Source organism: Streptococcus sp. 4094 (genome assembly GCF_013277125.1).
GTDB lineage: Bacteria > Bacillota > Bacilli > Lactobacillales > Streptococcaceae > Streptococcus.
Genome location: NZ_VMMI01000023.1, coordinates 1 through 51,155 on the forward strand (window position 1 = coordinate 1; position 51,155 = coordinate 51,155).

Annotated in this window: 47 protein-coding genes and 4 pseudogenes; 2 read left to right on the forward strand and 49 right to left on the reverse strand. The window is 39.9% G+C overall.

Annotated elements, in window-relative coordinates:
- Positions 1–666: 666 nt before the first annotated feature.
- The 10 genes and pseudogenes from HT721_RS06180 to HT721_RS06225 form a co-directional block, all read right to left on the reverse strand.
- The gene (locus HT721_RS06180) at positions 667–1,551 is read right to left on the reverse strand and encodes a PucR family transcriptional regulator (protein ID WP_050260955.1); all 885 of its coding nucleotides are present in this window, start codon (positions 1,549–1,551) and stop codon (positions 667–669) included.
- 3 nt (positions 1,552–1,554) lie between these two features.
- Positions 1,555–1,941: a Mini-ribonuclease 3 gene (locus tag HT721_RS06185; RefSeq protein WP_045604720.1), complete on the reverse strand. Its 387-nt coding sequence runs from the start codon at positions 1,939–1,941 to the stop codon at positions 1,555–1,557.
- Positions 1,934–3,277: a cysteine--tRNA ligase gene (cysS, locus tag HT721_RS06190; protein WP_173212691.1), complete on the reverse strand. Its 1,344-nt coding sequence runs from the start codon at positions 3,275–3,277 to the stop codon at positions 1,934–1,936. The genes HT721_RS06185 and cysS overlap by 8 nt, the downstream gene beginning before the upstream one ends.
- Positions 3,278–3,359: 82 nt before the next feature.
- The gene (locus HT721_RS06195) at positions 3,360–4,244 is read right to left on the reverse strand and encodes a GNAT family N-acetyltransferase (protein ID WP_173212693.1); all 885 of its coding nucleotides are present in this window, start codon (positions 4,242–4,244) and stop codon (positions 3,360–3,362) included.
- An 11-nt stretch (positions 4,245–4,255) separates the two neighbouring features.
- Entirely contained in the window at positions 4,256–4,873 is a 618-nt protein-coding gene (gene cysE, locus HT721_RS06200; protein WP_120164262.1) for a serine O-acetyltransferase, read from the reverse strand.
- Between the two features lie 15 nt (positions 4,874–4,888).
- Positions 4,889–7,102: a polyribonucleotide nucleotidyltransferase gene (gene pnp / locus HT721_RS06205; RefSeq protein WP_000166424.1), complete on the reverse strand. Its 2,214-nt coding sequence runs from the start codon at positions 7,100–7,102 to the stop codon at positions 4,889–4,891.
- A 349-nt stretch (positions 7,103–7,451) separates the two neighbouring features.
- Positions 7,452–8,318, reverse strand: a complete 867-nt coding sequence (metF, locus tag HT721_RS06210) for a methylenetetrahydrofolate reductase [NAD(P)H] (RefSeq protein WP_000089966.1) — start codon at positions 8,316–8,318, stop codon at positions 7,452–7,454.
- A 103-nt stretch (positions 8,319–8,421) separates the two neighbouring features.
- Entirely contained in the window at positions 8,422–10,671 is a 2,250-nt protein-coding gene (gene metE, locus HT721_RS06215; protein WP_173212695.1) for a 5-methyltetrahydropteroyltriglutamate--homocysteine S-methyltransferase, read from the reverse strand.
- A gap of 367 nt (positions 10,672–11,038) precedes the next feature.
- Positions 11,039–11,332 (reverse strand): helix-turn-helix transcriptional regulator, encoded by a 294-nt coding sequence (locus tag HT721_RS06220; RefSeq protein WP_112445038.1) that lies wholly within the window; start codon positions 11,330–11,332, stop codon positions 11,039–11,041.
- Positions 11,333–11,380: 48 nt separating this feature from the next.
- Positions 11,381–11,866: pseudogene (locus tag HT721_RS06225) on the reverse strand (helix-turn-helix domain-containing protein); the annotation flags it as partial.
- 155 nt (positions 11,867–12,021) lie between these two features.
- Between HT721_RS06225 and HT721_RS06230 the strand changes: the two are divergent.
- Entirely contained in the window at positions 12,022–13,023 is a 1,002-nt protein-coding gene (locus HT721_RS06230) for an endonuclease/exonuclease/phosphatase family protein (RefSeq protein ID WP_173212697.1), read from the forward strand.
- Between the two features lie 165 nt (positions 13,024–13,188).
- Here the strand turns inward: HT721_RS06230 and HT721_RS06235 are convergent.
- From HT721_RS06235 to HT721_RS06420, 38 genes and pseudogenes are all read right to left on the reverse strand, one after another.
- Positions 13,189–14,514: pseudogene (locus tag HT721_RS06235) on the reverse strand (IS66 family transposase).
- The gene (locus HT721_RS06240) at positions 14,489–14,695 is read right to left on the reverse strand and encodes a transposase (protein ID WP_050167145.1); all 207 of its coding nucleotides are present in this window, start codon (positions 14,693–14,695) and stop codon (positions 14,489–14,491) included. The pseudogene HT721_RS06235 and the gene HT721_RS06240 overlap by 26 nt, the downstream one beginning before the upstream one ends.
- A gap of 53 nt (positions 14,696–14,748) precedes the next feature.
- On the reverse strand, positions 14,749–15,099 hold the full coding sequence (gene tnpB, locus HT721_RS06245; protein WP_023941878.1) for an IS66 family insertion sequence element accessory protein TnpB: 351 nt from the start codon (positions 15,097–15,099) through the stop codon (positions 14,749–14,751).
- Positions 15,080–15,265: a hypothetical protein gene (locus tag HT721_RS06250; protein ID WP_001136123.1), complete on the reverse strand. Its 186-nt coding sequence runs from the start codon at positions 15,263–15,265 to the stop codon at positions 15,080–15,082. The genes tnpB and HT721_RS06250 overlap by 20 nt, the downstream gene beginning before the upstream one ends.
- 212 nt (positions 15,266–15,477) lie before the next feature.
- Entirely contained in the window at positions 15,478–17,883 is a 2,406-nt protein-coding gene (gene pheT / locus HT721_RS06255) for a phenylalanine--tRNA ligase subunit beta (RefSeq protein WP_173212699.1), read from the reverse strand.
- A 76-nt stretch (positions 17,884–17,959) separates the two neighbouring features.
- A complete protein-coding gene (locus HT721_RS06260; protein ID WP_173212701.1) occupies positions 17,960–18,469 on the reverse strand; it encodes an N-acetyltransferase in 510 nt (169 codons plus the stop codon).
- Positions 18,469–19,515 (reverse strand): phenylalanine--tRNA ligase subunit alpha, encoded by a 1,047-nt coding sequence (gene pheS, locus HT721_RS06265; RefSeq protein WP_000103743.1) that lies wholly within the window; start codon positions 19,513–19,515, stop codon positions 18,469–18,471. Before pheS ends, HT721_RS06260 begins: the two co-directional genes overlap by 1 nt.
- Positions 19,516–19,882: 367 nt before the next feature.
- A pseudogene (locus tag HT721_RS06270) lies at positions 19,883–22,636 on the reverse strand (DEAD/DEAH box helicase family protein).
- A gap of 240 nt (positions 22,637–22,876) precedes the next feature.
- Entirely contained in the window at positions 22,877–23,671 is a 795-nt protein-coding gene (locus tag HT721_RS06275) for a Fic/DOC family protein (protein WP_173212705.1), read from the reverse strand.
- Positions 23,672–23,719: 48 nt separating this feature from the next.
- Positions 23,720–23,858: pseudogene (locus tag HT721_RS06280) on the reverse strand (DNA cytosine methyltransferase); the annotation flags it as partial.
- A 213-nt stretch (positions 23,859–24,071) separates the two neighbouring features.
- On the reverse strand, positions 24,072–24,938 hold the full coding sequence (locus HT721_RS06285; protein WP_173212707.1) for a hypothetical protein: 867 nt from the start codon (positions 24,936–24,938) through the stop codon (positions 24,072–24,074).
- A gap of 3 nt (positions 24,939–24,941) precedes the next feature.
- Positions 24,942–27,059, reverse strand: coding sequence for an ATP-binding protein (locus tag HT721_RS06290; RefSeq protein ID WP_173212709.1), 2,118 nt, complete (start codon positions 27,057–27,059; stop codon positions 24,942–24,944).
- A gap of 12 nt (positions 27,060–27,071) precedes the next feature.
- Positions 27,072–28,235 carry a DNA cytosine methyltransferase gene (locus HT721_RS06295; RefSeq protein WP_173212711.1) on the reverse strand — a complete coding sequence of 388 codons (1,164 nt, stop codon included), beginning with the start codon at positions 28,233–28,235 and terminating at the stop codon, positions 27,072–27,074.
- 74 nt (positions 28,236–28,309) lie between these two features.
- Complete coding sequence (locus HT721_RS06300) at positions 28,310–30,961, reverse strand: valine--tRNA ligase (RefSeq protein WP_173212714.1); 2,652 nt, start codon at positions 30,959–30,961, stop codon at positions 28,310–28,312.
- 13 nt (positions 30,962–30,974) lie between these two features.
- Positions 30,975–32,798, reverse strand: a complete 1,824-nt coding sequence (locus tag HT721_RS06305; protein WP_050202754.1) for a DUF262 domain-containing protein — start codon at positions 32,796–32,798, stop codon at positions 30,975–30,977.
- A 282-nt stretch (positions 32,799–33,080) separates the two neighbouring features.
- Positions 33,081–33,476 (reverse strand): helix-hairpin-helix domain-containing protein, encoded by a 396-nt coding sequence (locus HT721_RS06310; protein ID WP_000038635.1) that lies wholly within the window; start codon positions 33,474–33,476, stop codon positions 33,081–33,083.
- A 95-nt stretch (positions 33,477–33,571) separates the two neighbouring features.
- A complete protein-coding gene (locus HT721_RS06315; RefSeq protein WP_000119703.1) occupies positions 33,572–33,826 on the reverse strand; it encodes a DUF1912 family protein in 255 nt (84 codons plus the stop codon).
- A gap of 9 nt (positions 33,827–33,835) precedes the next feature.
- Entirely contained in the window at positions 33,836–35,170 is a 1,335-nt protein-coding gene (locus tag HT721_RS06320; protein ID WP_173212716.1) for a DUF438 domain-containing protein, read from the reverse strand.
- Positions 35,170–35,403 (reverse strand): DUF1858 domain-containing protein, encoded by a 234-nt coding sequence (locus HT721_RS06325; protein ID WP_000368739.1) that lies wholly within the window; start codon positions 35,401–35,403, stop codon positions 35,170–35,172. The genes HT721_RS06320 and HT721_RS06325 overlap by 1 nt, the downstream gene beginning before the upstream one ends.
- A 116-nt stretch (positions 35,404–35,519) precedes the next feature.
- Positions 35,520–35,672 carry a hypothetical protein gene (locus HT721_RS06330; protein WP_173212725.1) on the reverse strand — a complete coding sequence of 51 codons (153 nt, stop codon included), beginning with the start codon at positions 35,670–35,672 and terminating at the stop codon, positions 35,520–35,522.
- On the reverse strand, positions 35,669–35,851 hold the full coding sequence (locus tag HT721_RS06335) for a hypothetical protein (protein ID WP_049524272.1): 183 nt from the start codon (positions 35,849–35,851) through the stop codon (positions 35,669–35,671). The genes HT721_RS06330 and HT721_RS06335 overlap by 4 nt, the downstream gene beginning before the upstream one ends.
- 1 nt (position 35,852) lies before the next feature.
- Positions 35,853–36,632: a hypothetical protein gene (locus HT721_RS06340; protein WP_173212727.1), complete on the reverse strand. Its 780-nt coding sequence runs from the start codon at positions 36,630–36,632 to the stop codon at positions 35,853–35,855.
- 260 nt (positions 36,633–36,892) lie between these two features.
- Positions 36,893–38,002: an SPFH domain-containing protein gene (locus tag HT721_RS06345; RefSeq protein ID WP_173229321.1), complete on the reverse strand. Its 1,110-nt coding sequence runs from the start codon at positions 38,000–38,002 to the stop codon at positions 36,893–36,895.
- A 12-nt stretch (positions 38,003–38,014) separates the two neighbouring features.
- Positions 38,015–38,572 carry a hypothetical protein gene (locus HT721_RS06350; RefSeq protein WP_000386258.1) on the reverse strand — a complete coding sequence of 186 codons (558 nt, stop codon included), beginning with the start codon at positions 38,570–38,572 and terminating at the stop codon, positions 38,015–38,017.
- Between the two features lie 20 nt (positions 38,573–38,592).
- Positions 38,593–39,096 carry a hypothetical protein gene (locus tag HT721_RS06355; RefSeq protein WP_173229323.1) on the reverse strand — a complete coding sequence of 168 codons (504 nt, stop codon included), beginning with the start codon at positions 39,094–39,096 and terminating at the stop codon, positions 38,593–38,595.
- A gap of 171 nt (positions 39,097–39,267) precedes the next feature.
- Entirely contained in the window at positions 39,268–39,618 is a 351-nt protein-coding gene (gene rbfA, locus HT721_RS06360) for a 30S ribosome-binding factor RbfA (protein WP_001273601.1), read from the reverse strand.
- 166 nt (positions 39,619–39,784) lie between these two features.
- Positions 39,785–42,670 (reverse strand): translation initiation factor IF-2, encoded by a 2,886-nt coding sequence (gene infB / locus HT721_RS06365; protein WP_173229325.1) that lies wholly within the window; start codon positions 42,668–42,670, stop codon positions 39,785–39,787.
- 16 nt (positions 42,671–42,686) lie between these two features.
- Positions 42,687–42,986 carry a YlxQ-related RNA-binding protein gene (locus tag HT721_RS06370; protein WP_001041390.1) on the reverse strand — a complete coding sequence of 100 codons (300 nt, stop codon included), beginning with the start codon at positions 42,984–42,986 and terminating at the stop codon, positions 42,687–42,689.
- The gene (locus tag HT721_RS06375) at positions 42,979–43,272 is read right to left on the reverse strand and encodes a YlxR family protein (protein ID WP_000857562.1); all 294 of its coding nucleotides are present in this window, start codon (positions 43,270–43,272) and stop codon (positions 42,979–42,981) included. Before HT721_RS06375 ends, HT721_RS06370 begins: the two co-directional genes overlap by 8 nt.
- Positions 43,273–43,293: 21 nt before the next feature.
- Complete coding sequence (nusA, locus tag HT721_RS06380; protein WP_000032274.1) at positions 43,294–44,430, reverse strand: transcription termination factor NusA; 1,137 nt, start codon at positions 44,428–44,430, stop codon at positions 43,294–43,296.
- Between the two features lie 43 nt (positions 44,431–44,473).
- Entirely contained in the window at positions 44,474–44,953 is a 480-nt protein-coding gene (gene rimP / locus HT721_RS06385; RefSeq protein WP_173212737.1) for a ribosome maturation factor RimP, read from the reverse strand.
- 126 nt (positions 44,954–45,079) lie between these two features.
- On the reverse strand, positions 45,080–45,715 hold the full coding sequence (trmB, locus tag HT721_RS06390; RefSeq protein WP_001266094.1) for a tRNA (guanosine(46)-N7)-methyltransferase TrmB: 636 nt from the start codon (positions 45,713–45,715) through the stop codon (positions 45,080–45,082).
- Entirely contained in the window at positions 45,712–46,506 is a 795-nt protein-coding gene (locus HT721_RS06395) for a phosphotransferase family protein (RefSeq protein ID WP_000363006.1), read from the reverse strand. The genes trmB and HT721_RS06395 overlap by 4 nt, the downstream gene beginning before the upstream one ends.
- 162 nt (positions 46,507–46,668) lie before the next feature.
- Positions 46,669–47,280: a type II CAAX endopeptidase family protein gene (locus tag HT721_RS06400; protein ID WP_173229327.1), complete on the reverse strand. Its 612-nt coding sequence runs from the start codon at positions 47,278–47,280 to the stop codon at positions 46,669–46,671.
- 29 nt (positions 47,281–47,309) lie between these two features.
- Complete coding sequence (blpZ, locus tag HT721_RS06405; protein WP_173212741.1) at positions 47,310–47,558, reverse strand: immunity protein BlpZ; 249 nt, start codon at positions 47,556–47,558, stop codon at positions 47,310–47,312.
- A 42-nt stretch (positions 47,559–47,600) separates the two neighbouring features.
- Positions 47,601–48,290, reverse strand: coding sequence for a CPBP family intramembrane glutamic endopeptidase (locus HT721_RS06410; RefSeq protein ID WP_173212744.1), 690 nt, complete (start codon positions 48,288–48,290; stop codon positions 47,601–47,603).
- A 71-nt stretch (positions 48,291–48,361) separates the two neighbouring features.
- On the reverse strand, positions 48,362–48,766 hold the full coding sequence (locus HT721_RS06415; RefSeq protein ID WP_173212746.1) for an immunity protein: 405 nt from the start codon (positions 48,764–48,766) through the stop codon (positions 48,362–48,364).
- Positions 48,763–48,927 carry a hypothetical protein gene (locus tag HT721_RS06420; RefSeq protein WP_173212748.1) on the reverse strand — a complete coding sequence of 55 codons (165 nt, stop codon included), beginning with the start codon at positions 48,925–48,927 and terminating at the stop codon, positions 48,763–48,765. Before HT721_RS06420 ends, HT721_RS06415 begins: the two co-directional genes overlap by 4 nt.
- Positions 48,928–49,785: 858 nt before the next feature.
- Between HT721_RS06420 and HT721_RS06425 the strand changes: the two genes are divergently transcribed.
- On the forward strand, positions 49,786–49,974 hold the full coding sequence (locus HT721_RS06425; protein WP_173212750.1) for a hypothetical protein: 189 nt from the start codon (positions 49,786–49,788) through the stop codon (positions 49,972–49,974).
- Between the two features lie 191 nt (positions 49,975–50,165).
- Here the strand turns inward: HT721_RS06425 and HT721_RS06430 are convergent, their stop codons facing one another.
- Positions 50,166–51,122, reverse strand: coding sequence for an N-acetylmuramoyl-L-alanine amidase family protein (locus HT721_RS06430; RefSeq protein ID WP_173229329.1), 957 nt, complete (start codon positions 51,120–51,122; stop codon positions 50,166–50,168).
- Between the last annotated feature and the right edge of the window lie 33 nt (positions 51,123–51,155).

Here is a 51,155-nt window from a genome sequence, read left to right on the forward strand (position 1 = left end):
CGACGTTGACGTGGTTTGAAGAGATTTTCGAAGAGTATTAAATCTAGGTTTGCTAGATTCACTGCTACTATCTATTTATTCGGAAAAGAAAGGAGAAAGTTAAAAATTTTTAGACTTCACAGGTTGAAATTTACATAAAAAAGCAGCTGATTCTTTTTTTGATTCTACCATATTTCTAGCGATTACTACTATAAATAGGATACATTCCAGTTTCTAGTAGAAAAGGACTCTGAAAAGCAAATAAAACCCAGTATTAGGAAGAGTTAAATCTTATCTGAAAATGACTAGCTCTCAAGCTATAGTTTTGTGTCTAGATATAAGTATCACTAAGAAAAACTCCATAAGTAAACATACCGAAATTGGATGTTCCTACTATTCGAAAACCTCTTCAAACTACGTCAACTTTGCCTTACCTACAGCTTCAAAAGGACGTTTTGAGTCATCTGCTGGTAGATTTATTCATTGATTTTCAATCTTCTAATACTAAACAAAAATCAAACAACTATAGTAAAATAACATAAAATTTGCATAAATAGATTAGGAAAATCAAAGCAACTTCTAAGAATGTTTTAGCAATCGCAGTGTACTTTCCCAGTCTCAATCCACTATAACTCTGCACATAAAAATGGAGAAGATGGAAATCCTCTTCTCCAAATATTAACTTCTTTACAAACCAACTATAGTTGACAAAGAACCTAAAATCAATTGATAACACAGAGTCAGGTCGGTCAACTCCTTCAACTGTAGCCCTGTCAATTCTTCCCACTTATCAATCTTGTATTGGAGAGAATTGCGGTGCAGATAGAGTTTCTGGGCTGTTTTAGTGAGAACAGCACTATTTTCCCAAAGAGAGAGGATGATTTCCTGAATCTGATCTTGATCCAAAATCATCTGGTGTAGACATTCCTTGATTGGCTTCAAGTCTACAATTCTTTCCCCCATACTCCAAAGATAGAGTTGTGAAAAGGTATGAACACCTTGGTGACCCTGACGCCACCAAGTCTTAAACAAATCCCGCTCCGCTTTAATCAAGTCTGATAGGGCTTGATAGCCTGTCTGAGACCAAACCTGACCCAACATGATTGACAGACGAAGGCCAAAGTCATACTCAACCGCTTCAATCGTATCACTTAAAATAGCTCGTACAGAGGTGTATTTGTCTTGTTGAAGCACGAAAACATAATCCTGAGCTCCGACCTGAAGCACCGTCTGACAGTTGGGAAAAAGAGTCCGCATCATATCTAGCCAAGAAGCCAGATTTTCCTGCTGAAAATAGGAAAGATGACAATAAACCAGCTGAATTTTTTTAAAAGATTGCGGTGCCTGACCCTTGCCCTCAATCAGATAGGAATACCAAGGATTGAGCGAACGAGCCTGCTCCTGTTGGGTCAAGAGGGCAACCAACTGCTTTTCACGCTCACTGAGACCAGATTTCTCCAGCAAAATCCACTGCTGAGAAGCTAAAGGGAGCGTGAGATAACCCTCTTTCTCTACTGGCTGGTCTGAAATCTGAGCTTCAGGAAACCAGTCTTGTAGTTCTTTTGCCATCATGTCCTAACCCTCCACTTTTTGGATGCACCACAAAATCAAGCTCTCAAGACGTTCCAGATTTTCAGTCATATGGAGATAGCCCATGACTGCTTCAAAACCTGTGGACATACGGTAAGTCACCACATCAGCATTTTTAGCCTTGGTGTGACTATTGGTATTGCGACCACGTTTGTAGATTTCTTCTTCTTTTTCCGTCAGGACTTGCTCCTCTAACATAAGGGAAATCAGGCGAGCCTGAGCTTTGGCTGAGACATACTTGGTCGCTTCTTGATGGAGTTTATTGGGTTTGGTCATACCTTTTAGAATGAGGTGACGACGTATATACATAGAATACACCGCATCCCCCTCAAAAGCTAACGCAATCCCGTTAATGAGATTGACATCAATCACGTGTCCACCTCACTCCATCTTTGGTGTCAAGGAGCTTAATCCCTTGAGCAGCCAATTGATCACGGATCTGGTCCGCTATTGCAAAGTCACGATTGGCACGCGCTTCTTGGCGTTTTTGAATCAAGGCTTCAATCTCTGCATCCAAAACTTCCTCAACAAAGACAATTCCAAAAACTTCCAACATATCCGCAAGAGCTTGCTTGACACTTGCATCATAGTTGCCGGAATTGATCCACTTGGCCATTTCAAAGACGACTGTGATGCCATTGGCAGAGTTGAAATCCTCATCCATTGCTGCTACAAACTTATCTTTAAAGGCCTGTAACTCTTGAGCATCTACAGTTCCAGTAAACGGTTTCTCGTAAGTATTTTTAAGATACTTGAGATTGGTCTCAGCATCACGCACTGCTTTTTCCGTAAAGTTGATAGGCTTGCGGTAATGCTGAGTCGCAAAGAAGAAACGAAGCACTTGCCCATTAAGAGTTTTAAGGGCATCGTGTACGGTGATAAAGTTCCCCAAAGACTTGGACATCTTGACATTGTCAATATTGACAAAGCCATTGTGCATCCAGTAGTTGGCAAAGGTCTTGCCTGTTTTTGCTTCTGACTGAGCAATTTCATTGGTATGATGCGGAAACTCCAGATCGGCTCCGCCACCGTGGATATCAATGGTATCGCCCAAAATCTCTGTTGACATGACCGAACACTCAATATGCCAGCCTGGGCGACCAGGTCCCCAAGGACTGTCCCAAGAAATCTCGCCTGATTTGGCAGCTTTCCAGAGGGCAAAGTCTACAGGATTTTCCTTACGAGCCGTTTCTTCATCGGTACGACCTGAAGCCCCCAGCTCCAAATCTTCTAAGGTTTTATTGGCCAACTTGGCATAATTGTGGGATTTTTCCACACGGAAATAAACATCCCCTTGACTCTCGTAGGCAAAACCTTTTTCAATCAAGTCTTCCACAAAGCGGATAATGTCAGCCATAAACTCCACCACACGCGGATGGCGAGTTGCAGGCTTCACGCCTAAGGCCGTCACATCCTCACGAAAGGCAGCGATATACTTGTCCGCAACCTCCTGAGGTGTGATACCCTCTTCCTTGGCACGGTTGATAATCTTATCATCCACGTCCGTAAAATTGGAAATATAGGCAACCTCGTACCCACGGTACTCAAAATAACGACGAATAGTATCAAAAGCCACCGTTGAACGGGCATTCCCCACGTGGATATAGTTGTACACGGTTGGCCCGCAAACATATATCTTTACTTTGCCGTCCTCAATCGGGACAAATTCTCGCAAATCACGAGACATGGTGTCGTAGATTTTAATCATAAAATAATAGTCAGGAAAGCCAAAATCCGAGAACAGTTAGTTTCATCACTAAGAGTTCAAGTAAATTTCAGTCCGAATCTCTCTACACTTCGGAATCCCTTGCTCCTTTCTCATTCAGATAAACCACCTGGGTCTGTTTGACAAAGCCAATTTTTTCATACAAACGTTTGGCACCTACATTGCTATCTTCCACTGCAATCTGAAATTCCTTATCATTTTGCTCAATTAGTTGGTTGACAAGGGATTTTGCTAAGTAGCTTCCATAGCCTTTTCCACGTTCAGGTTCCGATATTGCTAAACCGTAGAAGTAATTCGTATCGCTCGATAAATCAACCGTGCAAGTTCCAATAACCTGACCGTCTTTTAATAAAATATATAGGCGGCTTTCTGGATCTTTCAGAGCTTCAGCGACATATCTATCTACAACTTCTCTAGACTCATGTTCCTCTGAGAATGCCTGAAATTTTAATTGACCAATTTGATCCTGATGCGAACTATCTGCTAACAAAACTTCAAGATGGGAAAGCTTTGCTAACGGATAAGGTCTTCTATCCTTACCTAACCAAGTTTCTGTCTCTTCATCCTCGACCAATCCCCAGTTGCTAACAAAATTAGGATGGCGGTCTAGAAAAACACGCTCTGTCTGAAAAGTGACTGAACAAATAGAGAAAGAAGCTGTTTCTCTCTCAAAACTAGTAAACAATGCACGCGCAATTCCCTGACGGCGATAATTGGGATGAACCAGTATCGTCACTTCTACATCTTGATCATCTGCATAGACAGTTAATAAACCAACAAGTTCGCCTTTTTCATAATAAAGGAAAAAGGCGGGCATGTTTGGGTCAAAATTAAGCATGTTAGAAAGATAGGGATCACGATAGGTACCGTCATAGTTTTGGCAACAGTTAATTAGTTTTTTCGCCTCAGATAGCTCCTCTTGGCTTAACTTGTTTCTTGCTTGAATCATATAGGTATCCTCTACAACCCAGACGATCTGTGACTGGCTTCTTTAGCCTGCTCAAGTTTATTGACGTAGTATTCTCGTTTTTCTTCGACTTCGTGAATGACCGGTTCATCCTTTTTACCATGAAGGCGGACAATCTTAGCCGGAATACCGACTACTGTCACATCACTAGGTACGTCTGCCACGACAACTGCTGCTGCACCAACCTTGGCATTTTCACCGATTTCTACAGGTCCAATAACTTGGGCATGGGCTGATATGAGAGCTCCCTTTCGTACAGTCGGATGGCGTTTGCCACAGTCTTTCCCTGTTCCACCAAGAGTCACTCCGTGGTAAAGCATAACACCTTTTTCAACAATAGCAGTCTCTCCGATAACCAGGCCTGAACCATGGTCAATAAAGACTCCAGAGTCGATTTGGGCACCTGGATGAATCTCAATCTGAGTCCAAAAGCGCCAAAACTGACTGTGCATACGAGCCAAGAGTTTGAAGCCATGCTTCCAGAGAAAATGCGAGAGACGGTGGGCCGCCAAGGCCTTGACACCTGGATAAGTCAGCAAAACCTCTAAAGTGGTGCGGGCCGCTGGATCATTTTCTTTTACGATATCAATGGTTTCGCGCCACCATCCCATACATTTCTCCTTTTCTTATTCTGAATCTTTTGGTGTTTCTGTAAATTCTTTCTTAGGTTTGTGATCCTTGTGATGACGTGGGCGGTGAGGACGCTCTGATTTTTCACCTTTTTCATCACGTTCAGGTTTTGGAGGACGAGGAAGAAGGGCTTTCATAGAAGCATCCACACGTCCTTTTTCATCAATCTTGATAACCTTAACATCAACTTCGTCTCCGATGGCTACCAAGTCTTCGACATTATTGGTACGCGTCCAAGCCATTTCAGAAATGTGAACGAGGGCATCTGTCTTGTCAAAGAGGTTGACAAAGGCACCAAATTTCTCGATACGAACGACTTTAGCACGGTAAACTTCATCCACTTTGGCTTCACGAACCAAACCAGCAATAATCTCTTTAGCACGGTTAATAGCATCTTGGTCGCTAGAGTAGATAGACACATTTCCTTCTTCGTCGATATCAATCTTAACGCCTGTTTCAGCGATAATCTTGTCGATGGTTTCTCCACCCTTACCGATGACAATCTTAATCTTGTCCACATCAATCTTGATGGTATCAATTTTCGGAGCAGTTGGAGCCAATTCTGGACGAACTTCTGGAATGGTTGCTTCAATCACATCAAGAATTTCAAAACGGGCTTTCTTGGCTTGGGCAAGAGCCTCAGTCAAGATTTCTGCTGTAATCCCTTGGATCTTGATATCCATTTGAAGGGCTGTAATCCCGTCACGAGTACCTGCAACCTTGAAGTCCATGTCTCCAAAGTGGTCTTCCAAACCTTGGATATCTGTCAAGACTGTATAGTTGTTTCCATCTGAGATGAGACCCATGGCAATCCCTGCTACTGGCGCCTTGATTGGCACACCACCAGCCATAAGGGCAAGCGTTCCCGCACAGATAGAGGCTTGAGAAGAAGAACCATTTGATTCCAAGACTTCTGCCACCAATCGGATAGCATATGGGAATTCTTCCAAACTTGGCAAGACTTGAGCAAGAGCACGCTCACCAAGAGCACCGTGACCGATTTCACGACGACCTGGCGCACCGTAACGACCAGTTTCCCCTACAGAGTATTGTGGGAAGTTATAATGGTGCATAAAGCGTTTCTTATACTCTGGATCCAAACCATCAATGATTTGAGTTTCTCCCATCGGAGCCAAGGTCAAGACTGAAAGAGCCTGAGTTTGTCCACGAGTAAAGAGACCGGAACCGTGCACACGAGGAAGGAAGTCAACAACCGCATCCAAAGGACGGATTTCATCAACCTTACGACCATCAGGACGTACCTTATCTTCTGTGATCAAACGGCGCACTTCAGCGTGTTCCATTTGTTCCAAGATTTCAGCCACATCACGCATGATACGGTCAAATTCTTCGTGGTCCGCATATTTTTCTTCGTAAACAGCAGTTACTTGGTCCTTAACTGCTTGAGTTGCAGCTTCACGAGCCAATTTTTCTTCTACTTGGACCGCTTTTTGGAGGTCGCTGTTGTAGGCTGCGATGATTTCAGCTTGCAAGTCAGCATCCACATGAAGCAATTCTACTTCTGCTTTTTCTTTACCAACAGCTGCAACGATTTCTTCTTGGAAGGCAATCAATTCTTTGACTGCTTCATGCCCTTTAAGGAGAGCTTCCAGCATGATTTCTTCTGACAATTCTTTAGCACCAGACTCAACCATGTTGATGGCATGTTTGGTACCAGCTACTGTCAATTCAAGGAGAGATTGCTCTGCTTGTTCTTGCGTAGGGTTGATAATGATTTGACCATCTACATAGCCCACTTGTACCCCAGCGATTGGGCCGTCAAATGGAATATCTGAAATGGAAAGTGCCAAGGATGAACCAAACATAGCAGCCATTGGTGCAGAAGCATTTTCATCATAAGAAAGCACAGTGTTGATGACTTGTACTTCATTACGGAAACCTTCCGCAAACATAGGACGGATTGGACGGTCAATCAAACGCGCTGTCAAAGTCGCATCCGTTGAAGGACGTCCTTCACGTTTCATAAAGCCACCAGGAAATTTCCCAGCCGCATACATTTTTTCTTCATAGTTGACTTGGAGAGGGAAGAAGTCCCCAGTTGCCATCTTCTTAGACATCACGGCAGCAGTCAAGACAGTTGACTCACCGTAACGCACGACAACAGAGCCATTTGCCTGCTTAGCAACCTGACCAGTCTCTACAATTAACTCACGACCCGCAAAAGTCGTTTGAAACACTTGTTTTGTCATTTTAATCCCCTTTGGATTGATGAAATTATACGCCTTGCCTACAAAAATCAAGATACTAAGGGCGTGAAGAATCCCGTATGAAAATAGGAGATTGACGCAGTGTACCATGTACACCAGGAAATCTATCTTTTTCACTAGGGATTTAGCCCGTGTTCAATTACTCAAGATACAAATCATTAGAAAGGTTTGATGCTAAGCCTTCAGTTTAAATTCATTGTATTATTTAATACCCTCATCTTTGTATCAAGTACGTACAGAGTCTATTTTATCATATTTTTCTTAAAAAGTGCGGTCTTTACCATGAAAAAGGAACCATTCCCCTCACTTGAGAAGAATGGTTTGCTTTTTATTATCCTAGAGACTGATGATTAAACAAGGCATGGGTCGCTTGGTGGATGTATTTTGCTGTATCCGCATTGTTCATGGTGTAGAGATGCACACCAGCCACATCCTGAGTTACCAAGTCCACGATTTGGTCCACTGCATAGGCAAGTCCTGCTGCTCTGAGCGACTCAGGGTCATGCTCATACTTGTCTAAGATGGCTTTAAATTTACGTGGAAGGTGGATATTCTCACAAGTCTTCAAGAGGCGGAGAGCCTGATTTCGATTCAGAATTGGCATAATCCCTGCATGAATGGGAACATCAATCCCAGCCAAGATGCACTTGTCTTGGAAATCATAGAAACGCTCATTGTCAAAGAAAAGCTGGGTTACAAGGCTCGAACAACCTGCATCTACTTTCTTCTTAAGATTTTGAATATCTGAAATCTGATTTGGCGAATCCGGGTGACCTTCTGGATAACAAGCACCAACAATATCAAAGTGAGGAGCTTGTTCCTTGATGAACTCAATCAAGTCAGTTGCGTAGCGGAAATCCTTTTGAGGTTCCACATCAGGAATAATATCCCCACGAAGAGCCAAGATTTTCTGCACCCCAACCTTGTCCAAGTCGGCAATCGTTTCAGCAACCTTGTCCTTAGTCAAATAGATGGCTGGCAAGTGAGCAATAGTCGGAATCGCCAAGTCATTTTGGATAAAGTCAGCCAAACGAACCGTCGTTTCCTTGATATTAAATTTATTATTGCTAGCAGTTACACTGATAAAGTGAGGAGCCAACTCCTGCATATCTTGAAGAGCAGAAATAATGTTATCATTACCCACGGCTGGGTTTGGAGGGAACACTTCAAATGAGAGTGACGGTGTTTGGCGTGACATAGTCATTATCCTTTTCTAGTTGATTTTTTTCGTTAGCTGAATTCCTAGAATCCAAGTGAAACAGGCAGATTGATCAAACAGCGCTTCTTGAGAAATCCTTATCTTACAATTTCTCACGCGCAGCTTTAGCTGCTTCAACAAGGCGGATCAAGCTTTCTTTTGTTTCTGGAATACCACGTGTTTTCAAACCACAGTCAGGGTTGATCCAAACTTTCTTGCTTGGCACTTTAGCAAGGATGGCTTCGATTGTGTGGTCGATTTCGCCTTCATTTGGCACACGAGGTGAGTGGATATCGTAAACCCCAGGTCCCACTTCTGTTTGGAAGTTTTTCGCTTTGAGTTCGTCCAAGATTTCAAGGTTTGAACGACTAGCTTCAAAGGAAATAACGTCTGCATCCATGTTATCGATAGCTGGGATGATATCTGTAAATTCTGAGTAACACATGTGAGTGTGGATTTGTGTGTCTGGCGCTACTGTTGAGTGTACCAAGCGGAAGGCAGGAATTGCCCAGTCAAGGTAGTCTTCGTACCAGTCGCTACGACGGAGTGGCAATTTCTCACGAAGAGCAGCCTCATCGATTTGGATGATCTTCACACCAGCAGCTTCAAGGTCAAGTACTTCATCCTTGATGGCAAGGGCGATTTGAAGAGTAGAATCCTTGATAGAGATGTCTTCACGTGGGAATGACCAGTTGAGGATGGTAACAGGTCCAGTCAACATACCTTTAACAGGTTTGTTTGTACGGCTTTGTGCATAGCTAGACCATTTAACAGTGATAGGGTTGAGACGAGTGACATCACCCCAGATGATTGGTGGTTTCACTCCACGCATACCGTATGATTGTACCCAACCATTTTTAGAGAAGAGGTAACCTGACAAGTTTTGACCGAAGTACTCAACCATGTCATTACGCTCAAATTCACCGTGAACAAGGACATCAAAGTCAATATCTTCTTGCCATTTGATCCATTCATCGATCGTTTCAGCAAGGAAAGCATCGTACTCTTCTTGAGACAATTCATCTTTACGGTAAGCCAAACGTTTAGCACGAACTTCTTTAGTTTGAGGGAATGAACCGATAGTAGTTGTTGGAAGAGCTGGAAGTTTGAAAGCTTCTTCTTGGATGGCTTCACGTTCTGCAAAGGCTGGCAAACGAGTGTAGTCTGCATCCGTCAATCCAGCGATACGAGCACGAAGCTCCGCATTTTCACCAACACGCTCAGTCGCAAAGAGTTCTTTGTTAGCTGCAAGTGCTTCTTCACCTTGACCATTGCGGATAGCATCCAAATCACGAATCTCATCCAATTTTTCAACTGCAAAGGCAAAGTGGTTCAAGATTGCTGGCTCAAATTCTTCATTAGCAGTTGTAAATGGTACATGAAGAAGTGAGCATGAGCTTGTCAATACGATGTTTTCAGCTGGGATTTGCTCAAGAACAGCCAAGCTCTTTTCGTAGTTGTTACGCCAGATATTTTTACCATTGACAATACCTGCATAGAGAGTCTTGTCAGCTGGGAAGCCACCTTTAACGAGTTCAAGAGTTTTCTTACCTTCAACGAAGTCCAAACCGATAGCATCTACTGGCAAGTTTACAAGGTCAGCGTAAACGTCACGAACGTCACCGAAGTAAGTTTGAAGCAAGACTTCAAGACCTTTTTTGTCAGCCAAGAGTTTGTTGTAGAGGTTCAAGAAGAGAGCTTTTTCTTCAGCTGTCAAATCTTTGACAAGAGCAGCTTCATCCAATTGGATACGAGTCGCACCAAGTTCTGCCAATTTAGCAAAAACTTCTTGGTAAGCAGCCACTAAGCTATCTACGAAGTCTTCTGCTTTCACACCTTCTTCAAAGTCTGACAATTGAAGGAAAGTGAATGGACCTACAAGGACAGGACGAGTGTTCAATCCAAGTTCTTTGGCTTCTTGGAACTCATCAAAAATCTTGTGACCTGCAAGTTTAACTTGAGTATCTTTTTCAAATTTAGGAACGATGTAGTGGTAGTTAGTGTTGAACCATTTCTTCATTGGAAGGGCGCGAACGTCCCCTTTTTCTCCTTGGTAACCACGACCCAAAGCGAAGTAGCGCTCAAGGTCAGACAAGTCCAAGTTTTGAACTGAAGCAGGTACCACGTTGAAAAGGAAAGCTGCATCTAGGAAGTTGTCATAGTGAGAAAAGTCATTTGATGGAATTTCAGTGATTCCTTTTTCTTTGACGATGTTCCAGTGTTTAGCACGCAATTCTTTTGCTGCTGCCAAGAGTTCTTCTTCTGAGATTTCTTTTCTAAAGTATTTTTCAGTTGTAAATTTTAATTCGCGGAATTCGCCCAAACGAGGGAAACCGATGATTGTAGTTGACATGATGTGTCCTCCAAAATTTGTTGTTGAAACTATCTTAACAGAAAAGAAATCATCTGTATAATTGTAAAAAATTAGGCTTTGATATAGTTTGAAACTATATCTCTGTTTTAAACAAAAGAAAAAGACTTGAAACAAATGCCTCAAATCCTTTGTGTAGCTTGTTTTTTAACTATATTTCCGTTAGACTGGCCAAACGCGTTATTAGTAATTCTTATAAGTGACTATGACTTGTTATTAGAAAAGACTATAATACTCTTCGAAAATCAAATTCAAACCGCGTCAACGTCGCCTTGCCGTACTCAAGTACAGCCTGCGGCTAGTTTCCTAGTTTGCTCTTTGATTTTCATTGAGTATGAGTCTACTCTAATCAACTCTTTTCCTGTTCGAGGGGGACGACTGCTAGTGTCTTTCCTAAACTGGCTAAAACTTTCAAGACTGTATCCAACTGAGGACTTGTCTTGCCTGTTTCCATCCTAGCTATGACAGGCTGGCTTACTCCACTGAATTCTTCCAGCTTTTTCTGGCTGATTCCTTGGTCATGCCTAGCCTCAATCAGCTCACTCATGATAGCCACTCGCATATCACTTTCAAGAATTTCCTCCTTTGTAAAGAGTTGAGATCGGACATCCTTCCAGTTACTCCCAATAGCACTATTCTCCATCACTTAGCCCTCTTTCTTTTACGTCTATGTATAATGAGCGAATTATGATTCGATAGATTGACCAGCGGGTTTAAAGTTGGAACTAGCTTGTTTCTTAAGCGCTTTTCCTTTTCTAGGATAGAGCAGATCCTGTTTTGATAATCCTAATTTTCCATGATGAATCCAATAGTAAATGGTTGAAATTCCCACGTTAACGCCCTTAGCCATCACCATCATTTCAGGCGAAAATTTTTGGTTATGATAGTGGAGAATCTTTTCCTTTAGTTCCTTGGTCAAGCTTGATTTCTTGACCGAGCGCTTGCGATTATTTTCATAAAATTGTTGAGCGTAGTCGGCAGAGTAAAGCTCTTTACCCCCCTTTCCCAAGACATTTTCGGACTGTCCCACGCTTGATTTCAGTATGGATGTTTGAGGAGCTTTTCCAAATAGAGAGGCAATTTCTCTATTTGATTTTCCTTCTTTTTTCCATCGTTCGATTAAGCAACGACTATCGATTGTCAAATGTTTGCCTTTTGTAGTATAATTGTCTTGCATTTCTGTGCCTTTTAATCATTTCAATCTTAAATTGGACTTTTTTTACTTGGGTTGTACTTAATCTATGAGGAAGACAAGAAAAAGAATATCAATCAAGTAAAGTCACAAAATCACATTAGCTCCGAGCAACCATTGCAAATTGAGGTACTCATACAATGATTAAAACATTTCTTTCTGCCCTTTCTGTCATTCTCTTCGCTATCCCTATCATAGCTTATTCTTTTTTCCCATCTTCTAATCTTAATATTTGGCTATCTACCAGACCTATCTTGGCACAGATTTATGCCTTCCCCTTAGCTACTGCAACTATGGCTTCTATTTTAAGTTTCGTATTTTTTTCCCTATCTTTTTACAAGAAAAATAAACAAATACGGTTTTACTCTGGCATTTTGCTCTTATTATCGCTCATATTACTATTATTCGGAACAGATAAAACCCTTTCTTCCACATCAAATAAGACTAAAACCTTAAAATTAGTAACTTGGAACGTCGCTAATCAAATAGAAGCACAACATATTGAGCGAATTTTTAGCCATTTTGATGCTGATATGGCTATATTCCCTGAACTAGCTACCAATATCAGAGGTGAGCAAGAAAACCAGAGAATCAAACTATTGTTTCATCAAGTTGGACTTTCTATAGCCAACTATGATATTTTTACTTCTCCACCTACTGACAGTGGAATAGCTCCTGTGACTGTGATTGTCAAGAAAAGTTATGGTTTCTATACAGAAGCTAAAACTTTCCATACAACACGGTTCGGGACAATTGTATTACATTCGAGAAAACAAAATATACCAGATATCATTGCTTTGCATACTGCTCCTCCTCTGCCAGGTTTAATGGAAATCTGGAAGCAAGACTTAAACATCATTCATAATCAATTGGCTTCAAAATATCCAAAGGCTATTATTGCAGGTGATTTTAATGCAACTATGCGTCATGGAGCACTTGCAAAAATAAGCTCTCATAGGGACGCATTAAATGTACTACCACCTTTTGAAAGAGGAACTTGGAATAGCCAAAGTCCAAAACTTTTTAATGCAACGATAGATCATATCTTATTGCCTAAAAACCACTACTATGTTAGAGATTTAGACATTGTAAGTTTTCAAAACTCTGATCATAGATGTATTTTTACAGAAATCACATTTTAATTATTTTATACTCTTCGACAATCTCTTCAAACCACGTCAGCGTCGACTTACCTTAGACATATGGTTACTGACTTCGTCAGTCTTATCGTAACCGCCCAATAACGAAGTATATTGAAAAATCTCCAGACTAGAGAACTCACGGATAGTTCCTAATCTGGAGATTTCTTATTTGCACTTTTCTTGTACAACTTTAGTCCATGGTAAATAAGCCTCTAAAACCTCTTTGTTTACGAGAGTTTCCTCGTTTGGAAGACATTCTAGAAGATAGGATAGATATTTCTCGCTATTTAATTGATGACGTTTAGCTGTTTCCAACAAACTCATAATAATAGCTGTTGCTTTAGCTCCTTCAAAACTTTGAGAAAACAACCAATTTTTACGTCCCATAACCAATGATTTAATGGCGCGTTCAGCTAGATTATTGGAAAGGACCAGATGCCCGTCTTTCAAAATGGTCTTAAAGGTTTCTTCATACTTGAGACTGTATTCAATTGCCCTTCCTAGTTTTGAACCAGGTAAAACTGACTGACGCCGACACCAAGCAAAGAAGTCTTCCATTAGGGGTTGGAGCTCTTCTTGACGTTTCTGTAGTCGTTCATCAGCTGGCAAAACCTCCCAGTCTCTCTCCAAGGCAAATAACTGGTCACAATAAGCTAAACCTTTAGCTCCTAAGGATGACTTATCTGCTTGCTTGGGGGTGGATTCAAAAAACTTCCTTCTCACATGCGCCCAACATCCAACAAGTTCAGCTTCTTCCAGTTGACGATAAGCAGACCACATGTCACAATGCACATATCCAGAATAATCTCCTAGGAATTCTTGTACTACTGAACCACTTCGACGCTGATCATGGTGGTACAGCGTGATTGCTTGCTTCTCAGCTTTCCCAGACAAAAAAGTCCAATAGTAGGTCAGATGGCTATCACTCTCTAGCACTCTATAAGAAGTTTCATCCGCATGAAGTAAGGGCTGAGTCAATAGTTTCTCTCGCAAGAGGTTATAGAGGGGCTCCAAATAGTATTGACTCGCCTTGATATGCCAATTAGAGATTTCCTTACGTGTGATTGGTAAACCCATCCTAGCCCAATCTTCTTCTTGGCGATAATTGGGGACCTTCAGATTGAACTTCTGATGGATGGTGTGAGCGATTATAGAAGCTGAGCCAAGGCTATGCGCCAAAGGGGCTTTAGGAATAGGAGCTTTCACAATTTTATCACTCGGATTTTTCTCACTGCATGCTTGGCATTTGTAAGAGTGTTGGATATGATCTATGCGTTTTAATTGCGCAGGAATAAAGACTAATTCTTGGCCTTAAAGACTCGCTCCAATCTCTTTTAGCTCTCCCTGACAGTCAGGGCAAATGCAATCCTCTAAGCGATGATGGAGTTCTTCTGAATCGAATTGGGCAAGAAGAGCTTGACGTTTCCCTTTAGCTTTCTTACGTTTATAGGTGATTTCTTCTCTTTCAACTGGGAACATCTCCATCTTCATCAGATGAAACTTCCTCCTCAAAAAGGCTGACTTGTCCAGATGGACAAACACTTTTCTCAGAGGATTTTCCATAGAGCTTTTGCGTTAGATAAGCCACTTGTTCACGCAGAAGGGCAAGTTCATTGGTGAGACTATCAATTGTAGCACTCTGTTGTTGAATGATTTTTAATAAGTCTTTCATCATCTTCCCTCTCTGTTTTCTAACTTTATTATACTAAAAAGAAAGTCCTCATTTCAATAGAAATCACGACTTTCTGATGAATTTATTTTTGGAGTGATAGAAAAGCCCTTCATCAGCCAGTCTACTTGTTCAGGTGTGAGAGCTTTGACATCCTTTTCTGTACTTGGCCAAGTCAACTTACCGTTCTCAAAGCGTTTATATAGTAGCCAAAATCCTTGACCATCCCAGTAAAGAGCTTTAAAGCGGTCTTTACGTCCACCACAAAAGAGAAAGACTTGACCTGAGAAAGGATCCAATTCAAAGTGGGTTTTAATGAGATAAGCCAGTGAATCAATGCCTTGTCTCATATCCGTTTTCCCACATACGAGATAGACCTGCCCTAGACTAGATAGATGAATTGTCATAGAGCAACACCTTATCCAAAAGCTGCTCTATCATTTCGAGATTGAGAGATTGAAAAAAACTTACTTCAAGCTTGCCAATACGAATTTTAAGCAGAATATCATTTCTCTTTTTAGAATCAAAACGACGAGATTGTGGAATCTCTACAGGAACAATAGGTTGTGGCATTAAAATATCCTCCAATAGTTTTACTTTACTAATAGTATACAGGAGGTCTTCCATGAATGATAGATACCTTGTTATGACGCGCTTACACTGTTTTGAGCTGACTTCGTCNNCGGCTAGCTTCCTAGTTTGCTTTTTGATTTTCATTGAGTATTATATAAAATCACCCCTCTAGTGTTCATAAACTAGAGGGGGAATTTGTATCATACTATCGTTTAACGCACTTCTGCGTTCACTTTTTCTTCAAGTGATGCTTGGATTTTTTCCATGTAGCGTGCGACTTCTTCGTCCGTTAAGCTGTCTTCTGGATTTTGGAAAGTCAAGCTATAAGCCATTGACTTCATACCAAGTCCCAATTTTTCGCCTGAGAAGACGTCAAAGAGTTTGATATCTGTCAAACGTTTCACACCGGCAGCTTGGATAGCATCTACAACTTCTTGGTGAGTCACTTCTGCCTTGAGAAGGAGGGCAACGTCACGGCTAACTGCTGGGAATTTAGTGATTTCCACAAATGGAGCAGCAGGTTGAAGAGCAGCCTCGATGGCTGAAAGGTTGAGCTCAGCTACATACGTTTCTGGAATATCGTAAGCCTTAGCAGTGACTGGATGCACTTGGCCAAGGAAACCAAGAACTTGGTCACCGAGTGAAATGACTGCTGTACGACCTGGATGAAGGCTAGCGATTTCAGATGTTGCTGTATAGGTCACTTCTAGTCCCAAACGAGCAAATAGCGCTTCTAGGATTCCCTTAGCATAGAAGAAATCAACTGGAACTGCTGCTGTTTGGAAATCTTTTTCAGCAACCAAGCCTGTCAAGGCAAAGGCAAAGCTGTTGATTTCATTTGGAAGTTCTTCTTTTGGATTACCTGTTTGTTCAAAGACTTTTCCAATCTCGTAAAGGGCCAAGTTTTTGTTCTTACGAGCTACGTTATAAGCCACCGTATCAAGGATACCAGAAATCATATTTTGACGGAGGACAGAACGGTCCACTGTCATTGGCCACATGAGTTCAGTAAGGTTACTTGGTTGAGCCGTAAACTCAACTGCTTTTTCAGGAGTTGTTAGAGCATAGGTGATGATTTCTGTCAAACCTGCTCCTTCAGCAATCGTACGAACTTGGCGACGGAGTTTTTGTGTGGCAGTCAATTCACCAGCTGTACCATCGTCTTTTGGAAGGCTGGTTGGCAAGCGGTCATATCCATAGATACGAGCGATTTCTTCAAAGAGGTCCGCTTCGATGGTGATATCCCAACGGCGACGTGGGACGCTGACTGTAAAGCTGTCTGCATTTCCAGAAAGACCAAAGCCAAGACGACGGAAGACGTCTTCTACATCAGCATAAGAAAGCTCAGTTCCAAGGACACGGTTAACGTCTGCAAGAGTTGAAGAAACTTCCACATCAGAGATATCAAGTTCACCCGCTGAAACGATGCCCTTACGAACCGTCGCACCTGAAAGTTCTGCCATCATGCTAGCTGCCGCATCAAGGGCTTCGTTAACAGTTGCCACATTGATACCTTTTTCAAAGCGAGAAGATGACTCAGAACGAAGATTGAGACGTCCGCTAGTCTTGCGGATTGATTTTCCGTTGAAGACTGCAGCTTCAAGGACGACACGACTAGATTTCTCAGAGATTTCTGTTGCTTGACCGCCCATGACACCTGCAAGGGCTACTGGCTTGTCTGCGACAGTGATAACTAAGTCATTCATGTCCAAGTCACGTTCTTCACCATCTAAAGTCACCAATTTTTCACCAGCACGCGCTTCACGCACACGGATGTCTGTCCCTTCAAAGGTATCCAAGTCAAAGGCGTGCATAGGTTGACCAAAGTAGAGAAGGATATAGTTGGTCACGTCCACTACGTTATTGATTGGACGGATACCTTCGTTCATGAGAAGGTTTTGCAACCATTGTGGACTTGGTGCGATAGTCACATTGTCCAAGATACGAGCGGCATAGTAAGGCGCCTTGTCTGTCTCAATGCCCACAGAAAGAGCATCTGCTGCAGCTTGGTCAGTTTCTGAAAGAGTAAATTCTTTAAAGTTGACTGCCTTGTCATAGATGGCCGCAACCTCGTGAGCCACCCCACGCATAGAAAGAGCGTCCGCACGGTTAGGTGTAATTGAAAGTTCGATGATTTCATCATCCAAGTCTAGATATGAGAAGACTTCCTCACCTGGAACGGCATTTTCTGACAAGATTTGGATGCCATCTGCGAATTCCTTAGGCACAACTGAGTCAGAAATTCCCAATTCGCCAAGCGAACAGATCATTCCAAGTGACTCTAAACCACGGATTTTTCCTTTTTTGATTTTGTAGTTGTCAGCGATGCGAGCTCCCGGAAGAGCCACCATAACCTTGATACCAGCACGCACATTTGGGGCACCACAGACGATTTGACGGGCTTCTTCTTCGCCAACGTTAACCTGACAAACATGGAGGTGAGTTTCTGGCACATCTTCACAAGACAAGACCTCACCGACGACAATTTTCGAGAGACCAGCAGCCGGTGATTCGACACCTTCTACCTCGATCCCTGTAGTTGACATTTTTTCAGCCAACTCTTGTGATGGCACATCAATGTCCACCAATTCTTTTAACCATTTATAAGATACAAGCATAATTTAGTTCTCCAGAATGACAGTTGCCACTCTAGTTCTTTTCCTTTCCTATCATTTCAATAGAAGAATCATCTTCTTACCTTAATTTCTTTTTCAGTAACCAATCTGTATCTACTTTTTGACCAACCATAAAATGATGTTGGCTAAATTTTTCAAAACCATATCGATTATAAAACGCTTGAGCTTTTGTATTATGCTCCCAAACACCTAACCAAGCCCAGGAAAAACTATTTTTGGTAGCAAGTTCAAGAGCAAATTCAAACAGTTGCTTACCGAATCCAAATCCTTGGAATTTTTGTAGCACATAGAGGCGTTGAATTTCAAAAGCATCCTCTAATTCTCTCTCACTCTGAGCACTTCCCCAGTTGACTTTGAGAAAACCAGCTATCTCCTCTTCATGCATAATGAAATAGGTTTCAGATTCTGGATTTTCCAACTCAGTTGACAAAACTCTCAAACTATAAGCATCTTCAAAGTATTCCTGTAACTGCTCTTCCGTATTATCATGAGCAAATGTTTCACGAAAGGTTTGTTTGGCAATTTTAGCCAACACCTCAACATCTGCCATTTCTACTTTTCTAATCATTATTTAAACTGCTCTGAGAAGCGAACATCTCCTTGGTAGAAGCCACGAATATCGTTGATTCCGTAACGGAGCATAGCTACACGCTCTTGTCCAAGACCAAAGGCAAATCCAGAGTAAACAGTCGCATCGATACCACTCATTTCAAGGACACGTGGGTGAACCATACCGGCCCCCATAATTTCGATCCAACCAGTTTTCTTACATACGTTACAGCCTTCTCCACCACACTTGAAGCAAGAAACATCCACCTCAACAGATGGCTCTGTGAATGGGAAGTAGGATGGACGCAAACGAATTTGACGCTCTTCACCAAACATTTTTTGGACAATCAACTGAAGGGTTCCTTGAAGATCAGCCATAGAGATATTTTTCCCAACAACCAAGCCTTCAATTTGGTGGAACTGGTGACTGTGGGTCGCATCGTCCGTATCACGACGGAAGACACGCCCTGGCGAGATCATCTTCAAAGGACCTTTTGAAAAATCATGGGCATCCATAGCACGCGCTTGAACTGGAGACGTGTGAGTACGGAGTAAGATTTCTTCTGTGATATAGAATGTGTCCTGCATATCACGGGCTGGGTGGTCTTTGGGAAGGTTCATACGTTCAAAGTTATAGTAGTCTTGCTCCACTTCAAAACCATCCACGACTTGGTAACCCATCCCAATGAAAATATCTTCGATTTCCTCACTGGTTTGTGTCAAAACATGACGGTGACCAGTCGCAACTGGACGACCTGGAAGTGTCACATCGATACTCTCGCTAGCCAGTTGAGCCGCGACTTTCTTTTCTTCCAATAGTTTAGCTGTTTCTTCAAAAGCTGCTGTCAAGACATCACGAGCTTCATTGACGTGTTTCCCAATGATTGGACGCATCTCAGCAGAAACATCTTTCATCCCTTTGAGGATTTCAGTAAGCGAACCCTTTTTACCAAGGACAGAGACACGCAAATCTTGCATCTCTTTTTCATTTTCAGCAGTAATCTGCTTCAAGCTAGCCAGCGTTTCTTCACGAAGTGCTTTTAATTGTTCTTCAATAGTTGACATAATTCCTCCATCAGTCGCTCGTAGATAAAAAGAAAACCACATGCCAAAAACTCCACTCGGAGCGTTGACACGCGGTACCATCCGTTTTCATCTGACAAGTCAGACCTTCATTTCTAAATCCATGCGCAAGTGAATTCACCCAGCTTTCATATAGAGAGCTTGCAGTCACGGCTCTCCTCCCTGATATACTTCCCTTGAGTTACTAGTTTTGCAGATTCCTATTCAATTACTACATAGTTTATCAGATTTTTACCATTCTTGCAAGACCTATCTCACTTCTGCTTGTTAGATGTGATTCGAATGTGATAATGGCAACAGTCTCACTAAAGAAATGAAAATCATACATAGAAATTTTTAAAAATTTTCTCTATCGTAAACCTGCCACTAGTTCAGAAACTATACTAGCTGATTCCAAACGTAGTATGGTCATTTCATCTACCTTCCCTAATAATGGCATTGCGCCATACCAAACAATGGTCTTGTTTACCAAAAGAATGGGCGTGACTATTTTTGATTGAGTAAAAGATACTTTAATTTTCTGGCTCTTCATCTGGTCTATCCATGTTTTATTTGCAACCGTCTCTGGTATACATATCTCAATTTGACTAAGCCTAAATTCTTTTAGAAAATTCATCAGTTTTGTCTGGTGCACATAAGGTAAAATAAGCAGACATTCCTGTCTTTCCCCTGCTAATACTCAATGAAAATCAAAGAGCAAACTAGGAAGCTANNGCTGACGTGGTTTGAATTTGATTTTCGAAGAGTATAAGTCCTCTCTCAGCACATTCTCATATCTACTATCAACATAAACGAATGGTTTCTCCTCACCCTCGATGACACGATAATCCATTTTTCGATAAGCTACTTGTCGTTTCTGAAACATCTTTTCTAAATAAGGAACATGAATATCCACATAATCGAAAATACGCACCAAAGACTTATCCTTGTAGTTTCGATGAATCCGACCTGCATACTGAATCAAATTATTTTTCCAAGAAAAGGGCGCTGCCAAGATAAGCGTGTCTAGCTGAGGCAAGTCAAAACCTTCGCCAATGTATTTTCCAGTAGACAACAAAACAAACCCTTTATCTAGCTGTTCTAATGTCTTCAATAAACTTGTTCTCTCTTGGACTTTGGTTTTTCCGCTAATAATGTAACAGTCATCAACCTCTTTCTCTTTCAATAACTTTTCAAAGACATCTATCTGTTGAATTCGATTGACTAGAACCAAGATATTCCGCCCTTCTGCCACTTGGTCTAGAATATCCTTGAGAATCATCTGATTCCTCACTGAGTCTGTCGCAATCCAATCACTAAGCTGTATAAAATTACTTGCTTTGGTCTTTTCAATCTCCAAATGACCAAAAGAAGTGAATCTTAATTGCAATTGCCGTTTAAAATCCGTTTCCCTCTTATCAGCAGTATGGAGTATCTCACCAATTCTCTGAAAAACAATAGGTTCATGACCATTCTTACGTTCAGGCGTAGCCGTCAAACCGTAAAGATACTTCCCTCTAAACTGTGCCACAACTTTTTCAAACATCAAAGCAGAGACATGATGACACTCATCCACAATCATCATCTCATACTTATCCAAAAGACTTTGACTATTTTCCAACTTAAATAGAGATTGGATCATAACGACATCAACCAGTCCACTCAGCCATTTCTTAGTCCCACCGTACTGCCCAACATAGCCTATTACCTTTTCACGACCTGATGCCGTATAACGGGTAGCTTCTTCCTCTTCGAAAGTCAAAAAATGGTTTAAACGATCCAGCCATTGGTCTAAGAGTTGCTTATTATGAACTAGGATAATTGTTTTGGCCTTCCTTTCAGAGATGAGAGCAGCACCTAAAACGGTCTTCCCAAAACCAGTCTCCGCATGGAGTAAGCCATTTTCTTTGGAAATCATATCTGACAGGGCTAACTCTTGCTCAAAAGTGAGTTCTCCCTTAAATTCCACTCTAATAGACCTTTGTACCTTTCTCCTATCTTCCACAGATACCTGCTTAAATTTATCTTGCAATGGATACAGCAAGCCTCTTGGCAGCCATAAATAATGATAAGATTCTCCAAATAAATACATTCGCTCAGGAATTTGATAGGTTGGCTGTCGCATAGCCTGCTTTAAATAAAATTCGGGATTAGAAAATGAAGCCATATTTTTCAAGAAAAACAGTGTCTTGGGTGTCACAGACGATTTTTCAAGTTGGATCATATTGGATAAGACGACCTTCAACTCCTTATCCAATTCTTGCTTGCCTAACTCCTCTTGGATTAACAATGCCACTTTAGCAGTTGAAACCCTCTGAATTTCTTGTAGATACCTCCATTGGTCTTCATAAGGCTGAAACTGTTCATCCACAAAGACCGTTCTCCCTTGATGGTAAGCTTCTCCTTGAAAAGGCAAGGCAATCAAATTTCCAAATCCCCCCTTAGGAAGGACATCCTGATTTGGAAACATGCGATCAAAAGAATCAAAGGACAGTTGCATACTTTCCTGCATTGCCAGTTCTAACAGTTTCTTTCCAAACAAGCGAGCCTCTCGACTCGGAATCGCTTCCTCAAAGAAGAACCAAATATGGAGTCCGTGACCCGAACGAGAAATCTCTAAATGGGCTTCCATCTGGCGTTCCCTGGCTATTCTTCGAATGGTTAAACCAGCTTCTTTCCAATCTCCTTCATCAAAATCCAGTACCAAAAAATAACAGCTATCATCTAAGTGCATAGGAAAGATACCGATAGCTGTCTCCCCACGAAAATGAGATTTCAAAACGGAGTCCGTTAATGTCTGGAAACTCCGTTTTTCAGGCGGCAACTGCTTCCAACCATAATCATAGGATGGAAAATACTGAATTTTCCCTTGATCATTGATAAAACTCTTAGCATAAACATCATAACGGCCAGCAAACACGGAGGTAAACAATTGTAATTTTTCTTGCGTCGTCAAGCGACTACGTTGAAGTTGGAACATCTCCTCGAACTGAGAGCGTTCCATAACAAACTGACTCTTGTCTTTAAGACGTTTACACAAGAAAAACTCACTATCCCCATTAAAAGAAGAAAAGACATCAAGTACTTCTACCACAATTCCATCCAAAGACACAAAAACAGCCATAAGAGTCACCTCCTTGATTCCTATAGGCTGATTATAACAAGAATAGCTGAAATTGTACACGAAAATAAAATCCGAATAGCACTGAAAGTACGAGATAAATAGAGTTTAAACGAGCAATCTATAAAATTAAAAAAACACATATTATCAAGCGACCTAAATCTTTGATGATATGCGTTTTCTTGTAGGAATATTTACTTCATTTTTTTCCTAAAATTCAATGTTTACTCAGTATTAGGATTTTTAAAGATCGAGTTCTAGATACATCTTTTCTGATGACAGATCATTTTGACCACCGAGCAAGAGATTTTCAAAAAAAGCTGTTAAAAACTCAGGACGTCGCTGTAAAATCTTTGCATTATCTAATACCAAGGCATCACGAAAATACTTGGCATGTTGCTGAAATGGTGTATTATCAATATCAAAACCAAACTCACGAAGATACTGAATCAAAAAAACCGTTACTGTCCGGGTGTTTCCTTCACGAAATGGATGAATCTGCCAGATTCCTGAAATAAAATGTTGGATTTTTTTAATCACATCCGCCTGAGTTAGTGTCGCATATGCAACTTGTTTTTCCTGATTAAAATCATAATCCAAGGTCATTTGAATCATAGAGTAATCAGAGTACACAACACTTTCACCACTCAAAACAGGTTCATTCTTTGTGATATTGGTCTGACGAAATTGCCCCACTGGAATAGAGGACTCAAATATATCTTGAAACAACTCCTTATGAATAGCAAGTAAGGTCGCAGGACTAAAGCTAAAGCCTCTTCGAGATAATAGTTCCACGATACGAAGAGAAACCAAGTCTGCCTCCTCCGTACTTGCATCAATGGTATGATGATAAACCGTTGCATCCTCATAAACCTGCTCATAAGTCAGTTCTCCCCGAGACTGTTTCTCAGCCAAAGATTCCATATACGCTGATGGCACTAGATTATCAACTTTCTGCAGACCAAAACCAATCTGCCATAAGTCACGCTTAGCTTCATAAGACAAGTTTGGGTGGTCAATGTTGTAAGTTGGTTGCATAGAAAGTTCCTTTCAATTGTTTTTCTTCAGCGACTGAATAATATGATTATCAAGATATATCTGAATAAATGGGCCAGTAAGTCTGACGCGCAGACTTATCGAAGTCATTGGCATACACCACTCTGAACTCATTGGTCTGTTCAAATCCCAACTCAATTCTCCCAACACCTGAGAAGAATGCAGCAATCTTATACTTCTCAGGTCGGTTCGAACTTAGAGGTTTTGTTGTGTAGTGAGTTGCTTTCTAAAATGTTAGTTATATTAGTAGTATTTTGATAATTGTAAATAATTGTATTTTATCTTTTTATTGGATATTAAAATATCTTTTTGGCCCTATGTTTTTACTTACTCCTATGGATTTATCAACAATTTCCTTTTATACAATTAGGTACTTTCATCATCAATGTGTGTTATTGATTATTCTTTTTGGTTTTGCTCTTATCAATGCTTTCACTTGTTCTGATAGATGTATCAATGATTTTCTCTCTTCGTTAATTTCCTCTTCTACAATTTGTATACTTTTATCATCAAGGTTTGATATTACATAGCCTTTTACATCATTAAATTCTTCTTTAGAATGAGCTAATGAATTGCGTTTATCTATCATTTGCATCCAATCATTTAATAATGATGTATTGTGGGTTATATCACGTTTACTAAGATGATTATTTTTAAAATCTCTATAGAGAGATTTATAATTTCTAGAATCTGTTAAGTCAACATTTAATATTTTTTTTAACTCATATTCTATCTCAGCATTTTCACTCATATACTCTCCTCTAAGAGCATTTAGTTCATCCCACTTTGATAAACTAATTTCAATGGCTTTCTGAAATTCATGTTCAATTACTTCATCGCTGGGAGAGGATAAATTGATAATCATAGTATTATTTAATAATCCTAGATTATCTTCCTCGTTAATTTTTGTTATTACTGTCTCCTTTATCTCATCATAATTTTTTGAATAAAGAATAAAAAATTGCTTATATTTTTCTCGACTTCTTACATCGTTTAAAAATTCAATACCATTATCAATACCATTCTCATATTCTTCTCCTAAATTAAAATCGGATATAAAGAAATCGATTCTTTTAGAAGTATCATCCAAAATTTTTCTGGCATCTCCAATACTTTCACATAAATAACAATTATCTCCTAATAATTGATAACCTTTATCTTCTATAGCTTTTTTTACTATTTTTAAATAATCGTGAAAAGCATCTTCCATCTCATCTTCTAACCAAATAATACTAATATCTCTACGCATTTTCTAATTATCACCTAATTCAATTATAAAGCTTGTTTCTTCTGTATTTGAAACCACTTTAATTTCCCATTTAAATTTTTTACAAGTTTGTTTAATTATATACATCCCAACTCCTGTCCCATTCTCTTTAGTAGTAAATCCTAATCTAAAAATATCGTCCTTATTGACTATTTCAGAAGATAATGGCTTGTTAGAAGATATAACTAATTTATTTTCTTCATCAATAAATTTAAATATAATTTTATCTGCTAGTTGATCCATAGCATTTATAATAAAATTATCTAGTATCATACCTAAATCAAAAATATGTACTCTGGAAGTATGAGGATTATTTGAAAAATCAATTATAATCTCTAAATTTTTATAAGACAGACTGTTTAAATAACTCTTTATATAACTTTTGACATTAATGTATTTCCTTCCTTTTACTTCAGAAGTATTTAATTTTAGCACTTGATTTTTTATTGTAAATAATTTTCCAGAAGATTTTTTTAGACTAACAACATACTCGCTCACTCGTTCAAAATCATCTGTCGATTTAAAATCTGCAACAATTTTTTTATTTACTGAATCTATGTTTTTATACACTCCAGTTAATTCATGAGCCAACAAATTTTGTTGCGCAGAATTATTGCTTCCAATTAAAACATCCTTTCTTTTACTTTCCTCCTCTGCTACGTCTCTAGCTATTTCTGCTTCTTTCTGTTTTGTCTCTGCCAATTTTCTAGCTAACTCAGCCTCCTGACATTGCTGTTCTGCAATTTTTTTATTTTCTTCTGCTTGCTTTCTTTTTTCCTCTGCAAGTTGTTCTTTTCTTTCTATTTTCTCCTTCTCTTCTTGTCGAATCTTTTCAACTTCCTTACGCACTACAGTACCAATATTAACACGCTCAATTATCAACTTATTGATAATTGGTTTTAGCAACTCAATCAATAAAGTTATTCTTTCATCATTTCCTGATAATCCTTCACGATTTGAAGTTGAAATATCTTCCAAACAATCATTGTCTAAAATATCAAATGAGATTTCCCCTTCAATATAGTTACTGAAGGCTTGTGTGTTATTTAACTGTGGCATAAAATTTGATACTGCTAATTTATCTCTGACATAAAGTCTTAGCTGATTAGCCTTGTAAACATCATTCCTTATAAATCTATTAGTGGGATCATCTTTTGTATTTTCGGATGCTTCCGTCATATTAATTGTACTATGAATTCCTATCCAACCAGTCAATTCATAATCAAACTCTTTGGTTATTCCATGTATAGTTAAAAAATTTCTCTTTCCTTTCAAATTTATTTTAGTAACGTCTGATGGACTTAATTTCTTTACCTGACGTAACTTATTGGATACTTCCTTTAAATCTGCGTTTATTTTCACTGAGTCATTTAACAATTCGTTTTCAACGATACCATCAGAAGTTTGAAAAAAAGCATACAAATTTTTAAATCCAATTATTTTAGAAACTTTTGAAAATTCTATCTTCTGTTTTGATTTAGTCTTGTAAGCCACTTCGATAACTGCACCAATATTGTTTAACAAATAATAGTTAGCTAAAGTCATCTTCAAAGAATCCAACTTTCCCTCTGCAAATCCAGTCAAATCAACTCCAACTGATTTTATTAAAGTTCCTGATTCGAATGAATCCCAAACACTTTTATTTTCAATAGACACATCATTAATATCAACACGAATTAATTCAGGAATATCACTATCAGATGCGTTTGTGGAGTCTAGCATCCACGCTGTTTCAATTCCTCCTTTTTTAGAAACTATATAATATTTTTTTGACAAAAATAACGTTGCTAATTTTCCTATACCTTTTCTTCCCTTTGTCTTCTCAGATGACTCTTCTTTCGATAAGCGTCTGTTTCTCCCAATCAATGCGTATTTAGTAGATAAATCAACATAGCTCATTCCACTACCATTATCTAAAATTTCTAAGGTTGATTTCGATTTATCAATAGATTCTATATAGAGCTTAACATTTGTTGCACCAGCATCTAAACCATTAGCTATTAATTCAGATATTGCACTCCAGTTATTACTATACATTTGCTTTCCTAACAAGTTTAAAGCAAAATAAGAGAAGTTAAATGGGATACTGTTAGTTTCTATCATAATTAAACGCCTTTATAATTTATTTTCCTCGAAAAATTTCTTTATTCTATTAGCTAAATGAATACTTAAAATTGGAGGAACAGCATTACCAATCTGGGTATTAATTGCTTGTAGACCTCCGACAAACTTATAATTATCTGGAAAAGACTGTATTCTTGCACCTTCCCTTGCAGTCAAAGCTCTATTTTGACTAGGATGAATGCACCGTAAGGAGGATGGAGTTGATAAATTATTTGTTATGGTCGTTGAAGGTCTATCCCACCACAATCTACCGTAAGTATTACTATATCCTGAGGTTAAATAAAGTGCTCTATCTAACAATCCATCTTCTACCATTCTATTTATATCATTCTTACCTTGTCCTTCCTTAAGTGCAGCCATAATTTTCTGCAATCTTTGTCCATGATTACGACTTACATGATTAAATAATTGATCTTGATTACCTCTCATTAAAATTTGATAATCTGTTTGCGGATCTTCCACATATTGGTCCGCTCTGTCATTATTTCCTAAACTAGGTAAATCTCCAATAGCATCTCTTAAATTGAAGGGATTTTCAGAAGTACACTTTTCTGGAAAATTCCATTCAAACTCAATATTTAAATCATTTCTTACACCAATTAAAAAGACGCGTTCTCTATTTTGTGGAACACCATAATCCTTAGCATTAAGTAATTCTGTATAAACGTTATATCCATGAACATTTCCAAAGCTAGATAAATCTTTAAAACTTTCTTTTACATTTCGAATAATTGGGCCATTTTGCTCGTTTTTCATGGTTAGCAAACCATAAACATTTTCAAATACAAACATTTTAGGTTGGATAAATGAAAGTATCCTTCTATATTCACGATACATTTTTGCTCTCTTATCATACTGTCTCTTGCCAACCGTACTAAAGGACTGACAAGGTGGGCCACCAATAACTAAATCAACTCTTTTTGAACTGATTCCTTTGGATTTTAAAAAATGTTCGTCTATATTAGCAATATCTTCCTCAATCATAGTAACTCTAGGATAATTTTGTCTGAAAGCTTCTGCTGCGTCATGATTGAATTCATTTGCAAATCTAATGTTAAAGTCATTTCGGGAAACAAATTTATTATTTTTAATTGTATTCTGAAAGCCAAAAGTCAATCCTCCAGCACCAGAAAATAAATCTACAACTTCTATCATTTCTTACCCTTTTCAAAAAATATTCTCAGTTTCCATTATACCAAAAAACACGGCTCATCACCGTGTTTCTGTGTTTATTTAACGAGTTTCTTCATCTCATCAATACGTGCGACGGTCGCGTCGTATTTCGCTTGGTAGTCAGCTTGTTTGTCGCGTTCTTTTTGGACGACTTCTGGTTTGGCGTTGGCTACGAAGCGTTCGTTAGAGAGCTTCTTACCAACCATATCCAGTTCTTTTTGCCATTTAGCCAGTTCCTTATCGAGACGAGCCAGCTCTTCTTCGACATTGAGAAGATCAGCCAGTGGCAAGTAGATTTCTGCTCCTGTGATGACGCTTGACATAGCTAGTTCAGGCGCAGGAATATTTGAGGCGATCTCCAAGTGTTCTGGATTTGTGAAGCGTTTGATGTAGTTGACATTGCTGTTAAAGAAGGCTTCCAAGTCACTATCGCTGGTCTTAACAAGGATTGTGATTGGCTTGCTTGGAGCTACATTTACCTCCGCACGCGCATTACGAACGGCACGGATCAAGTCTTTGAGGCTTTCGACACCAGTGTGGGCAACAAGGTCTTCAAAGGCTGGGTTAACAGTTGGGTATTCTGCTGTAACGATAGAGCCTTCTGAGATTTGTCCAAAGATTTCCTCTGTCACGAATGGCATGATTGGGTGAAGAAGACGAAGGATCTTGTCCAAAGTATAAAGGAGAACAGAACGTGTGATGACTTTCTCTTCTTCGTTATCGCTATAAAGGACTTCCTTAGTCAACTCAACGTACCAGTCCGCAAACTCGTCCCAGATGAAGTTGTAGAGGATGTGTCCAGCAACACCAAATTCAAACTTGTCAAAGTTTTCAGTGACTTTGCCGATCGTTTCATTGAGGTTGTGGAGAATCCAGCGGTCTGTGACATTTCCAGCTTCCTTGTTAACCACTTTTTCCACATTAGCCGTTGCTTGCTCAAGGGTCAAGCCTTCATTGTTCATGAGGATGTAGCGAGAGATGTTCCAAATTTTGTTAATGAAGTTCCATGAAGCATCCATTTTCTCGTAAGAGAAGCGCACGTCTTGCCCTGGTGCAGAACCGTTTGAAAGGAACCAACGAAGGGCATCGGCACCGTATTTCTCGATAACATCCATTGGGTCAATCCCGTTACCGAGAGATTTAGACATCTTGCGTCCTTGCTCATCACGAATGAGACCGTGGATAAGGACGTTTTGGAATGGCTGACGACCAGTAAATTCCAAGGATTGGAAGATCATACGAGACACCCAGAAGAAGATGATGTCGTAACCTGTAACCAAGGTTGAAGTCGGGAAGTAGCGTTTGAAGTCTGCTGAGTCGACATCAGGCCAGCCCATAGTTGAGAACGGCCAAAGAGCAGAACTGAACCAAGTATCCAAAACGTCTTCGTCCTGAGTCCATCCGTCGCCTTCTGGAGCTTCCTCGCCGACATACATTTCACCCTCGGCATTGTACCAAGCAGGGATTTGGTGCCCCCACCAGAGCTGACGAGAGATAACCCAGTCGTGGACATTTTCCATCCATTGGAGGAAGGTATCGTTGAAACGAGGTGGGTAGAATTCAACTTTGTCCTCTGTGTCTTGGTTGGCAATAGCATTTTTCGCCAATTGGTCCATCTTAACGAACCATTGTGTAGACAAGCGTGGCTCAACCACTACACCAGTACGCTCTGAGTGACCAACACTGTGGACACGTTTTTCGATTTTAACAAGGGCACCGATTTCTTCCAGCTTAGCAACGACTGCCTTACGAGCTTCGAAACGGTCCATGCCTGCAAATTCGAAAGCCAAATCGTTCATGGTTCCGTCGTCGTTCATGACGTTGACTTGTGGTAAGTTATGGCGTTGACCAACCAAGAAGTCATTTGGATCGTGGGCAGGGGTGATTTTCACAACACCTGTACCAAACTCAGGGTCTGCGTGTTCGTCGGCAACGATTGGGATGAGTTTATTAGCGATTGGAAGGATGACATTTTTTCCGATCAAGTCCTTGTAGCGTGGGTCTTCTGGATTGACCGCAACGGCAACGTCCCCAAACATAGTCTCAGGACGAGTTGTGGCAACTTCAAGGGCGCGTGAACCGTCTTCCAGCATGTAGTTCATGTGGTAGAAAGCACCTTCAACGTCCTTGTGGATCACCTCGATATCAGAAAGAGCTGTGCGAGCTGCTGGATCCCAGTTGATGATAAACTCACCACGGTAGATCCAGCCTTTCTTGTAAAGGTCCACGAATACTTTGCGAACCGCTTTTGACAAACCTTCATCAAGAGTGAAACGCTCACGAGAGTAGTCTACTGAGAGCCCCATCTTGCCCCATTGTTCCTTGATAGTAGTGGCATATTCGTCTTTCCATTCCCAGACCTTCGTCAAGAAAGATTCACGACCTAGGTCATAACGTGTAATGCCCTCTCCACGCAAGCGCTCCTCAACCTTAGCCTGAGTGGCAATCCCAGCGTGGTCCATCCCCGGAAGCCAAAGCGTATCAAAGCCTTGCATGCGTTTTTGACGGATGATGATATCTTGCAAAGTCGTATCCCAAGCGTGACCAAGGTGAAGTTTACCTGTAACGTTTGGTGGTGGAATCACGATCGAATAAGGCTTAGCCTTTTGATCGCCTGAAGGCTTGAAAACATCAGCGTCAAGCCATTTTTGGTAACGACCAGCCTCAACCTCGGCTGGATTGTATTTAGGTGAAAGTTCTTTAGACATGTGTTTGTCCTTTCTAGTTAGTAACAAGATTGTAAAATTCTTCTAATAATTTATCGCGGCGTTCTGTTATATTTTTTTCTTCAAAATTTTCTATGTTATCTCGTATATCTTTAATAAGATTTACATTAGAATTCTCGTACATACTTTTCTTATCAGTAGAATTGGTGTGTTCAGTATTCTCTAGTAGAACAAGATTTCCTAAATCATAAACAATGTCACCAAGTTCATTTTGATTTTCTCTATCAACAATGTGCTCAATTGATAAATCATACACATATTTCAAAGCTTTATTTGCAGTGTTTTTACCATCTAACCTAATTCTCTCAGTTTCAAGAGAAACTAGAATATATTTCGCTAAATCTCTCGCTTTTAAATCTTTTGCTCCTTTTATTTTATTACCTTTGTCAAAAACTTTTTTACTTTTCTTTATTAATTCTATGCTAGGAGAAACTGTGTCTAATTGATCTTTTATAAAATTATTTAAAGAGGAAGTGTCTAGCTTCTCTGCATTAAATTTATTTGCCATTTGTTTATAAATAGCTTGAATTTTATTGGTTGTTGAAGGACCTCCCGTAGCTTTTATAGAATTAAGAACATTGTATTTTGTCACCATTGAAATAATTGATTTAAATTGTTTACTTTTTATACGGTTATCATTCATAGCATTAAATAAACTCAAGAATGCCATTCTAAACTGTGAGTATCCTGATGCTTTCAATATCTCCAAATTTTTCTTAATAATAAAGTTATCATCCTGATTAAAATATTTTTTAGTTCCAAAAAGATCATCATCTTCAGATGGATTGCATATAACTCTATAGAATTCTACATACTTTATACAATTATCTAAAAAATTACTATATTCATCTTCAGAAATTTTCTTCGTAAAAGTTTCGAATAATTTAGTTTGAGTTGTGTTAATTCCAAGAGAGTTAAAAAAATAATAGAAATAATCCGAAATATTTTCGTCAAGTTTATAAAGTATATCTGTTATGTGATTCCACTTTCTAGATGTCTCATCATGTTCATCATCTAAAACTTCAAAAATCCGGCTCTTAATTAGATCAATTTCACTTAATCTTAATCCCTTAGAATTGAAATTTTGATAAATTTTATTAACATCTTTTTCATCAACAGAATAAATACAAATAACTGTTGAATTAAGCAATTGTTTCCCTAAATAATCTATGTATTTGATGTAATCCTTAGGATCCCATATAATATCAGGTTCTTTACTATTTAACCCTTCCAAAAGCCTTTCTTGTAATAATTGATCTTTTATGAAATCAAAAGCTTTTCGTAGAGTCTCTTGAGAAGTATTTGTTGTTTCTTCTTTAGAAGCATCATGTGTACCTAGCTTCAGAATATCATAAGGGAGAATCGGATTCAGATTTTTATTAACTAATCTAGTTTTTGTCACTGTCTTTCCATCAGAAAAATGAGGAAAAATTAAATTAGTATTATAACCATGTGAATAAGATTCATCATCTCCTGTATTAACATTATATGATTCTATAATGTCTTTGATACATGCTAAAAATAAAGTCATGGTTGTAAGACGTTGCTGACCATCAATAACCTTATATGGCTTTTCAACACTGGCTTTTGTAACATCTCCAACCAATAAAATTGTTCCAAAAAAATAATCTGTTATTTCTGTTTCAAAAACTACTTTTTTTCCACTTACTGACAATGAGAGGTTCTTTCTTATATCAGAAATAAAATCCCTATATTGCTCTTCTTTCCAAGAAAAGTCCCTCTGAAAATTTGGCACTTCATATATATTTCGTTCAGCGAATACTTGTTCTATTCTTTGATCTTTTGTTCTAAAATTCATAATTCCCTCCTGTTACGTAAATCCTAAAATAGCCCCTGCCATCTACATGACAGGGACGAATGTATTTATCCGCGGTACCACCCAATTTCGGGCAGTTGCCCGCAACTCTCGTCTTTAAAACAAAAAGACACTTTTATTTCAATTTTTCATCCATTAGCAACTAGTTTTGACACATTTGTGGACTTCTCAGCACCGCCACTTTCTGTAAAATGCGGGATTCAAAACACCTCTAATGGCTCTATTGTAGCAAGATTTTGACGGAAATGCAAGGCACAAGAAAAATTACTTGAATTTGATGCCATTTTCTTTCAATTTCTTGATGGTAGCTGGGCCGATTCCTTTCAAGGCAAGGAGTTCTTTTTCAGTCCAGTTTTTGAAATCTGAAGCAGACTTAATTCCTTCATCATAGAAAGTCTTAGCACGATCAAGTGGAAGTCCACCCAAGTTTGCTGCAAAATCTTCTACAGAATTGGCTACTTTTTGAGCTTGCTCTTTGGTAGCTTCCACTGCTTGTTCAACTTTTTTAGAAACAGCCTTACCAGCTTGGCTTGCTGACTGTTCTGCACGTTTCACGACTTTCTTTGTCTCTTCTACAACCTTAGTCACAGTACTTGAAAAAGCGCCTGCACGACGGAGGCTATTTCGTAATTGTTTTTTACGATTGAGTTTCTTTGACATGATAAAATCCTTTCAATAAAAAACCCCTGTTCTGACAAGGATTTAATATAAATATTCTATCAAGATTTTAGTAAAAAATCAAGAATCTATCTCATTTAATAATTCCGCTCACCAAACAATCCCTCTGGTAAATCATGGAATCCCTTACCTGCCTTGAAGTTTTCAAACTTACCAAGCAAGAACTGATAAGCATCCAAGCGGCTTTCGTAGCGAATTATGGCATCTTTGGCACGTTCGTCTTGGTCTTCTTCGTAGACTTTTTGGCTTTCCTTATGCGCCATGTCGTTGATCATAATCTGGGTATTGACCCAAGCTTCAAATTCCTTCATAAATTCTTGTTCGTAACTCATTTTTTCTCCTTATTCTAATCCACGGAAATAGTCCGTGTCAATCTCACGGTAGGGTTGAATATCCTGAACATACTCCAGCACTCCTTGGAATTTTCCCTCTTCATCGTGCACTGCTGCGTAGGTGATGTGGACAAACTTACCTCGCGACTCAGACTTGAACCACATTTCATACTTATCCTTGGTCCCCTCACGAAGCCCCTTCATGATAGTCTTGACCTTGTCCAAATACTTAGGCGGATGGCAGAGTTCAACATTGCGTCCGACTTGGGACGGCGTCCGTTTGAAAATCATCTCATCAGCTGGCGTATTGTCATTGTAATACTGGAAAATATCGTCTTTATTGACAAAGGTAATCTCCATAGGGAGGTGATTGAGGATGAGATTGGCCTGCTCGACCGATAGATAGCCATTCCCAAAAGTCTGCTGACTATGACGGTCCAGCACTGTTTCCTTTTCCTTAGGGGTAAAGGTAATGGTAAACTGGCCTTCTGGCGTATCGATAACTTGCTGAACTTGACCCTCTACCGTATCTAGCTGCACAGGCTCCCCTGCACTCTTTTCCTCAACAAAACTCTGGCGTTCTGGCATCCATTTCTCAGACGGACGGATGATGGCATAACCATAGGCATCGCTCTCCTCCGCAATCTGAAGCCAGTCATCCTGAGTAAAGGACTCAAGGAGAATCATGAGAAGGATGGACTCTTCCTTGAAAATCATACTTTCAAACTCTGTCGCAAAGGCTTCAAAATCTTCTTTCACAGTGGAAATCGGCACTTCAGGTAGTGACTTGGCTGTCGCTAAAGCTGTTTGAAAGAGTTCCCTAATCTGGTCATCCACTCCCCACATAACTTTTGGGGGTGAATCGTGTCCATAGCGCTCCATGATAGGAAAGAAGAGTTCTTCTTTACGTTGGTAATGGATGTCAAATTGCCCCACAAGTCCCATCTGACGCACCAAGCCCTTGCGCATCTCCACCAGCATTTCTTCATCTTCCATAGACTCATAGGTATCTAACAATCTCCGAATGCGAATCAAGGCCGCACGGAGGGCTAGATTTTCTTCTTTGAAAATCCAAACTGGGTGACCTGGGTGCTCGGTATCTGCAACTTCGACATCCTTAACAGCATTTTTAAAAAGATTGGCATGGACATCACAGAGTTCCATGACATCTTCAAAGGTGACACCTGAGTCTGAGTTCATCAGCTCGTGCTCCATGAGGGAAATCTCGATGGCTGAAACACCTGTAAAGGTCGCATCAAAACGCTCCTGAACCGACTCAGGAGAGGCGCCATTATGCAATTCTAATAAAATATCCCGCAGGACATGAATCCGTTCATCTGCCATTAGTCTAATCCAATCACTTCGTAGCCATTTGCTTCCAGCGTGCGGACAATCTTGTCCATAGGAGTTCCTTCCAGCTTAGAACCCTGCTTAAGTGATACTTTGCGACCGACTGTGTTGCGCATCAAGGGATTGGCAAGGGGTTTAAAACCCAACTCCACTAGAATCTCTAAGACTTCTGGATGCTTGTCCACCACTTCTGCAACAGGAATTGACACATCGATGATATTGTCCATAACGACCTCCATTGTATGTTCTAAAATGATTTTACTGCTTATATTATACCATATGGAAAGAGATTAAAAAACTAGCAGTGGAGTTCCTGCTAGTTCTCTGCGACTTGAATTACGGACTAAATAAGTTTAAAGAGCCAATCCAATAGTTTAAATAATAGCTTGTAAAACAGCAATTGGACTGCAAAAGAGATGATCATCCAAAAGAATTTCACAATTCCAATAATCGGTTTAATAAAAAGAATGGCAAGAAGTCCCCAGAAAAATTTCATTCTCTCTCCTCTGGCTTGATGAGCCACCGAGCCGTATCCATTAACTTGTCTGCAATAAAAAGTTTCCCTAGACCGACAACGGCGTGGTCATCTTTCTTTATCGTCTTCATTACTTTTACACCTTGCACGGTCAAAAAGTAATTCCCATAAGTTTTAGCTAGAATTTTTATGAGTCCCATATTACTCTCCTTCGATGATTTCAGCCTCTTTTCGGATTGTTTCAACATCTTCTTGATATTGAACTTCACTATAGTTGACTAGCTTGGATAATTCTTTCTGCAAGCTTTCACCCATCGGTTTCATAGTTGCAAAGGTTAAACCACCTGAAATGATACCTCCCAAGATAGGAATAAATTTCCCCATTCCTTTGGCCAGCCCTCCCTTGGTCAGATTCACACCAAATATTTTTAAGACTTTTTTCAAAATAGGGTACCAAAGCGTCTTTGTTAAAGCTTTATTAGGTACTGTTTTCATTACCTGTTTGGCAATTGTTATACCACCTGCACGTAGCAAGGCAGCGGTTCCATTCACCCCCAACATGACACCTAGATAAAGCAAGAGGGTATTTTGAGCATCTTCGCTCAACTCATCGCGTGAAGCCCAAAGATCCTCATAACCATAAATATAACCTAATTCTTGAGCTAATTTTAAAGAAAAAGCATAAAATTGAGCTACATCCGCTGGTATGGTAATTGCCATGGCAAGTCCACCTGGTAATCCAGCAACAACAGAAGTTCCACTCGCTAATAAAACATTATCCCTAATACAGGCATTAGCCACTCGATCTAAGATTTCTTGAGATAAGAGAGACGTTGGGCCTTGTTCTAATAAGGTAGGAATGTCCTGTGGATCCAATTCTTTGGAAAACTTATCCACTAAAAATTTCGAACGATCAACCTTAACAACAGGTAGTTTCACCACTTGTTGCAATACTTGCATAGCCAACTCTTGTTCAGCCATATACAAACTCCTTTTACTTCTGTAAGTTATATTCTATGATAGCATACTCTTTTAAAGTATTTTCAAATTCCCCTCAAAAATTTTCAAAAAATCCTTAGCAACTTATTTGTTAAAGATTTTTAATAGTCTTTGTAGAGACAGCTAAAATATTCCACTCCTACCTTTACAACATGATATTCTATCTATGAACGATAGTCTATTATTGTTTTACCTAGAATGTCCCTTGAATAGGTACTAGCTATGAACTTTCGAGTTTCATTTTATAAATCCATAATTTCTTTTTTCTTTCGATCAAATTCTTCCTGAGATAGTATCCCTGCGTCTAAAAGAGATTTTAGTTTTGTAAGGGCTTCGATTTGTTCATCTAATGATAAACTTGGTTTCATTGCTTTTTCGTCTAAAGCTTGTGCCATATTCATACCAAAAATCATCCCTGCACCATCACCTAGACCATGTTGCTCCACTCCTGATGCAATTTTTTGTTGTGCTGCAATATTAGAAGCTTTCTGCGATACATCATCATAAGCTTTTAAATTCATCTTATTTGATGAAAATTGTTTAACCAATTCCTTGGATTCTGGTGAGAACTCAATATTAGCAATGGCAACTTTTACAATCTCAAATCCAAAACGTTCTTTCCAAGTTCCTGCATACTGTCCATCATTCGATACTTGGGTTGCAAGAATTGAAGCTTGTGACGGCAATTGTGAAATACGATAAGTTGTGGACAAAGAATTAAGTGCAACAATAAAAGATTGGAGAAACTCTGTCACTATTTGTGATCTAGCTTGAGCACTGTCAAAAGTATAATAAGTCACATTGGCAGGAAGAAAATTTCTGATAAATTGCTTAGCATCTGTAATTTGGATAGAAAATGTTCCAAAAGCACGTACTTCTAAATCTGTCCCATAAAACAAATCATTATACATGACTGGACCGCGAGTTCCAAATTTAATATCACGAATTTCTCTCAAATTAACAAAACAAATCTGTTTTTGCTGATCACTTTGACCACCGAATCCGACACGATTAACAACATTGTCAAACAGTGACTTTTTCAATCCATCACCGTTAAAAACACTGCTCTCACCATTTTGGTATTCATATCCACCTGGTTCTGTAATAATTTCCTCGATACCAGACTGACTAAAGATAAAGGCAGCAGTATTTTCTGGAATAAAAATCTTGGATCCGTTCGAAATAACACCTACAGATCCCTTCGTATTGACACCCCTACCATTATTACTTTCTTGAATAATACCTGGACTTACAGCTGTATGTTCATCAAAAGCTTGAACTGTGATAATTTCTTTCCATTGATCTGCAAATGTCCCTCCAATAGAATCTGTGATTGCTTTTATCAACCCCATTTAATTGCCCCCTTATAAACTCTGCTCCATATCACAATAGGCACATCTTACTGTTTGCTTCACTTGACCTGACAAAGGTGCTCCACAAAAGCTACACTTGGTTGAAATCTTTTCTGGCTCTGCATCCTTAATCCCAAGCCCTGCTTTAAAAGTGTCAAATGTATCCTTAAATGTTTCTGCTAAAACATCTGCTCCAAACAAGCTACTATCCCCCAAGGTTTCAAAATTACTTGTATCCCCTGAAATCAATTTAATAATGTTTCTAGCCCACTTGTCAGTATCCTTAGTATTATTAAATGCAAAGATAGCTTGTCCGCCATTATAATAAATTTCCAGCCGTTTCACACCATTGGTTTTGGTTACTGAAACTTGAGGTTTCCCTTCAAAAATTTTAATCTGGTTAATGGGTATGGTAACTTGATCTTTTTTTCCTCCCCACAAACCTTTTTTGATATATATTAAGTGTAGATTCGTTAAAATTAATTCATCTGTAGACAAACCATTTTTCCCAAAACTCACATGGTCACTATTCATAACCATATATTCATGTGGCAATAATTGATAATCCATATTGAACCCCACTCTTCCTATTAAAGACTAGCTTTCCACTGCTCCACTTGTTCATGTAGATTATCACGATAATCTTTTAGAGTCTTAATCACTTCTTCTTTCCCTTGAATCGGTGCTTTCTTTAGTGGACCATATTGTTTTTTCAAATCTTCCATTTCTTTTTTAGTGCTATCTTTTAGTTCTTGGATAGCAGCGCTATCTTCTAAAACAGTTCCTTTAAAGGCTTCGTCTGCTTCTGTATAGTAATTATCGATTATTTTCTCATTCATAATCAAGTAATCTTCATAGGTTTTTATAGACTCAATTGTCGCATCGCTAACATCTTGTGGGTTAAAATCGCTTGAACTGAGTTTTTCTTTTGCTTTGGCAAACAACCCTTTCTTTTCAGAACTACTAGATGAAGCTTCTGTTTGATTCTCACTAGAAGAGCTACTTGTCTTTTCAGAAAGAGAACTACAAGCAACTAGGGTAGAGACAGAAAGACATAGCAAAGCTAAACAACAAACTTTTTTTATATTATTCATTGATAGAATCTCCTTTTATTTATGAAATCATCATATCATATTTCCTTTTAAAAAAAAGCATTTTCTGATTAGCTAACATTAAAAAATACAAAATCCCTTTTTTAAAAGAATATTTTTCCATTTCAAATTCCACTTATTTTCTCCACCAAAAAAGAGGGTTCCCCCTCCTTCTTAGTTCTTATCCAGATTGCGTAGCATCTCGTCAATCTTGTTTCCATACTCGATAGATTCGTCTTTGACGAAGGTCAAATCTGGGATTTTGTACAATTTCAAATTGCGACCTAGTTCACGTTTGATGGTACCAGTCGCTTTTTCAAGCCCGATTTGGGCTTTTTGGTTATCCGAAGCAAGGTTACTCAAAATGGTGTAGTAAACCTTGGCTACAGACAAGTCTCCCAGCATCTGAACATCTGTGATGGTCACACCTTGGACACGCGGATCACGGACTTTCTTTTGCAAAATCTCATTGACTTCACGCTTGATTTCCATGCCCACACGATCCGTACGGAAATGATTTGCCATGATATTCCTTTCTCTACTTTGAACCAAAAGCTAGGCCAGCAGACCTAGCTATTTTTATTAGATAGAGGAACTAGAGCCATTTGAATCTAGGAAACAAGCCTTAGATAGAACTGAGGGTTCATCAAGGCGCTGTTGACGACGAGTCAAATCGGCTATCGTTTCTCTATTATCTCTTGATTTCTTCCATGACGTACGCCTCAATCACATCATCAGTCTTGATATCATTGTAGCCATCAATCATCAATCCACCTTCACGACCGTTTGTAACTTCTTTAACGTCGTCTTTGTAGTGTTTCAAGCTTGCGAGTTCGCCATCATAGATAACAACACCATCACGGATAACACGGACTTTAGAGTCACGAGTAACCTTACCGTTGATAACCATGAATCCACCGATGGTTCCCACTTTAGATACCTTAAAGGTTTCACGAATAACTGCTTCACCGATAACTTTTTCTTCAAATTCTGGATCAAGCATCCCCTTCATGGCTTCTTCCATCTCTTCGATAACCTTATAGATAATGCTGTGGAGACGGATTTCCACATCATCAGCTTCTGCCTGTTGACGAGCTTGTGGTGTAGGGCGTACGTTGAAACCAACGATAAAGGCATTTGAAGCTTCCGCAAGGGTCACGTCAGATTCGTTGATAGCACCGACTGCTGAGTGGACGATGGTAACTTTGACACCTTCCACATCAATTTTTTGAAGTGAGGCAGAAAGGGCTTCAACAGAACCTTGTACATCGGCCTTGATAATAACGTTAACAGACTTGAGTTCACCAGCTTTAAGCGTATCAAAGAGGTTTTCAAGGCTGACACGTTGGGTAGCTTGACGTTGTTTCATGAGGGCACGTTTGGCACGTTCTTCACCTGCTGCACGCGCAGATTTTTCATCTTCGTAAACGGCAAAGTGGTCACCCGCCATTGGCGCTTCGTTCAAACCTGTGATTGACACTGGTGTTGATGGTCCAGCAACCTTAACACGACGACCAAGGTCGTTGGTCATAGCACGGACACGACCGAAGGTATTTCCGACAACGATTGGGTCTTGGACATTCAAGGTACCTTGTTGAACAAGAAGGGTTGCGACCGCACCTTTTCCTTTATCCAAGCGAGCTTCGATAACTGTACCGATTGCACGCACTGTTGGGTCTGCTTTGAGTTCTTGGATTTCAGCCACAAGAAGGACTGTTTCCAACAATTCTTCGATGTTTTGGTTGAATTTAGCTGAAATTTCAACAAATTCAGAATCTCCACCCCAAGCAGTTGACATAACTCCATGCTCTGCCAATTCACCGATCACGCGTTCTGGATTGGCACCTGGTTTATCAATCTTGTTAATGGCTACGATGATTGGAACGTTAGCCGCTTTTGAGTGGTTAATGGCTTCGATAGTCTGAGGCATAACCCCGTCATCTGCCGCTACGACCAAGATCGTAATATCGGTAACAGAAGCACCACGCGCACGCATAGATGTAAAGGCCGCGTGTCCCGGTGTGTCAAGGAAGGTAATCTTCTTGCCATTTTCCACGATTTGGTAGGCACCGATATGCTGAGTGATACCACCTGCTTCACCTGTCGCAACACGAGAGTTACGAAGGGTATCTAGGAGTGTTGTTTTACCGTGGTCGACGTGTCCCATGATAGTTACAACTGGTGGACGCTCAACCAATTCATCTTCATTGAGATAACCATCTTCGACAAAGAAACGTTCGATGTCGGCATTATCCACTTCAACCTTTTGTTTGGCTTCAATACCGTAATCCACCATGAGGAGTTCAATTGTTTCCCCATCCAAGGATTGGTTTTGTGTGGCCATGACACCCATCATAAAGAGTTTCTTAACGATTTCAGCTGGTTCACGTTTGATACGTTTTGCGATTTCCGCAACGGTCATACCATCTGTATATTCAAATTCTGTTGGCAATTCATGGAATTTACGCTCTGTAACAGGTTTTGGAGCCTGATTACGGTTGTTCTTGTTATTGCCTTTTTTGTTCTTTTTGTTGTTATTCCAGTTACTATTCTTTTGATTTCTCACTTGATTTTGACTACTTCGATTCTTTTGTTGTTTTCTAGGACCATCTTCTTCATGATCATAATCGTCACGATTTTTGTCTGGTCGAGCTTGTTTTTTACGACGTGTATCCACTGCAGGTTCTTTTTTCTCAGGGACGATTTCAACCACTGCTTGAACTTGCTGTGCTTGTTGCGCTTGTTCAGCTAACTTAGCCGCTTCTTCAAAGATTTCCTCTGGTTCCTTGCGTTTGTTAGCTTGAGCCAAGGCTTCTTTAGCAGCCTGATACTGCTTGAAGCGTTCCTCACTTGAACGTGCGTACTCTGCATTTTGCTCTGCTTTTAGGGCTGCTGCACGGGCTTTAAAATCAATGCGTGGAGCCGCTTGATTTGGACGTTTATCCCCTTGTTGACGGCGATCGTTTCCACGATTTTGCTGACCTTGCTGTTTCTTAGCTTGGTCATTAAAGCGACGATTATCGCGGCTGCCTTGACCTTGTTTTCCACCATTACGGCCGTCGTTTTTCTGACGGTTTCCGTTTTGTTGTTGGTCACGGTTATTGCCCTTATTTTGCTTGCGTCGTTCTGCCTGCTCTTTGGCACGTGCTTCACGCTCAGCCTTGAAATTACGGCTTTGTGGTTTAGCTGCTACTTTTTCTGCCTTCGGAGCGACTGCCTCAGCTGGTTTTGTCTCTTCCTTAGCTACAGCTGGTTTAGCTGACTCAGACTTTTCGGCTTTCTTTTCTGCACTTGCTTTTGGGGCTGCAGGTTTTACCTCTTCCTTAGCTACAACTGGTTTAGCTGGCTCAGATTTTTCGGCTTTCTTTTCTGCACTTGCTTTTGGGGCTGCAGGTTTTGCTTCTGATTTCGGAGCAGCTACAGACTTAAAGCTGGCAGCGATTTTTGCAGCGACAGCTTCTTCCACACTCGATGAGTGGCTTTTCACATCCAAGCCCAACTCTTTTGCACGCGCTACAACTTCTTTGCTTTCTTTTCCAAGCTCTTTTGCGATTTCGTACAATCTTTTCTTAGACAAATCATGTCCTCCTCTTCTATTCCATAAGAGACCTCATTTTCTTTGTAAATCCAGCATCTGTCACAGCCAAAACCTTTCTCGATTTCCCGACTGCTATGCTTAATTCCAGTGTTGAAAACACGGTTACAATTTCCACTTGATAATAATGACTTTTATCTTGAATCTTCTTGGTCAGATTGGGTCCAGCATCATGTGCTAGAAAGACCAACTTAGCCTTGCCGTCTTGAATGGCCTTGACCACCAATTCTTCACCCGATATAATCCGCCCTGCTCTCTGAGCAAGTCCCAAGAGATTGCTTATCTTTTGCTTATTCAAGTCCTAACTCTCTTCTTTTCACTTTGTGATCCACATAAGCGATCAACTCGTCATAAAAGCTTTCTTCCACTTCCATGCTAAAGCTGCGGTTAAAGACTTTCTTCTTTTTCGCCTCTAAGGCTTCTGCATTGTCTAGCTTGATATAAGCGCCGCGGCCATTGGCCTTGCCTGTCGGATCGATAAAGACTTGTCCTTCTTTGTTTTTGACAATGCGGAGCAAATCACGCTTATCAATCACTTCATTGGACACGACAGATTTGCGCAAAGGGATTTTTCTCGTTTTCATCTTTCCCTCCTCTAGCAGCTTTTATTCTTCTACAGTATCGTTTTCTGCTTCCAAATCTACCGAACCAGCTTCTTCCATAGCTTCAAATTCACTAGCAGACTTGATATCGATACGGTAACCAGTCAAGTGAGCTGCCAAGCGCACGTTTTGTCCACGACGACCAATGGCAAGGGAAAGCTTGTTATCAGGAACAACCACCAAGGCACGTTTGCTGTCGTTTTCGTCAAAGATAACTTGGTCAACCTCAGCAGGAGCGATGGCATTGTAGATAAATTCAGCTGGATCTGCTACCCACTCGATAACATCGATATTTTCTTCGATTGGCACCATACGATCATTCTTAGCATCGTAGCGAGCTGGGTGGAATTTGCTAGTGATTTTCTTGATATTCGCTCCACCGCGTCCAACGATTGTACCAATAGCGTCCACGTTTGGATTATGGCTACGAACTGCAACCTTGGTACGGTCACCTGCTTCACGAGCCACGCTCATGATTTCAACAGTTCCATCATAAACTTCTGGAATTTCTTGCTCCATCAAACGTTTGATCATTTCTGGATGGCTACGGCTAACAAAGACGTTGACGCCACGAGGATTGTCTTCAACCTTATAAACATATACTTCGATACGATCGTGGGAAGCAAAAACTTCCCCAGGGATTTGGTCTTGTTTTGACAATTGGGCTTCGATGCTACCAAGATTGACATAGATGAAGCGGTTGTCAAAGCGCTCTACTGTACCAGACATGATTTCTTGCTCATGTTCTTTGTAAGTATTGTAAGTGATGGCACGTGTTTGCTTGCGCATTTTTTCCATGATGGTTTGTTTGGCAGATTGGGCTGCTACTCGACCAAACTCAGCAGGTGCTTCTTCAAACTTGATTTTGTCACCAAGTTCATAGGCTGAATTGATAGCAAGAGCATCTTTCAAGCTGATTTCCAAACGGCTATCAAATACTTCATCAACCACTTCACGGACAGTATAAACTGTAAAGTCACCTGTTTTTTCGTTGAAGTCAATAGCTACGCTGTCTGATTGACCATAGCGTCTGCGATAAGCGGAACGAAGCGACTCTACTACTGCGTCGATGATGTCTTCTTTTTTGATTCCCTTGTCTTCTTCCAAAATGCGGAAGGCCTCTAGCATTTCTTTACTCATGTTTTCTTCACTTTTGAATCCTCAAAAGCTATCCTTTCTTTTTCTATAATTTAACTGCTAAACGTGCTTTTGATACTAAACTGTATGGAATTTGGACAGTTTTCTTACGTGTCTTGTCCATATATTCCATAGTCAACTCATCCTCTTCAAAGGCCAACAAGGTTCCTTCAAAGACCTTTTGCTTATCGATGGCTTGGTAGAGCCCGACATGGATGTATTTCCCAACCGCTCCAGCGACGGCATCTTTGTTTTTCAAAGGACGTTCCAAGCCTGGACTGGTGATTTCTAGGAAATATTGTTCTGGGAAGGGATCTGGCTTGATGGTGTCTAGGACAGGACTGATCATTTCTGTCAAGTCCGCCGTGTCGTTCAAGGTAATTCCTTCAGGTTTATCTACAAAAATACTGAGAATCATGTCACTGCCAATCTTTCCATACTCGATATCCACGAGTTCGAAAGGAGCTTCTATGACAGGTTCTACAACTTCTCTGACTAATTCTACGATTGTTGCGATTGCGTCCACCTCCTCATAAGCAAGAGGCGAAGATATTTCCCCGCCTCTCTTTCTCATATTCTTACTCTTAGTATAGCACGTTTGCCAACTTATGTAAAGCAAAAGCACTTATACAGCCTGATTTCAGGCTAATTCTTAAAATTCTGCCTCAACTCGGTAGATAACTTGACCCTTGTTGGAGAATTTTTGCTCGTATTCTGTCATGACATTGCCTTCAAAATCACTGGCATGTAAATCAAGCCAGACACCATTGAGCTTCATGCCATACTGAGAAAAGCTCACTAGGCTGTACTCAAACAAGCCACGGTTATCCGTCTTGAAATGAATTTCTCCATTTTCAGGCAAGATACGCTTGAAGGTATCCAAGAAGGTCTTGTAGGTCAAACGACGCTTTTCATGACGTTTTTTAGGCCAAGGATCTGAAAAGTTCAGATACAAACGATCGATCTCACCGTCTTCAAAGTAATCAGTCAAGTCAGAACCATCCACCCACAAGAGCTTGATGTTAGGCACTCCAACTTCAAGCACCTTGTCCAAAGCGTAGCTCAAAACAGACTTTTGAATATCAATCCCGATATAGTTGATGTCAGGATTTTGCTTTGCCATACCTGAAACAAAGGCACCCTTTCCACTTCCAACTTCCACATGAATGGGATTATCATTGCCAAACAAATCCCGCCATTTCCCCTTGGCTTCTAAGGGATTGAGGACCACATACTGGGGATTTGCCTCTAGTAATTCTGTCGCCCCTTTACGATTTCTAACTCTCATCTTCTCTTTCCATACTTGTCTCGGAAGTGACGCAAGCCATGAATCTCCCGATTGACATTTTCTAAATCTTGGTTCATATAATACTTGGAAATCTGGCTCAAGTAAGACAATTGACCATACCAATACAATTTACTTAATACCGTCTGATTGTACTTGTAACCGTAGTAGGTCAACCATTCCTTCCACTGATGTTCTGGAATATAATGGCAGAGCATATGGGCCACATCAAACATGCGATCGGTCAAACGAACCGAATCCCAATCTACCAAATAAATCAAGCCACTGTCTGTCTCAATCCAATTACTATGTCGTACATCTCCATGGACAATGGTCGCATAGTCCTCTCTAAATCCTGGAATAGTCTGACGTAAATCAGCCATCACTTCACTGATAAAATGATTTTTACGCAAAGCATCTGGAGCCGTTTCTTGCCAAGACTGTAGTAAATCTACAGGTGTTTCCATGGCATAGCCCAACCGACTCAACTGTGTCATCAAAGGACGTGAGCGATGAAGGCGGGTTAAAATATTGACGATTTGTTTACGATTCATATCATAGGGGGTCAATATCTTGCCAGTCAACCATTCTTGAGCACACATATCACGCCCATCTGCCAAACGGCGACTCCATAATAATTGTGGAGCAATTTGTTCTCTAGCTAGACCAGGTAGGATTGGAGAGGTGTTCATTTTTACAAAGATGCGCTTCCCATCAGGATAGCTACCCATATAAGCCTTGCCACTTTTCCCAGGTATGGGAGTCAGTGTTAGCTCATTATCACCCAAATCCATTTCTTTCCTCCGTATAAAGTTTCCTTACTATTCTACTAGTTTTTGGCCTATTCGTCAACCGCTCCACACCTGATTCTCAAAGAAAAACCTCTGGATTGGCTTGGGCTATCATTCTAGAAAGAAAAAGGCAAGCACCGTCTTCTGCTTACCTTTTCATAATTTTTATAAATAATATAAGAGTGGCCAACTGTTGTAAAACATGTGGACTAGAGTAGAAACCCATAAGTTTTGGCTCTTTTTATAAGCAAAGCCCAGCAACAAGCCCCCAAGTAGATAAAAAATAAACGAAGGGACATTAGAAGGTCCATGCATGAAAGAAAAGAGAGAGGAAGTTAGCACAAGCCCTAACCAAGAGTTGTCAAAAACCGCACCTTGAAGAAGTCCTCTGAAAATGAGTTCCTCCTGGATGGGCCCAAAAACTGAGGTAACCAAAATCAAAGACAGGGAAATTCCTCTGCTGACTTCCGCCAAGTGTTGAACTCCTGCGCCAGAAGAAATAGCGAAGAAATGAATATAAACCAGCGTCTCAAGCACACTTAGAAGAAAGATTGCAATGAAAAGTAAAAGTTCTTTCTTGCTTAACATCCCAAAAGAAATCATTTCAAACTTTCTAGCATAAGCAACACTCAGCGAGATTACAAGAAGACTTACAATAATCAATGCAGGCTCATTTTGAAAAAAATCCCCATGGTTAATCGTATAAGGAACTGTAATGACGATTATTAGTACTAAAAATCCAAAGCACAAGGCATGAAATTTATCAAAAAACTCCATCAAATTATCCTCCTCACCAAACAGACTTCCTACGCGTCATCCTTTAGCTCTAACCTTTCCAAAACAAACCATTTTAGTAACCAAAATCCGACCACATAACCAGCCCCTAAGAAGATAGCCATTAAAGATAGCATGGGATTTAGGAAATAAAAGACCACAACATATACAAAGGTTAGCACAAAAACATTAAAGGCAATGGTGTCAGAAGCCAATACTAGAATATAAGGAGTCAACCAGTCTAAGGTTTTGGAATCTAGGAAAAATAAGTGTTTATACATGATAACCTCCTCTATGGCTGAAAAGCAAGCCTTTTGGTTTTTCTACCCCAAGACCCTATGTAGAAAAGTAAGCAAAAATGGTAAGTTTGCAATGATATTATTAACAATATGAATCGAATAAGAAGGATAGATACTCTTCGTATAACGTGTTAGACAGGCAAATAGACAGCCCACTGCCGTATAGACAAAAATATCTGCGAGACTTGGCAAGCTAGAAAAGTGGGGCAAAGCAAATAAGAATGACGGAAAAAGAAGATCCAGCCCCCACCTCGAATTCTTAAAGAAGGCATGTTGAAGCAGTCCTCTACACACCAATTCTTCCATCAGAGGTCCTAGCACGATTAAGGTTAGGTAAACACCAAACTCCGCAAAATTGGTCTCACTATAGGCAATAAACAAATTCCAACCTTCATTGGTTCCCTGAACGTGTTTAGCTGTCAGATAGTTAAAGCAGATAAGTACAACAGCGGCTAACACCGTCAGAACAGAATAGCTCAACCACTTTTTCCTAGGGATGCGAAAGAGATAAGCATGGCCCGACCTAACCAAAATCCAAACCATCAAGCCGATAAAGATAAGACTGATGATGTTTCGAATCCAAATAAGATTTCCTACCCAAGACGAGAACTCCCAATAATTGCTCCAAAATCGGGTTGTCCAAAACAGTCCGAAAAACAGAAACAAATAAGAAAGAATGGCACTCGTTTTGAAAAGAATGGAGTGTCTTTTCATAGAAATCCTCCCTACTATGACCTACCCTTGCCAGGCTCTACTACTGCAAGATTAAGAAGAAAGCTCTTCCTCTACTTTTTATAATACTTCAACCCCCAAATGAGTAGAAGCATGATGATCAAGCAGAGAATGCCACCAATATAGGCAATCAATTGCTGATAGAATTCTCCTGCTGTGATACCTCTATACAAACAGATAATAGACATAAAGCCTGTCAAGCCGATATACATGAGTTGATTGGTTCTAGGACTAACCAAATCATCGTCTTCAAACTCTCTTATCCTCATTTCCCTAGTGAGATAAACAGTGACTAAAATAGAAGCCAAGTTGATAACCACTAAGAGAAATTGGAAAACCAAGGAAAAATTTAAAAACTGACGAGATAGAAATAGATAAGTAGAGACAAGTAAGGGCAACTGACCTAGGAACAATCTCGTAAGGAAGATGTTCCGTTTTTTAGCAAGAAAAGTTTTCATTTCTTTGCTCCTTTCTTTTTAGTTAAAGCAAGATAAATCATAACCGCAATCACATAGGCTATGGTATAAAATAGATGATACCAAACACTCTCCCTAAGCGGATATAGAAAGATGGACATGATTAGATACAAGATGAAAATGACAAATATTTTTTTCTTCATAAGATTTCCTCCTAAATATTTATTGAGCTAGAATCTTTACACTGCTAGTATAGCACTCATTTTGACCTTGGATCACTCAAATCACAAATGGTCATCAAAACATCTTGAATTGTTAAAAAATTAAAAAGCAAGCATGAAAAACATACTTGCCCTTTACACCGTATTGATACCAACTTAATTTGTAGATTTTTTATCCTGCTATCACATATCATTTTGACAGGCGAAACAATATTAAAGAAACTCCCCTGTAGATTAAACTAGCGATAAAAAATCTTTTTATCTAATTAGATCTATCTTTATTCTTCTTTGGAGATTTTAAAAATTTTTCCCTAATTAAAGAAGTAATAAAAGAAACAAACATACCAACAACAAAAACAATAAGAAAACTTTTGAAAAAGGTAAAATAAAATCTTATTAAATCAACACTCTTGGAGGGTGTCCCCTCCAACTCCCCGACCTCTGGACAAGGTCTATTTTTTTGAAAAAAATTTATCAAAACCATTGACTTTCTACAACTAAAGTTGTATAATAGATACATAAGGTTAAGGAGGAAACCTTAGACAAGGAAACTAGTAGAAAGGAACATGAAATGTTTAAGTTCAAAAAGAAACCACTCAAGGCAAAAACAAATAAGCTAGTCATCAAAATAAACTTATTTATAATCAGCTTTGAATGGCACATCGAATTTGGATAGTGAGAAATCACTATCCACCCCTTCGGGGGTGTACTTAAATTATAACAGGAAAAATAATGAAAGTAAATCTAAAAATTAGAAAAACTACCAAGCGTGAAAAAGTTGAATTTATTATTGGACTTCTTCTACTCCTATTTGCAGTTTGGTATTTTACGAGGTAATATATGTCAGTAGATATTAAAGCTATCCGCTGGCTTTTAGACAACGCCACAGCCTATGCTATTAGCAAAAACTGTGGCATGTCTATTCAGGCCGTGGACAAGTATAAAAATGGTGTATCGGATATTATGAACATGCGTCTAAAACACGCTATCAGCATGATAACATACGCCCAGGAACTTAAAAAGCAGTGATTTCGGTCACTGTTTTTATTTTTGACAAAACTCCTATCTATTCTTCAAGAAAACGCTTTTTTGGACAATAGGACTTCTATTTTGGTTTCTAATCGTTCAAAATGCGTCTTTTTGCAAAATAAAAAACCGCAAACCTGAGCTTGCGGTGAAAGAACAATTTAGAAAGTTTCCTTTCTATTTATTTTTTAAAATTATTTGGTCGTAATCAAACCATCTGGCTCTACTGTGAACTCTGGCTTGTCTGCCAGTGTTCCATCTGGTTTGAGGTAGTACCAGCCTGTTCCGTCTGCGGACTGGACGAAGGCGTTTGATACCATAGCACCTTCTTTACCGTCAAGATAATACCAGGTGTCCTTGTACTTGACCCAACCCGTCTTCATGGCACCCTCTGTGTCAAAATAATACCACTTGTCAGCGATTTTCTTCCAGCCTGTAGCCATTTCACCTGACTGGTCAAACCAGTACCAGTTGCTGTCTGTGTGCTTCTTCCAGCGGTCTGCAAGCATGTAGCCTGAGCCGTCGAAGTAATACCAGGTTCCGTTGATTTTCTCAAACTTATCTTTTGGATAAGAGCCGTCTTCTTTAACGTACCAGTAGCCAGTATCGTTTTTCTTCCAGCCCGCTTCAACGCTCAAGCCGTTTTCAATATCCTGCTTGAACTGTTCGCGGCTAATGCCCCATTTGGCTAGATATGGATAAGGGTCAATGTGGTCTGAATGGTTGTCGGGTTGGTTATTGGTGCAGTATTCATGCGTTTTGATACCTGCCAAGTCGTCTGTATCAAGCGTTTTAGGCAAGCCTGCTTCATCAGCTAGATTGCGTAAGAGTTCGATATACAGACGGTAGTCAGCCATGAACTCTTCTGTAGTTGAATGACTTTCAATCAGTTCAACTGCTGCATAGGTCTCAGCATTCCAACCACCCCCAACGTCCCAAGATCCGTTATTTACAGGGCCTACTTGCATGACACGACCGTTACCAACGACATGAGAAAAGAACCCAAGCTCAGGGTTCTTTCTGTAGTGATAATCAGCTTCATTTTGCACGGTAGAATTACGGTTCCCCGTAGAGTGAGCGTGCACTTGTCGATATGGCGCATAGCCTACTTGTGGCAAGCCTGTGCGTAGTCTGCTTGTATCGATATCCATTACTCTTGTCCTTTCCAAGCGTCATTCATCTGT

Excerpts from the sequence above, each read along its gene's own strand:
- HT721_RS06180 (WP_050260955.1), bottom strand. The coding sequence starts at position 1,551 with ATGATGGCAAAAGAACTACAAGACTGGTTTCCTGAAGCTCAGATTTCA.
- cysS (WP_173212691.1), bottom strand. The coding sequence starts at position 3,277 with ATGATTAAAATCTACGACACCATGTCTCGTGATTTGCGAGAATTTGTC.
- HT721_RS06195 (WP_173212693.1), bottom strand. The coding sequence starts at position 4,244 with ATGATTCAAGCAAGAAACAAGTTAAGCCAAGAGGAGCTATCTGAGGCG.
- cysE (WP_120164262.1), bottom strand. The coding sequence starts at position 4,873 with ATGGGATGGTGGCGCGAAACCATTGATATCGTAAAAGAAAATGATCCA.
- pnp (WP_000166424.1), bottom strand. The coding sequence starts at position 7,102 with ATGACAAAACAAGTGTTTCAAACGACTTTTGCGGGTCGTGAGTTAATT.
- metF (WP_000089966.1), bottom strand. The coding sequence starts at position 8,318 with ATGTCACGCCAAACACCGTCACTCTCATTTGAAGTGTTCCCTCCAAAC.
- metE (WP_173212695.1), bottom strand. The coding sequence starts at position 10,671 with ATGTCAACTACAATCATCGGTTTCCCTCGTTTGGGCGAATTCCGCGAA.
- HT721_RS06220 (WP_112445038.1), bottom strand. The coding sequence starts at position 11,332 with ATGGAGAATAGTGCTATTGGGAGTAACTGGAAGGATGTCCGATCTCAA.
- HT721_RS06230 (WP_173212697.1), top strand. The coding sequence starts at position 12,022 with ATGATTAAAACATTTCTTTCTGCCCTTTCTGTCATTCTCTTCGCTATC.
- HT721_RS06240 (WP_050167145.1), bottom strand. The coding sequence starts at position 14,695 with ATGAAAGACTTATTAAAAATCATTCAACAACAGAGTGCTACAATTGAT.
- tnpB (WP_023941878.1), bottom strand. The coding sequence starts at position 15,099 with ATGACAATTCATCTATCTAGTCTAGGGCAGGTCTATCTCGTATGTGGG.
- HT721_RS06250 (WP_001136123.1), bottom strand. The coding sequence starts at position 15,265 with ATGCCACAACCTATTGTTCCTGTAGAGATTCCACAATCTCGTCGTTTT.
- pheT (WP_173212699.1), bottom strand. The coding sequence starts at position 17,883 with ATGCTTGTATCTTATAAATGGTTAAAAGAATTGGTGGACATTGATGTG.
- HT721_RS06260 (WP_173212701.1), bottom strand. The coding sequence starts at position 18,469 with ATGATTAGAAAAGTAGAAATGGCAGATGTTGAGGTGTTGGCTAAAATT.
- pheS (WP_000103743.1), bottom strand. The coding sequence starts at position 19,515 with ATGTCAACTATTGAAGAACAATTAAAAGCACTTCGTGAAGAAACGCTG.
- HT721_RS06275 (WP_173212705.1), bottom strand. The coding sequence starts at position 23,671 with ATGCAACCAACTTACAACATTGACCACCCAAACTTGTCTTATGAAGCT.
- HT721_RS06285 (WP_173212707.1), bottom strand. The coding sequence starts at position 24,938 with ATGCGTAGAGATATTAGTATTATTTGGTTAGAAGATGAGATGGAAGAT.
- HT721_RS06290 (WP_173212709.1), bottom strand. The coding sequence starts at position 27,059 with ATGATAGAAACTAACAGTATCCCATTTAACTTCTCTTATTTTGCTTTA.
- HT721_RS06295 (WP_173212711.1), bottom strand. The coding sequence starts at position 28,235 with ATGATAGAAGTTGTAGATTTATTTTCTGGTGCTGGAGGATTGACTTTT.
- HT721_RS06300 (WP_173212714.1), bottom strand. The coding sequence starts at position 30,961 with ATGTCTAAAGAACTTTCACCTAAATACAATCCAGCCGAGGTTGAGGCT.
- HT721_RS06305 (WP_050202754.1), bottom strand. The coding sequence starts at position 32,798 with ATGAATTTTAGAACAAAAGATCAAAGAATAGAACAAGTATTCGCTGAA.
- HT721_RS06310 (WP_000038635.1), bottom strand. The coding sequence starts at position 33,476 with ATGTCAAAGAAACTCAATCGTAAAAAACAATTACGAAATAGCCTCCGT.
- HT721_RS06315 (WP_000119703.1), bottom strand. The coding sequence starts at position 33,826 with ATGAGTTACGAACAAGAATTTATGAAGGAATTTGAAGCTTGGGTCAAT.
- HT721_RS06320 (WP_173212716.1), bottom strand. The coding sequence starts at position 35,170 with ATGGCAGATGAACGGATTCATGTCCTGCGGGATATTTTATTAGAATTG.
- HT721_RS06325 (WP_000368739.1), bottom strand. The coding sequence starts at position 35,403 with ATGGACAATATCATCGATGTGTCAATTCCTGTTGCAGAAGTGGTGGAC.
- HT721_RS06330 (WP_173212725.1), bottom strand. The coding sequence starts at position 35,672 with ATGAAATTTTTCTGGGGACTTCTTGCCATTCTTTTTATTAAACCGATT.
- HT721_RS06335 (WP_049524272.1), bottom strand. The coding sequence starts at position 35,851 with ATGGGACTCATAAAAATTCTAGCTAAAACTTATGGGAATTACTTTTTG.
- HT721_RS06340 (WP_173212727.1), bottom strand. The coding sequence starts at position 36,632 with ATGGCTGAACAAGAGTTGGCTATGCAAGTATTGCAACAAGTGGTGAAA.
- HT721_RS06345 (WP_173229321.1), bottom strand. The coding sequence starts at position 38,002 with ATGGGGTTGATAAAAGCAATCACAGATTCTATTGGAGGGACATTTGCA.
- HT721_RS06350 (WP_000386258.1), bottom strand. The coding sequence starts at position 38,572 with ATGGATTATCAATTATTGCCACATGAATATATGGTTATGAATAGTGAC.
- HT721_RS06355 (WP_173229323.1), bottom strand. The coding sequence starts at position 39,096 with ATGAATAATATAAAAAAAGTTTGTTGTTTAGCTTTGCTATGTCTTTCT.
- rbfA (WP_001273601.1), bottom strand. The coding sequence starts at position 39,618 with ATGGCAAATCATTTCCGTACGGATCGTGTGGGCATGGAAATCAAGCGT.
- HT721_RS06375 (WP_000857562.1), bottom strand. The coding sequence starts at position 43,272 with ATGAAAACGAGAAAAATCCCTTTGCGCAAATCTGTCGTGTCCAATGAA.
- nusA (WP_000032274.1), bottom strand. The coding sequence starts at position 44,430 with ATGAGTAAAGAAATGCTAGAGGCCTTCCGCATTTTGGAAGAAGACAAG.
- trmB (WP_001266094.1), bottom strand. The coding sequence starts at position 45,715 with ATGAGAGTTAGAAATCGTAAAGGGGCGACAGAATTACTAGAGGCAAAT.
- HT721_RS06395 (WP_000363006.1), bottom strand. The coding sequence starts at position 46,506 with ATGGATTTGGGTGATAATGAGCTAACACTGACTCCCATACCTGGGAAA.
- HT721_RS06400 (WP_173229327.1), bottom strand. The coding sequence starts at position 47,280 with ATGGAGTTTTTTGATAAATTTCATGCCTTGTGCTTTGGATTTTTAGTA.
- blpZ (WP_173212741.1), bottom strand. The coding sequence starts at position 47,558 with ATGTATAAACACTTATTTTTCCTAGATTCCAAAACCTTAGACTGGTTG.
- HT721_RS06410 (WP_173212744.1), bottom strand. The coding sequence starts at position 48,290 with ATGAAAAGACACTCCATTCTTTTCAAAACGAGTGCCATTCTTTCTTAT.
- HT721_RS06415 (WP_173212746.1), bottom strand. The coding sequence starts at position 48,766 with ATGAAAACTTTTCTTGCTAAAAAACGGAACATCTTCCTTACGAGATTG.
- HT721_RS06420 (WP_173212748.1), bottom strand. The coding sequence starts at position 48,927 with ATGAAGAAAAAAATATTTGTCATTTTCATCTTGTATCTAATCATGTCC.
- HT721_RS06425 (WP_173212750.1), top strand. The coding sequence starts at position 49,786 with ATGTCAGTAGATATTAAAGCTATCCGCTGGCTTTTAGACAACGCCACA.
- HT721_RS06430 (WP_173229329.1), bottom strand. The coding sequence starts at position 51,122 with ATGGATATCGATACAAGCAGACTACGCACAGGCTTGCCACAAGTAGGC.